Here is a 56496-nt window from a genome sequence, read left to right on the forward strand (position 1 = left end):
TGGTCAGGGTGTCGGGGTGGGTGTCGCCCAGGACCTGTTCGCGCTGGGTGAGGGTGGCCTCCAGCAGGGGGATGGCCCGTTCCAGGTCCCCCGCCGACTCGTAGGCGTAGGCGAGGTTGTTGCGGCTGGTCAGGGTGTCGGGGTGGGTGTCGCCCAGGACCTGTTCGCGCTGGGTGAGGGTGGCCTCCAGCAGGGGGATGGCCCGTTCCAGGTCCCCCGCCGCCCGGTAGGCGGTGGCGAGGTTGTTGCGGCTGGTCAGGGTGTCGGGGTGGGTGTCGCCCAGGACCTGTTCGCACTGGGTGAGGGTGGCCTCCAGCAGGGCGATGGCCCGCCCCAGGTCCCCCGCCGCCCGGTAGGCGGTGGCGAGGTTGTTGCGGCTGGTCAGGGTGTCGGGGTGGGTGTCGCCCAGGACCTGCTCGTACTGGGTGAGGGTGGCCTTCAGCAGGGGGATGGCGCGCCCGAGGTCCCCGGCCGCCTGGTAGGCGGTGGCGAGGTTGTTGCGGCTGGTCAGGGTGTCGGGGTGGGTGTCGCCCAGGACCTGCTCGTACTGGGTGAGGGTGGCCTCCAGCAGGGGGATGGCGCGGGCGGTGTGGCCTTGGTGATGGAGGCGGTGGGCAGCTGTGTTGTACGCATTGGTGAGGGGGAGGCTGGGGTGTCCGGGTGGGGCTGTGGCAGCGAGGGTGACGAGGTGTGGGATGAGGGCGTCCCACTGGCTGTCGGTGGCGTTGTCCTGGCCCGGAGGCGGGGCGAGGGCGTGGAGGACTGCTTGTTCGGCACTGACGCGCCCTTGGAGGTGCCGGGGCTGTTGAAGGCTGTCGGTGGTTCGGGGTGTACGCAGGACGGTTTGGACCAGGCGGTGCATGCTGAGGGTGGTTGCGGTGGTGGTGATCATGCTGTAGGCGGCCAGGGTGCCAATGGCTTCGGCGATGTCGTCCGGGTCGGTGCCGGGCAGGGTGAGCAAGGTGTGGGGGATGTCGCCGGGGGCGAGCCAGGCGGCAGTGTGCAGCACCTGAACGGCCAGCGGGCCCGCCTGTTCCAGGGTGTGGAGGGTGACGTTCCAGATGCGGGCGATGGTGCGTTCGGCGTCGAAGCCGTGGGCGGTCCTGTCGAGTTTGCTGCCCAGACGGCGGCGGTAGGCGTCGAGGGTGATGCCGCGGTTCTGGGCGAGGTAGGCGCCGGCCTGCTTGATCGCCAGAGGAAGGTGCCCCAGATCGGCGGCGAGGGCCCGGGCATCGGCCTGCTGGTGTGCTGTGGGGGTGGTGTCCTTGAAGACCAGACGGCACAGCAGGTTCGTGGCGTCGTCCGGGTGGAGGCTGCCCAGGGGCAGGGTGGGGGCGGTGTCGGGCCAGCCGGTGATGCGGCGGCTGGTGGCCAGATGGTGCCCCTGGTGCAGTGCCCCGGTGTAGGGGGCGAGGTCGTCCGGGTCGTCGACATTGTCGTGGACCAGCAGCCAGCCGGGATGCCAGGCCAGCCACTGCCGCGCCCACGCCACCTGCGCCCCACGCCCGGCCTGGGCGGCCCAGTCGGGAACCAGCTGCTGGGTGAGGCCGGCCAGGGAGGTCTCGATCTCGTCGGGGGAGGCGGCGTTGATCCACCAGATCAGCGTGTAGTCGCCGCGGTGACGGTGGGCGTAGTGCAGCGCGAGCGTGCTCTTGCCGATCCCGCCCAGGCCGTGCACGGTCCCGCTCTGCGTGATCGCACCCTCGCGCCGGTCGGTCAGGATGCGCCGCAGCCAGGCCAGCTCTTCCTCACGCCCCAGGCACAGCGGCGGCGGAGGAAGGTTCGAGGTGCCCGGCGCCGCAGCGACTCTCTCCGCCTGCTGCAACGCCTCGGCAGGCAGCACGATGTCACCCGTGTAGGCATCTCTGATCCGCCCGGCCGCGATTGAGCGCTCTCCCGCTGCACGGATCCGCGGCTCAAAGACGGCCTCGTTCGCGCTCATGCCCGTGGCAGGGTGTGACCGTCGCCGGTGATGGCGGTGGTGATGTGCTGAGCGGCGATCGACCGCTCACCGGATGCCGTGATGGTGACCGGGCCCGCGGCCGGGGCGGGCAGCATGGCCGACAGTTCCTCCCGCAATCCGGGATCGTCCTGCAGCGCACGCCTCAAAAGCCGCCCCAGCACCGCCGCGGAGTAGGTGTCGTCCTGCTCGTCGGCGGCCTCGTCCACGACCCGTTCCAGCTCCACCCGCCCCGGCTCCTCCCGGCGCTGCCACAGCAGCTGGAGAATCCGCCGACCCAGACCCGCCGTCCCCTCAACCGCGGCACCCACCGCGGCTTGCTCGGCCCGGCTGAGGACTGCCGTCCCGTACGCGGTCACCGCGGCCGATATATACGGCGTGGCCTGCTCCACCAGCTCGACGATCTCCGTACTCACGAACACTCCTGACCATGCGCCACTTTGCTGTTCCGGTGACCCAGCGTAGGAACCGAAGACGCCCCGTGAGTACAAAACGGCTGAATCGCCTGCTGCGGTTCCACGCCGACGCTTCGCGAACGCGGCCCAGCCGCAAACGGGTTGCTTCTTCACAGGGTGTTTCCACGCGCCCGGGGTGCCTTACATGCTCGTGTACACCCGCTTTAGGAGAGAGGCGGGGAAGCGGGGCCGTTGACCTGGAGCTTCGATACCTGGCCAGGCTGCCGAGAACTCGACCGTGAGACACCCCCGTTGACCGTGGCTGACCCTGGCATCTGGCACGGCAGTGGCACGAACCTCAGCCGACGAAAGTCAGCCACGATGGCGGGTGCGCCGACCGACCACGCACGCGTATGTTTCCTGCACCCCCACCGCCCTCAGCCACGTTACTGGTTTGTGTCGTCAACTAGAGCAAGCCGCGACGGCCGACCCCGTGACGACGGTGCACGAGCGCTGAGCCTGGGAAGCTGCAATTATTCGCGGAGCACTTGATCGCCCACCTGGGCGAAGGGTTGATGTCCGGTTTCATGGTCTTTAAATTCGCATGAGGGGTGTTGGGTTGCCGATGGTGGGCCAGACTCGGGCTGTACGCGCTGGCCTATGGGCGAAAATATCCCGCAGGACCTGAGGGATCCCTGACAACTTGAATCTTATACCGGTCCGCAGCCTCTTCGATAAGGTCCCGAGAAATCTCGCGGTCGTCGAAAATGTGGAATATGTTTCCAACGTCTATCCCGCTTTTCTCGCTGAATATGGCGATGTTTTCAAGCGTGCCCGAAGGGTCTCTAACCGACCTGAAATAGATTCCCTTAATTCCTTCATTTCGAATCTTTTTCGCGAACTGCTGACTTATCGGATAGGGAGGGCCAACCTCATTCCAGAGGTTGGGTTCCATGTCGCGGAGGCCGACATTTGCTGGGGACATCACATTGCAAACATCAATGGATGTGTTCAGTGAGACAGTCGCCATTCTGTTCTGGAAAACGGCACTTTCGCTTATGGCCAACGCGCCCAGTCGAACAAATACCTCTACGAAGGCTCCCAGTTCCCTGCTCGCTGCGTAGCAGGTTCCTCCCGGGTCGCTCCCGTCTTTGACCTCCCTTACGGGATCGTGGCGGTTACCCGGTCGCCACTCCCATGCCTTGCCCTTGTCGTCGTAGTAGTAACCCGCGAAGCCAAACCAAATGGCGCTTCCCGGATCGCCGTGCGGCGTAACCTTCGGATATATTCGGTAGAAGTAGCAGTAAGTCTCGACCGTGAATATGGGATCCTCGGTGGTCATCTAGACAACCTCCCAGCGGTCACGCTTGCTGACATACTCAGTAGTTCAATCTGGCTGCCTTCCAAACTTGCTTCAGGCTCGTCGATTATGGACCGTGGAGCCCGACCGTCGAGTTCTCTTTGCGGAGTTGAGGCCCAGGATATGACGACGTCTGAGCGATAGGTTTTGCCGAGCTGTGTCCGGAAAACCTCCAAAATGGTGCGGGCGCTATCCTTTAGTTCGAGCGTGTAGGAGTCGTCCCTAAACTGCCAAATTGGAAGAAAAGTTTCGTCGCGACCTTTCAGGCCGACCAGAAATCCGGTTTCTACGTCTTTTTCGATCTGATCTTCAGTCTTGCCCGGGGACCTCGAAGCTACTTCGCTTGCCCGTAGACTGATACCTAGTGCCAAATGCCAGAGAACGTTACTTACCGCAATCGAGGCGACATCTTTTGTGATGGCAAGATACGTCGGGTCGTCATGGAAGTCAACATTTTCCCGCCCCTGCCTTTCGATGGTGTCCCATCGCTGGCCGAATTCGCTTCGGAAAGCCTGAGTCATGAATTCTGTGAGGCTCTTCTCTTCCATTTCTTCATCGTAGCTGAAGGTGTCCGTCGGCGCGCGACGTAGGAGTCCTGTCCGAGGTTTCACGTGGCTGATGGGGCGGTCGGCGGACGCACCTTTGCATGCAATTTGGGCCGGAGCTTACTCACGCGGTTGGCCTCGCGGCTTCGGGCTGGAGTTGCTTTGGCACGAGGGGTCATTGTCGGTAAGCTTCCGGCGCGTCGGACAGCTTGTAACCTGTCCGGCAAAGCGCGGCGTTGGGGGCCATGACCTTCGAAGCTCGCGCCGAAGCGGCTGCCTAAAGTCGTGGAGCCGATTGCCCCAGCCATAGCGGGTGTTTCCCACTTCATGCCTGCAGTTGGCCAGCGCGCCGCCGGGCGCGGCCAGCCGGGGCGGAGACAGGAGGCAGGCCGCGCCCGGCGGCGCGCGCCCGCGCCGTGCGCGGGCCTTGAACCTGTAGAGAAGGTTGTTACTCAGGTGGTGGCTGGGATGTGCCACAGTGGGGCTGCGAACCGGTCGGGGTGCCTGGTGATGAGCAACTGGCGTAGGTCATCGCGCTGGGAGCCGTCGAGGCTCAGGGCTTCGGTGAGGTGGCGGAACGTGGTGTGCGTGATGCCGCGGCTTCGGGCTTCTGCCTCGAACTGGGCGAGGTGGGGTAGCAGCGTCTCGGTGTCGAGCTTCGTCGGGTGTTGCTCCTTGAGCCAGAGTGCCTTGTTGCGCTCGTAGTCGATTTCCGAGAAGCCGCAGATCTCGCGGCTCAGGACCTCGGCCTCGTCCAGGGTGGTGGTTGAGGCGATGGCGCGGGCCAGTTCGTTGCGGCTCAGGGCGTTGTCCAGGTCGACCTCGTGGACCGTCGGGCTTTCGTCGGTGAGGGGGACGGGGAGGCCGGCGTCTCGGACTTGGCAGGTGCCGCGTACGCCTCGGGCCGTTGCCGCGAGCATCCCGGTGGCTTCGGAGGGGTGCCATTCCAGGGCCGTGTTGATCGGTTCGGTGTCCGATGCTGTGAAGGTGTGGACGAGGGGGCCGAGCAGGGGGCGCAGGTCGTCGGGAGGGAGTTCGCCGTCGAGGCCGGGGCCTGCGATCAGCAGTCGGATCGGTGCGTTCACCTGGGCGCAGGCTGCCAGTGTCAGGGCATCGGCGAGCGGGCTCTTCAGGGTCGGTTCGTCGCCTCGGGCCAGGATGTCGCCTCCGACGTCGAGGAGGTCGACCGACGTCGGGTCAAGGTGGGCGATCAGGTCCGTGAGCTGGCGGGTGATGCCTTCGGCGCCGTGCTTCGGGTCGATCAGGGCGAAGGTGTGCGGGAGCTCTGCGGCCAGTCGGGGGAGCGTGGAGCCCGCGGGTGCGATGGGGCGGGCGGTCGCCGGCACGGTCCGGACAGTTGGGGTGAGCGGCTGGAGGCCGGTGAAGTTGTCGGCTCCTCGGGGGCCCGGTACCGGGTCGATCAGCAAGCGGTCCCATGCGTACGTGAGGATCACCGCATGGTCGCAGTCACCTCCGTACAGGGCCGCGTCAAGCATTGCGGCGGCGACTGCGTCGCCCCCTCCTCCTGCTGCGACGATCAACCGCGTCATGGGCCCCAGCCTAGGGGGTAGGCGGTTGACCAGTCACTCTATAGTGGCTAGAGGCTATAGCCACTTGGACGAGGAGGGGACATGCCTCAGATCGAGGAGGCACAGCCGAAGTATCTCCAGATCGCGCACTTCATCCGCGATCAGATCCTTCGGGGTGACCTGCGGCCCGGGGACGAGGTTCCCTCGGAACGGCAGCTTGCGGCGGCCTGGAAGGTGTCCCGGCCCACGGCGGCGCGGTCGTTGGAGGCGTTGAGTCATCAGGGGCTCGTCGAGAAGCGGCAGGGGTCCGGCACGTATGTGCGGAGCCTCGAAGTGAACCGGCGGGCGCGGGAGTTGTACGGGCGGGCGCGGCAGACGGGGAAGATCTACACACCCGGTGAGTTCGCGGTGATCACCTCGGCGGGATGGCTGGAGGCGCCTGATTACGTCGCTGAGGCCCTTGGCCTGGTGAAGGATCTCCGGGCCGTGCACCGTCAGCGGGTGACCAATAACCAGGATGGGCCGATCACGTTGTCCACCTCGTGGTTCGCGTCGGACGTCGGGCAGCGGGCGCCCAAGCTTCTGGAGCCGGAGCGGATCCAGGAGGGGACCCTGATGTACGTCGAGAACATGACCGGTCGGCAGGGCAGTTACGCCGAGGACCGCATGTGCGCTCGGCAGGCCACCGAGGAGGAGGCGGCGGATCTGCGGCTTGAGCCTGGTTCTGCCGTGCTGATCGTGCATCACGTCGTTTTCGACCTCCAGGACCGGCCGTTGGAGTTCGCTGAAGCCACCTACCCGCCGCACCGCTGGGCTTTCGAACAGGGGTACCCGCTGACCTGATGATTCATCACTTCGGGATTCATGCTTGCGCACCGCGACTGGCTAATGCCACTATCCAGTAAGTGGCTAAGGCCACTTACGGAAGGGGGCACGGAGTGACGAGTCAGCGGCCGATCCGGGAGGCCGGCGTACCTTGCCGGGCTTGTCGGGGGCGCGGATGGAAGCGGGTTGGTTCGCGTACGTCCTTGGCGCTTGCCGTTGCCGCCGATCGCACTCGTGCCACATCGAAGCGGCGCTGTCCCGACTGTGACGGCAGCGGCAAGGAGTGAGCGCGGATGGCCTACACGATCGACCGCTACCCCTCCGCGGACTCTCCGCGGCTCGGTGCGATGACCTTGCATCCGACCCCTGAGTCCGTTCCCCGGGCGCGACGCTGGTTCCGGAAGTTCATCGCCCCCTATGACCCGGCCTGCTCGGTCGAGGACTGCACGCTGATGATCTCGGAACTCGTGACCAATGCCATCCGCTACGGACAGGCGGACGAGTCGTGGGTCGTGCGAGTGGAGTGGTTCCGGGAGGGGGCCGCGCTGCGGGTCGAGGTGCACAACCCCGGCTTTCCTGCCAGCGTGCGGCTTCGTCGTCCCGACGCCGACGACGCGCACGGGCGCGGGCTGCTGCTGGTCGACTCCATCGCCGAGTCCTGGCACTCGGGGCCCAGTCGGTTCGGCGGCACGGTGGTGTCGTTCCTGGTCGCCGATGCCTGGCCGGTATGAAGGGAATGCCTTCTGCTGGTTCTGTCACGGGGGATTCCTCGCTAGTCTGGTTGACCGGTTGACTTGGCCAATCACGACAGGCGGCGGCGTTCATGGCGTATGAAGTGGAGGCACCCAAGTACGTACGCCTCGCTCAGACCCTTCAGCAGCGCATCGAGGACGGCACGTACCCGCCCGGCACACGCGTTCCCAGTGAGAACCAGCTGGTGCAGGCGTTCGGGATGTCCCGCCCTACGGTCGTCCGGGCGCTGGAGCTGCTGAAGCGTGACGGCTGGCTGGAGTCCCGGCAGGGGTTCGGGACGATCGTGCGGGGACGCCCTGCCGTCGTCGAGGAGAAGGACCGCCGCGGGCTCGAAGCTCTCACACGTGACGAGTCGCAAGCGCGTGGGCGCCTGGTCGAGGTCGGTGAGGTGCCGGTTCCGGCGCGTGTCGCCTCTGTGCTGGGGCTGCCGAAGCGGGCCAAGGCGCTCGTGCGCCGGTTCCTCGTCGAGGAGGACGGCGAAGCGGTCGAGTTGGTCTCCTCGTACTTCCCCGCCGGCCTGGTCGAGGGCACGGAACTGTGCAGTCCCGGGCCGGTGACCGGCAGTCTCCGCGAGCACCTGGAGACCCGGCGGAAGGTTCGCTTCGACCATGTGACGGAGCGCGTGTCGGCTCGGCTGCCGGGGAGTGAGGAAGCCGCGCTTCTCGATCTGCCGAGCGGCGTGCCCGTGCTCAGTGTCCTGGTCATCGCCCGTGATGCTTCCGGGCAAGCTTTGCAGGTCTCTGACATGCTGCTTCCTGCCGACCGGCAAGAACTCGAAGACACCTACCGGCTCAACTGAAAGCGTGGGCGGGCGCTGTCTCTGCGGTGATCCGCCTCAAGCGCGCCGACTGGCGAGTCGGTACACCACGTAACTGAAGCCCAGGATGACGTCGACCGCCGCCCACAGAGCGATGACCAGTCCGACGCCGATGGTGGTCCCGACGTTGCTGGCGTCATTGCACAGGTCCAGTTCGTCACCCGTTAGACCCTGGCAGTCTTCAGGTGTGCCGCTGCCAGTTGCAGCACCTGCGATCACCCAGATCAGGAACAGGGCCTGGATGGCGAGGAAGAGCCACAGGAACACTCGGTGGCGTTTCCTCGGTGGCGGCGTTGTTCCGGCCGGTGGGCTCGCCGGCGGACTTTGCGGAGGTCTGGGCCAGGAGGGCGGCAGTGAGGCCGAGCTCTGCGAGTCAGGGGCACCCCACGACGGTCGATGCCGCGAGCGGTCGCGCCTTCCCATGTCACGCCCTCCTCTGCGTAGTTGCTGGCTTCATGGTGCGCTCGCGGTATCGATCCCGCTCGTTGGCTGCCCGACGAACCTACTTGACAAGTCAACCTGCCATCTCTAACGTCAAACTTGCTAAGTCAACCTGTCAGGTGGCGGGTTGGTCCGATTCTGAAGGAGACATTTCTGTGCGCACCATCCGTGTGGAGACCTCGGCGGCGACGATCCTGCTGACCGAGGCGCCCGAACCGAAGGTTCGTGACCGTCAGACCGGTGAGCGGGCCGTGGACGCCGTGAGCGGTGAGCCGCTGATGACGATCGGGGTCGTGTACATCGAGGACGGTGAGTCGTCGCTCATCAAGGTCACCGTTCCGGAGAGCGGCGTCACGGCGGGCCTGACGCTCGGCGCCCCGGTGTCGCTGGTCGGTCTGGTGGCGCGGCCGTGGGAGAGCGTGTTCAACGGGCAGCAGCGGCACGGCATCGCCTACCGGGCCTCGGCCGTCGCCGCGGGCGTGTTCCCGATGGTTCAGGCGGGCTGATCGACGTGACCGACCTGGTGACGTGGGCCGAGCTGGGCGGAACTCTCGCTGCCATAGGCGGCGGGGCCTACGCCCGGCGGGCCTGCCCGGCGGCGTACTGGTCGACGGTCGGCTTACCCGCCTCGGTGGTCCGGCTGCTGGCCTCGTACTCCTCGACCATGGACGCCTGCGGGCTGACGGTCGAACCCTCGCGGTGGCGGGCGCTGGCGGTCAAGGCGACCACGCGCCGTGAGGTGCGGCCGGTCCCGCCCCGCCGGGGCATGATCCGCCCCACCTCGACGGGCCTTCGGATGCGGCTGCGGCTGGCTGCCGGGCAGGAACCGGCGGACGTGGCGGCCTCGGCGGAACGGCTCCGGCACGCCTGGGGCGTGCACGCCGTGTACGTGCGGGACGTCAAGCCCGGTGTTGTGGAACTGCGGCTCGTCGGCTTCGACGTCCTGCGCAAGGTGCGGATGCCCAAGCGGGCTGCCGGCGGGTTCCTGCGGGTGCCGGTGGCGCTGCGGGAGGACGCGACCGCGTTCGTCCGCGACTACCAGGCCGTGCCGCACGAACTCGTCCTGGGCGCCACGCTGTCCGGCAAGTCCATGTACCTGCGCAACCTGATCGCGAAACTCGCGGCTCAGTCCGTGGTCCTGGTCGGCATCGACTGCAAGCGCGGGGTCGAGCTGGCGCCGTTCGCGGCCCGGTTCTCCGCGTTGGCGACCGATCCGGACCAGGCCGCCGAGCTGCTGCCCGTGCTGGTGAAGGAAATGGAGGACCGCTACGACCTGATCAAAGCCCGGCAGGGCATCGCGCCCGGTACTCCGGACGAGGAGATCACCTCGGACGTGTGGGGACTGCCCGAGAGTGAACGCCCCGCGCCCATCGTGCTGTTCGTCGACGAGGTGGCGGAACTCTTCCTCGTCGCCACGCGCAAGGACGAGGACCGGCGGGACCAGATGGTCACCCACCTCATCCGCCTCGCCCAACTCGGCCGCGCGGCCGGCATCTACCTGGAGGTGTGCGGGCAGCGCTTCGGGGCCGAACTCGGCAAGGGCGCGACCATGCTGCGCGCCCAGTTGACCGGCCGCGTCTGCCACCGCGTCAACGACGAAGCGTCCGCCAAGATGGCGCTCGGCGACATCGCACCCGAAGCGGTCTACGCGGCCTGCTCCATCGCCCCCGAACTGCCCGGCCTCGCCGTCGTCGGCGACACCTCGGGCGGCTGGTCCCGCGTCCGTACCCCGTATCTGTCCCTCTCCGATGCCGCGGCTGCCTGCCGGGAGTCGGCGTACCTCGCCCCGGACCTTCCGGCGCTCGCGCCCTTCCGGCCGTATGTCCCGCCCGTGCCCGAAGCGGCCTCCGGGCCGTCGACCGCACCTCGCCCGGTCGCCGAGTAGCCGCACCCGATCCATCGGCCGGCGCGGCCGTCCCGCGCCGATTCCCTACCCCCGCCATGCCCGGAACCGGAAGGAGTGGCGCCGTGCGTTCCCTGCCCGTCCGCCTCGACGCCGTACTCGTCCAAGCCCTGATCGCCGCCGCCCTGTCCTTCGCACATCTGCACGACCTGGCCTCGGCCGCCGGACAGGACGGCTGGAAGGCGTGGGCCTATCCGGTCTCCGTCGACCTGCTGTTGGTGGCGGCCTGGCGGCGGCTCCGCTCCGGCGGGTCGAAAGCCGGCGGGTGGTGCTGGTTCCTCGTCGCGCTGACCGCGTCGCTCGGCGCCAACGTAGCCACTGCCGGACTCCTCGACCTCGACGCCGTACCGGCCTGGCTGCGCATCCTCGTCGCCGGATGGCCAGCCGTCGCCTTCCTCGGCGGCACGCTCCTCGCCCACGGACCACACGAAGAGCCCCAACCGCACGAAGAGCCCGAACCGGTGGCGGCTCCGGCCCCCGAACTGCCCACTGCGGCAACCGAACCGGTCCCGCCGTCCACCACCCTCGTCCCGCCCGCCCTCGTCGCCCACGCACGCAAGGTCGCCGACGAGCACCGTGCCCGAACCGGCACGCCCATCGACACCTCCACCCTTCGCGCCCGGCTCGGTGTCCCGCTGCCGCTCGCCGAAGCAATCGCCGCCCAACTCACCTGACCTCAGGAGCACTTCCACTCATGCGACCGTCCACGCTCCGCGCGCTCAACCGGGCCGCCGAGCTGACCCGTCAGAACCGCCTCACCGAAGCGATGCTCATCGCCGAACCCGTGATCCTCACCGCCGACGAGTACGAGGGCGAGGAGATCCGGCGCTGGCTGTTCGACCACGTCGCCGACTTCACCGGCGAGAACCACCCCGACTCGAAGGAGTTGCCCTGATGCCCGTCAACCGCCGCTTCCGCCGGGTCGTCCGGATCGGCCCCGTCCAGGTCGGCACGTACTACGACGGCCGTGGCCGCGAGAGGCACGCCGCCGTGTGCACGGCTCCGCGCTGCGGCTTCTCCGCCGACTACGACAGCCGTACCGCCGCCGAGCTGGCCGCACGCACCCACCGCTGCCGCGTCCGCTGAGGAGATCCCGTGACCGTCTCACTGCCGCTAGTCCTCATCCTGGGCGTCATCGCCTGGGCCGCGATCAAGTTCCTCGGCGTCCGCCTGTGGGTCGCCGTCGTGATCGCCCTGTTCGGCTTCTGGCTCTCGCACACCTTCCTCGCCCCCGCCATCGAGTCCGGCACCCGCTCCGGTGTCGACGTCGTCAACGGCACCCACCACTGAGAGGAGTCCCGCCATGTTCCGGCCCCAACTGCCCCCGCCCCCGACCCTGCCGACCACCCTCACACCCCAGCAGAACCAGATCCCGGCGCCTTCCGCCGGCCGCTCGCTCACCCCCTGGCTGGGCCCGGCCGCCGCCGTGGTCGTCGTCGGCATCGTCCTCACCGCGCTCCTGGCGGCCGTCGCCGTCACGGCGGTGTCCGTGGCCGTCGCCGCCGTGGTCCTGCGCTCGCTCCTGAGCGGCGCCACCAGGCGCTGACCGGCCGCCGGGGCGGCAAACGCCGCCAAGCATCCCGCCGCCCCGGGGCCGTCCCTCCCAACCACCGAAACAGCCGAAAGGGACTCCCATCCTTACGCACTCGACCCCGCCCCCGCTGGCGGAGCTGAGCACCCTCGCCGCCAACGGCACCATGCCCGCCCTCGCCCGACAGCTCGCGGGCCTGGGCGGCTGTACCCACCCGATCCGCCTCGACGGGCAGCGCACCGAGTACGGCGTCGACACCCGCACGGGCGAGATCGGCAACGTCCTACACCGCCTCGACTCGGCCACCCTCCCGGCCGGGCACCTCCTGGTCCGCTGCAACAACCGCCGCACCACCCGCTGCGCTGCCTGCGCGGAGGTCTACCGCCGCGACACCTACCACCTGATCACGGCCGGCCTGCGCGGCGGCAAGGGCACCCCCGAACAGGTCGCCACCCACCCGCGCGTCTTCGCCACCTTCACCGCGCCCGGCTTCGGCCCGGTCCACAACCGCCGCACCGACGGCCGCCCCTGCCGCTGCGGCACCCGCCACGACCAGGACGACGCCGTGCTCGGCACGCCCCTCGACCCCGACTCCTACGACTACGAAGCGGCCGTCCTGTGGAACGCGCACGTGGGCGCCCTCTGGCGGCGTTTCTCGATCTACCTCCGCCGAGAGGTGGCCAAGCGGGCCGGGCTGACTCAGCGCGCCTTCCGCGACCACGCCCGCATCTCGTTCGCCAAGGTCGCCGAGTACCAGAAGCGCGGCGCCGTCCACTTCCACGCCGTCATCCGCCTCGACGGCCCGGAAGGCGGCGACACCCCGCCCCCGGTCTGGGCGACCGCCGAGCTGCTGACCGATGCCATCCATGCCGCCGCGACCGCCGCGCGCATCGACGGCCCGGTGATCGACGGCCGGGCGCACACCTTCGTCTTCGGGCGGCAGCTCGACGTCCGCCCGATCCGCTCCGCCGACTTCGACGGCGGCCAGGACCTGACCGAGCGGGCCGTAGCGGCGTACATCGCCAAGTACGCCACCAAGGGCGCCGAAGCGGCGACGGGCACCCTCGACCGGCCGATCAGGTTCCTCGCCGAGCTGGCACAGGCCCGGATCACCGACCACGTCCGCCGCATGATCCGCACCGCCTGGGCCCTCGGCGCCCGGAGAGACCTCGAACACCTCCGGCTGCGGGCTTGGGCCCACATGCTCTGTTTCCGCGGCCACTTCGCCACAAAGTCCCGCCGCTACTCCACCACCCTCGGCGCCCTCCGCACCGCCCGCGCCGACTGGCGGCGAGCCCAGACGGCCCCGCCCGTCCCGCAGGACGGCGAAACGACGCTGGTCCTCGCCCACTGGGTGTTCGCCGGAACCGGCCTCAGCGCTGCCGAGACCTGGCTGACCGCGTCTCTTGAACCCGCCCTCGGAACGGAAGGGGAGCCCACTCATGGCTGAGCTGTCGACCACTGTCACCAGGCCTGAGCCGTTTGACTCGACCCTGGCCCTCCTGACGGTTGAGGAGACGGCTCGGCGGCTCCAGATCGGCCGTACGACGTGCTTCCGGCTCGTCCTCGCCGGAGAGATCGAGTCCGTCACGCTCGGGCGGCTCCGACGGGTTCCCGCCGACGCCGTACCCGCCTACGTGGCCAAGCTGCGCCACCGACCCGCCCAAGCGGCCTGAGGGGGACGGCATGGCAGAGCAGAAGCGCACCCGTCAGCCCAACGGGGCCTCGACGATCTACCTCGGCAAGGACGGCAAGTGGCACGGGCGGGTGACCGTCGGTGTCCGGGATGACGGTAAGCCCGACCGCCGTCACATCGAGCGCAAGACGAAAGCGGAGGTGACCCGGGCCGTCCGCGAGATGGAGCGGGCGCGGGACGACAAGAAGCTGAGGAAGCCGGGGCAGAGCTGGACGCTGCAAGCCTGGCTTGAGCACTGGGTGGAGAACATCGCCAAGCCGTACGTCTCGGAGAACACGTACGACGGCTATGAGGTCGACGTGCGAGTCCACCTCGTCCCGGGCCTGGGCGCCCACAAGCTCGACCGCCTGGAGCCCGAGCACCTGGAGCGCTTCTACCGGAAGATGCAGGCGGCCGGGAGCTCCGCCGGCACCGCCCACCACGCTCACCGGACGATCCGGGTCGCGCTCGGTGAGGCCGTGCGGCGCGGGCACGCCGTCACCAACGCCGCGGAGATCGCCAAGGCCCCGCGGCTCGAAGAGGAGGACATCGAGCCGTACACGATCGAGGAGGTACAGAGCCTTCTCGTCGAAGCGGCCAGGCTCCGTAACAGCGCGCGCTGGGTCGTCGCCCTGGCGCTCGGCCTGCGTCAGGGGGAGGCGCTCGGCCTGCACTGGGAAGACGTCGACCTCGACGCGGGGTACGTCCGTATCCGTAAGAACCGGTTGCGGCCCAAGTACGCCCACGGCTGTGGAGACGACCCCTGCGGGCGGAAGGCCGGGTACTGCCCTCAGCGCCAGCAGACCCGCCGTGAGCACAAGTCCACCAAGTCCCGGGCCGGACGGCGGACCATCGGCCTGCCCGATCCGCTGATCAAGATTCTCCGCCAGCACCAGGAGGCCCAGGAGCGGGAGCGGATCGCGGCCGGTGCCGATTGGGAGGGCAAGGGGTACGTGTTCGCCTCGCCGGTCGGCGGCCCGCTGAGCCCCAACACCGACTTCCATGTCTGGAAGCGGCTTCTCCGGGACGCGGGCGTACGGGACGGACGTCTCCATGACGCTCGCCACACCGCCGCGACCGTCCTGCTGATCCTCGGCGTCCCGGATGTCGTGATCGACTCGATCATGGGCTGGGAACCTGGGGGAGCCGCCAGGATGCGCGCTCGGTACATGCACGTGACGGGTGCCATGCTCAAGAAGGTTGCCGACCAGGTTGGTCATGCGCTGTGGGAAGGTCAACCTATGTAGTCAGCGGGGTCAGTAGCTGTTGACCACGGGCCCAGACCGTTAGTCGGTCTGGGCCAACGCTGTATGTAGGAAATTCCAAGGCCGTGCGGCGTGCAACTCTCTATCTTGTCTGACATGCTGCCTCGTCATATCCGCCAGTACGGTCGTATCGTCCCGCTTTCCGCTCTCTCTGGTGAGGTGGGGGTGAGGTCGTGGGATCCTCGTTGAACGGTGATGCTGCGCGTCGCCGAGACGCGGTACGGGGATTGCGTCGTATGCGCGCTGTGCCTCCGGGCATGGCGGGGTACGACGCGCAGCGTCTGCGGACGTTTCAGGCAGCGCTGGAACAGTCAGAGCAGTTCTTGGGTAGCGCTGAACGCGCTGGCTATGAGACGAAGCCGGTCTATGCGTTCTACGCGCTCTCGCAAGCGGGACGAGCGATCGCTGCGGCCTCAGGGCACCTGGCGGACAGCGAGTACCGCCCTTCGGGCCATGGCATGAGGGTTCTCGATACCCGTGACCAGGTAAACCTATGGGCTACCCAGGTTGAGGTCAGCAAGGCCGGTACGCCCCAAAGCGTCGCTCGGGCGATGGGATCGCCCATGTGGCCGGCGAAGAGTCGATTGTCCCTTGCAGACGTGTGGTCGCTGGTTCCCGAGACCGCCAATGAGCATCCGCCCTCGGCGGTGCCGAGTGTCTTCCCTGCCCTTCGTTATGTGGCCCAGGTCACCCGCGGCCCGTGGGAGGTGGCCCACGTCTATGGCGCCCCTTTCAACCTCTTCAGGCTGAGGGAGGACTCGGGTGTGATCACCGAGTGGTTGTCCCGCTACCCGACGCTCGCTGGGTGGCAAGGCGGTACGTCCACTCACACCAAGGCGCTCCCTGCTATCGAGTGGGTTGGTGGTGAGTTGCGGACGACGCTGCGCTGGCCGCGGCCTAAACCTGATGACTCGGGGCAGTTGGATCCTGCCCAGTGGGTCCGGCACGCTGTGCAATATCGCGGTGGTTGGTGGGTCTTGCCGACCCACCTCGGGATGAGCCAGCCTGTGCAACCGATGATGGCCTGGTGGGCGGCGCTCTTGGCGCTCTCCACCTTTGCTCGCTACGAGCCGGAGGCGTGGGCAGCGATGATCAATGTTGACAGTCCCGGGTCCCCGGCTGTGGCGATTGAGTACTTCCTCGACACAGCCTTGGATGCCATCCCCGAGATGGTGGCTGGAGCCCTTGCCTACGTCTCGGCGTTCGCCTCGGACCCGTACGTCGCGGCGACGGGGAGCTCGGTAAGCGACTGAGACGGAAACTGAGACGGACAACGTCGAAGGGCCCCACCGCGAACGGTGGGGCCCTTCGACATCGTGCCCGGTGAGGCACTGGCGGAGGATACGAGATTCGAACTCGTGAGGGGTTGCCCCCAACACGCTTTCCAAGCGTGCGCCCTAGGCCTCTAGGCGAATCCTCCGTCGGAAACATTACATGACCGAGAGGAGTGCTTGCGAACTCGATCCGGGCCGCTGACATCGGGTACTGTGAGCGCAGCCCCTCACGTGGCGCTATCTGACTGAACTCCCCCAGGGCCGGAAGGCAGCAAGGGTAGGTCGGCTCTGGCGGGTGCGTGGGGGGCGCTTGTGTTCGCCCGCACACGGGGCGGCCGGACGGGGCGGCTTGTCAGTGGGCGCCTATAACCTCGTAGGCGTGTCGTCTCTCGCGCTGTACCGCCGTTATCGCCCGGAGTCGTTCGCCGAGGTCATCGGGCAGGAGCATGTCACCGACCCGCTGCAGCAGGCCCTGCGCAACAACCGGGTCAATCACGCGTACCTGTTCAGCGGGCCGCGCGGCTGCGGCAAGACGACCAGCGCGCGGATCCTCGCCCGGTGCCTGAACTGCGAGCAGGGGCCCACGCCCACCCCGTGCGGGGAGTGCCAGTCCTGCCGGGACCTCGCTCGTAACGGGCCCGGGTCCATCGACGTCATCGAGATCGACGCCGCCTCGCACGGTGGTGTGGACGACGCCCGTGACCTGCGCGAGAAGGCGTTCTTCGGGCCCGCCGGCAGCCGGTACAAGATCTACATCATCGACGAGGCCCACATGGTCACCCCGGCCGGGTTCAACGCCCTGCTGAAGGTCGTCGAGGAGCCGCCCGAGCATCTCAAGTTCATCTTCGCCACCACCGAACCCGAGAAGGTCATCGGCACCATCCGGTCCCGGACCCATCACTACCCCTTCCGGCTCGTACCGCCCGGCACGCTCCGCGACTACCTCGGTGAGGTGTGCGGGCGGGAGGACATCCCCGTCGCGGACGGGGTGCTGCCTCTCGTCGTGCGGGCCGGAGCCGGCTCCGTGCGTGACTCCATGTCCGTCATGGACCAGCTTCTCGCCGGTGCCGGGGCGGACGGTGTGACCTATGCCATGGCGACGTCTCTGCTCGGGTACACCGACGGGTCGCTCCTCGATTCCGTCGTCGAGGCGTTCGTCACCGGCGACGGGGCCGCTGCCTTCGAGGTCGTCGACCGTGTCATCGAGGGCGGTAACGATCCCCGGCGGTTCGTCGTCGATCTGCTGGAACGGCTGAGGGATCTCGTGATCCTCGCCGCGGTTCCCGACGCCGTGGAGAAGGGGCTCATCGACGCTCCCGGCGATGTCCTCGAGCGGATGCAGGCCCAGGCCGGCACCTTCGGGCCCGCCGAGCTCAGCCGTGCCGCCGACCTGGTGAACGAGGGGCTCACCGAGATGCGGGGCGCCGCCTCGCCCCGGCTCCAGCTCGAGCTCATCTGCGCCCGTGTCCTGCTGCCCGCCGCCTACGGGGACGAGCGGTCCGTCATGGCCCGGCTCGACCGGCTGGAGCGCGGGGTCAACTTCCAGGCGGCTCCTTCCGGGGGCGCGGGAGCGGTCGCCATGCCGGCCATGGCGTACGTCCCCGCGCCGGATGCCCATGGGGCAGCGGCCGTGCCCGGTGCGGGTGCGGCCGTGCCGGGTGCCGGTGCGGGCGGCGTCGCGGCTGCGCGGGCCGCCGCGCGTGTCCCCGGGGCGGCGGGCGTTCCGGCGGCTGCCGTCGCCCCGCCGGCCGCGGTCGTGGCGGAGCCTGCGGCTGCCGTCGCCCCGGCCGCTCCGCCCCCGGCTCCGGCCACGTCCGCCCCTGCCCCGGCGCAGGCTCCCGGCGCCTGGCCCACCGCCGCCTCCGCCGGGGGCGGGCGGCGGCCCGGGGGCTGGCCCACCCCCGCGGGGGCCGGGCGGCCCGCGGCTCCGGCCTCCGCGCCGGCGCCTGCTCCCTCCGCTCCGTCCGCTCCTTCCGCGCGGCCCTCCGCGGCTCCGGCCCAGGCCGCCGCCCCGGCCCCCGGCGGGCCCGACCCCCGGGTGCTCTGGCCCAACATCCTCGAGGCCGTCAAGAACCGACGCCGCTTCACCTGGATCCTGCTCAGCCAGAACGCCCAGGTCACCGGGTTCGACGGCACCACCCTCCAGCTCGGGTTCGTCAGCGCCGGCGCCCGCGACAACTTCGCCGGCAGCGGCAGCGAGGATGTCCTGCGGCAGGCGCTCGCCGAGCAGTTCAACGTCCACTGGAAGGTGGAGGCGATCGTCGACGCGTCGGGGGGCGGATCGGCTCCTCCGACGGCGGCTCCGGGATCCTTCGCGCAGCCTCAGCCGCCCGTACCGTCCTCGGGCGGCGGCTACGGCGCGGGTGGCGGGTACGCCGCGGGTGGTGGCTACGGCGCTGCCCCCGCCGCCCGGCCGGCAGGCGCGCCGTCCGCCGCAGGGCCCGCGGTGCCCGCGTCCGGCCCGGCCGCCCCCGCCCGTTCGCCCCGGCCGGTCGCCGCCCCCGAGCCGCCCCCCGTCGCCCCCGAGGACGACATCCCCGAGGACGACGATCCCGACCTCGACGAATCCGCCCTCTCCGGCAAGGACCTCCTTGTCAAGGAGCTGGGCGCGACCGTCGTCGAGGAGTTCGTCAACGACTAGCCGGCCCCCGCGTAGCCGGCCCCCGCGCGGGGAGGGAGGGGAGGGCGGAGAAGGCGGAGAGGCCGCGTCCCGCTCGTAGGAAGCCACGGACATATCCGGCTCTCTCCCTCGGAAGCCCCCACAAACCGCCGAAGCCCGCTCCCGATAGGCTGACCCCGTGAAGGTCCTCGTCATCGGCGGCGGCGCCCGCGAACACGCCCTGTGCCGTTCCCTGTCCCTCGACCCCGACGTCAGCGCGCTGTACTGCGCCCCCGGCAACGCCGGTATCGCCGAGGTCGCCGAGTTGCGCCAGGTCGACGCGCTGGACGGCAAGGCCGTCGCCGCGCTGGCCGGCGACCTCGAGGCCGACCTGGTCGTCGTGGGACCGGAGGCCCCGCTGGTCGCCGGGGTCGCCGACGCCGTACGGGAGGCGGGCATCCCCGTCTTCGGGCCCTCGGCCGAGGCCGCGCGGCTCGAGGGGTCCAAGGCGTTCGCCAAGGACGTGATGGCGTCGGCCGGAGTACCGACCGCCCGCTCGTACGTCTGCACCGACGCCGAGGAGGCCGCCGAGGCCCTCGACGCCTTCGGGCCGCCCTACGTCGTCAAGGACGACGGGCTCGCCGCCGGCAAGGGCGTCGTCGTGACCGGCGACCTCGACGCCGCCAAGGCGCACGCCGCCGGGTGCGAGCGCGTGGTCATCGAGGAGTTCCTCGACGGCCCCGAGGTCTCCCTCTTCGCGATCACCGACGGCAGGACGGTCCTCCCCCTCCAGCCCGCCCAGGACTTCAAACGCGCGCTGGACGGCGACGAGGGCCCGAACACCGGCGGTATGGGCGCGTACTCCCCGCTGCCCTGGGCCGATCCCCGACTGGTCGACGACGTCCTGGAGACCGTGCTCCAGCCGACCGTGGACGAGATGCGCCGCCGGGGCGCGCCCTTCTCCGGTCTGCTCTACGCCGGCCTCGCCATCACCTCGCGCGGCGTACGGGTCATCGAGTTCAACGCCCGTTTCGGCGACCCCGAGACCCAGGTCGTGCTGGCCCGCCTCAAGACCCCGCTGGCCGGAGTCCTGCTCGCCGCCGCCGAGGGCACCCTCGACGACCTGCCGCCGCTGCGCTGGAGCACCGACGCCGCGGTCACCGTCGTCGTCGCCTCGCACAACTACCCCGGCACCCCACGCACCGGCGATCCGATCACCGGCCTCGACGAGGTGGCCGCCCAGGACGCCCCGCACGCCTACGTGCTGCACGCCGGGACCCGGCACGAGGGCGACGCCGTCGTCAGCGCGGGCGGCCGCGTGCTGTCCGTGACGGCCACCGGCAAGAGCCTCGCCACGGCACGTGAGCGCGCCTACACCGCCGTCACCCGCATCGGGCTCGACGGGTCCCACCACCGTACGGACATCGCCGCGAAGGCGGCCGGGGAGTAACCCCGCGCCGGAGGAGCGGCTCCCCCCTCGGAGGAGCCGCCCCCGCACGGCCCCAGGCCCCGGATCCCGTGCCCGATCGCCGGGATCCGGGGCCTCGTCGTGTGCCGTGCGCCCCCGTCCCCGACCGAAGCCATTCCATCGGGTGACCGATGGCCCTATCCGGCTGACGCGGGACGAGGCCCCAACTAGGGTGCCGCGCAAGCGGTCCGGCACTTGGCCCACCGGCATTGCGATGTCAGTGACGGGTGCCACAGTGGGGGAATGAGCAAAGCCGGGACGGATGCGGGCAGGACGGCAGGGAGGGGGGACTACCAGAGGTGACCGGTATGGGTGGTGGCGGTGTCGAGACGGGCGCGCCGGACGCGCGGGCCCGGGCCCTCGCCGTGCTGCGGGTGCGCAGCCGGGCCCTGGCCGTCGCCCTGCTGCCCGCCGCGCTGGCCGTGATCCTGATCGCCGGTGCCACCAGCGGCCACCTCGTAGGCCCCGGCTGGAACGTGGCCCGCGCGGTCGTCGGCGCCGTCGCCGTCGTCGTCCTGGCGGCCGCCCTCGGCGTCGCCCTCGTCGTCGCCCGCGCCCGGCCCGCCGTCAGCCCCACGGTCCCGATCGCCGAGAAGTCCGCGCCCGATCTGTACCGCCTGGTGCGCGACCTCGCCGACCGGCTCGACGTGCCCGTCCCGTCCGCGATAGCCCTCACCCCGGACTGCGACAGCTGGCTCGAGGACCGCACCCACCCGGCCCACGGCCCGCCGCCGCGCACCCACCGCGACGGGACGGCCGGTGCCCCGGGCCCCGCCTCCGGCACGCGCCGTACCGTGGCCGCGCCCGTGCTGGTCATCGGCTCGCCCTTCCTGTGGTGGATGCGCGTCGGTGAACTGCGTGCCGTCCTCGCCCCGGTCGTCGCCGGTACGGGACCCTCCGCCCACCCGGACATAGCCGCCGCCCGCCGCTTCGTACGGGGGCTCGACGCGGCCGTCGCGGTGTCCGCCGTGTCCGCCGTGTCCGGCCGCGGGCCCCTCGCCCGCTGGGCGCTCGCCGGTGCCGGCCGGGCGGCGCGGCTCCTGCTGCGCGGCTGCCGGGACCATGTCGCCGAGATGGAGCGTGGTGTCGCCGCCGCGGCGGCCGAGCGCGCCCAGTCCGTGGACTACGGGCTGCGGATCGTCGCCCAGGAGCAGGTGGGCCTCGCCTACGCGGGCTGGGACCGGCTGCTCACCCGGGTCGCGCTGCCCGCCTGGCGGATGGGCCGCTGGCCCTCCCGGCTCGACGCGGGCGTGGTCGCGGCGCTGACCGAACTGTCCCGCCGCGACCGGCTGGCCGAGGGGTTCACCTCCCGGCTGGGCGAACGTCCGGCCTGCGATCTCCTGGAGGAGCCCGGCGCGGTGGACGAGGCCGCCTCGCTGCTCGCCGCGCGCCTCTTCCACGGGGGTCCCGCCGAGCCCGGCCCGGACTGGTCCCCGGTGGACTGGCAGGAGTATCCGGACGAGGTCGTCGACCGCACCTGGCGCACCGACGCCGCCCGTCTCCACCGGGTCCTCGACACCCTCGGCGTCCGCCGCCCCGCCGGCTCGGCCGCCTCGCACTCCGCGGGTTCCCCGCACGCCCGGGGGTCGTCGCACGCGGTGGGGTCCTCGCACTCCGTGGGGCCGACCCTGGACCGGGTCCTCGACCACCTCACGGTCGGCCCGGGGGCCACCACGCCGGATCCCGGCCCCGGTCCCGGTATCACTTCCGGCTCCGGTCCCGGCCCCGGTCCCGGTTTCCCTCCCGCGTCCGGCGGCAGGGGTGCCCCCGCCCCTCCCGAACCCCAGCCGCCCGAGCAGCCCCCCGAACCTTCCGAGCGCCTCGATCCACTCGAGCCCCCCGAGACCACCGAGCGCGGTGCCGCCCTCGCCGCCGGTCTCAGCGCGGAGCTGGCCCGGGAGGAGGCGGCGGCGCCGAAGGGACGGCAGGACCGGGCCTCGGCGCCAGGAGCAGGCGGCGCCGCTCTCTGGGACGACGGCACCCTCCCCCTCTTCCCCCTCCAGCCGCCGCGTGCCGCGCGGGACCTGCTCGCCGACCACGTCACCGCGATGGTGTGCTGCGCCGCCGTGGACACCGCCGGTGCCGTCCCGGGCCTGGACTGGCTCGACGGCCCGTCCCTCCTCGTCGGCGGCACGCGCGCGGCCGACCTGGGCTCCCGGGTCCTGGCCCTCGTCGAGTACGGCGACCCCGTACCGCTGCGGGAGTGGCTGACGGACCTCGGTATACGTCCCGAGAAGCCGGTACGGCTCGTCTGACGCCGTCGGGGACGGGCGGTGGCGGTCCACAACGGCAACGAAAAGTGACAGAGTGTGCGCGAAATGTGATGTGCTGGGCCCGAACGGGCCGACGCGCGCAGAAGGCGTACGGCAGGCGTACGGCAGGTGTGCGGCAGTCGTACGACGAGGGAGGGACGGCGATGGGGCCGGACGGGATCCGCCGCTGGGAGTCGGGAACGCTCGCGCACGCCGTGACGGACCCCTTCGGCCAGGCTCCGCTCCCCTGGCTGCGCGGCAGCGAGGCCTACTTCGACGGCACCGGCCTCCTGGTCCCCTGGTACGTGGACCACTTATCCCCCTCCGCCCTCTCCGCCGCCTCCGCCTCCTCTGTGACCCCCACCGCCTCAACCGGCCCGGTCACCGCTGCCGGACCGGTCACCCCCGCCGCCGCCCTCCGCCGTGCGGACGACGTCCACCGCCAGATCAAGGGCTTCACCTCCACCGGCGCCGTGGCCCCCGGCGAGACGATCGACTTCCGGGTCACCGTCGATCCGCCCCAGGACTTCACGGCCGACGTCCACCGCATCGGCCACTACGGCGGTGAGGGTGCCGCCCGCATCACCACCAGCCCCCGGCTGACCGGCATGACGCAGCCCGCTCCGCTGACCGCGCACCGCACCGTCTCCTGCCACCACTGGTGGCTGTCCTGGCGGCTGCGGATCCCCTCGTACTGGAGCCCGGGCGCGTACGTCGCCGTCCTCACCACCGCCGACGGCTACCGCACCCATGTGCCCTTCACGGTCCGCGACGACCGCCCGGCGGACCTGCTCCTGGTGCTGCCCGACGTCACCTGGCAGGCGTACAACCTCTACCCGGAGGACGGCCGCACCGGCGCCAGCCTCTACCACGCCTGGGACGAGCAGGGACGGCTGCTCGGCGAGGCGGACGCGGCGACCACCGTCTCCTTCGACCGGCCGTACGCCGGTGCCGGCCTCCCGCTGCACGTCGGCCACGCCTACGACGTGATCCGCTGGGCCGAGCGGCAGGGCTACACCCTCGCCTACGCGGACGCCAGTGATCTGCACTCCGGCCGGGTGGACCCGACCCGGTACCGGGCGCTGGTCTTCCCCGGGCACGACGAGTACTGGTCGGCGAACATGCGGCGCACGGTGGAGCGGGCCCGGGACGTGGGGGTCTCGCTGGTCTTCCTCTCCGCGAACAGCCTGTACTGGCAGGTGGAGCTGGCGGACTCCCCGTCCGGTGTCCCCGGCCGCCTGCTGACCTGCCGCAAGCGCAAGGGGCCGGGCAGACCGGTGCTGTGGCGGGAGATCGACCGGCCCGAGCAGCAGTTGGTCGGCATCCAGTACGCGGGGAGCGTTCCCGAGCCCTGTCCGCTGATCGTCCGCAACGCCGGGCACTGGCTCTGGGAGGCGACCGGGGCCGGCGAAGGCGACGCGGTCGAGGGGCTGGTGGCGGGCGAGGCCGACCGCTACTTCCCGCGCACCGCGCTCCCCGCGCACGAGGCGCGCGTCCTGCTGGCCCACTCCCCGTACACCGACGCGAAGGGCGCCCGCCGGCACCAGGAGACGTCCCTGTACCGGGCACCGTCGGGCGCCCTCGTCTTCGCGTCCGGGACGTTCGCCTGGTCCCCCGCACTGGACCGCCCCGGCCATGCGGACGCCCGCGTCCAACGGGCCACCGCAAACCTGCTGGACCGCATCTGCGAACGGTTCTGAGCCGCCCACCGCGGCCTCGCCCCGGCCCCCTCCCCGACCCCCTGTCCGTCGTCCGCCGTACGGATACGGGAGAATCGAGCCACTTGGACATCACCACGGGGAGGAACCGTGTCCGGATTCGTCGAGAAGCCCGAGCCCCTTCAGGTGCCGGGTCTGGTGCATCTGCACACCGGGAAGGTGCGCGATCTGTACCAGAACGAGGCGGGCGACCTCGTGATGGTCGCCAGTGACCGTACGTCCGCGTACGACTGGGTGCTGCCGACCGAGATCCCCGGAAAGGGGCGCATTCTCACGCAGATGTCCCTCTGGTGGTTCGACCGGCTCGCCGATCTGGTCCCGAACCACGTCATCGGCACCGAGGTGCCCGAGGGCGCCCCCGCCGACTGGCAGGGCCGGACGCTGGTCTGCAAGTCCCTGCGGATGCTGCCCGTGGAATGCGTGGTCCGCGGCTATCTCACCGGTTCGGGGCTCGCCGAGTACCGGGAGTCCCGTACGGTCTGCGGGCTCGCCCTTCCCGAGGGGCTGACGGACGGTTCGGAACTGCCGGGGCCGATCTTCACGCCCGCGGCCAAGGCCGCCGTCGGCGACCACGACGAGAACGTCTCCTACGAGGAGGTCGCCCGCCAGGTGGGCGCGGACACCGCCGCCCGGCTGCGGCAGACGACCCTCGCCGTCTACGGGCGGGCCCGTGACATCGCCCGCGACCGCGGGATCATCCTGGCGGACACCAAGTTCGAGTTCGGCTTCGACGGCGACACCCTCGTCATCGCGGACGAGGTCCTCACCCCGGACTCCTCGCGCTTCTGGCCGGCCGACCAGTGGCAGCCGGGGCGCGCGCAGGTCTCGTACGACAAGCAGTTCGTCCGTGACTGGCTCGTCTCGGCCGAGTGCGGCTGGGACCGCCACAGCGAGCAGCCGCCGCCCCCGCTGCCCCAGCACATCGTGGACGCCACCCGGGCGAAGTACATCGAGGCGTACGAACGGCTGACCGGCACCAGCTGGTCCTGACGAACCGGCTCCGGAAGACGGAATGCGAAAGGCCCCCGGTTTCCCGGGGGCCTTCACTGGAGCGGACGACGAGGCTCGAACTCGCGACCTCAACCTTGGCAAGGTTGCGCTCTACCAACTGAGCTACGTCCGCATTGCGCCGTGGCGTGAGGGCAACTATACCCAACCCCGCGGACGACTGAGCCGTCCCCGCTGTGGTGACCTTCACACCGGCGCCGTACCGCGTCGCCGACGGCACAGAAGATCACCGAGGGGGAGGGGGAGAACGGGGGAGATCTTCACGGATCGGATCTCCGCAGATCACGCAAAGAAAAACCCCGGCCCATTGGACCGGGGTCTCATTCCCGAGCGGACGACGAGGCTCGAACTCGCGACCTCAACCTTGGCAAGGTTGCGCTCTACCAACTGAGCTACGTCCGCATTGCCCCCGACCGGCTCTCACCGATCGGCGCGGCATCAGCCTACCTGATCCACTGGAGTGGTCGGGACCGGCGATGCAGAGCGGGTGACAGGAATTGCACACTGCGCCTTCCCCCTGGAAGGAGGATGTTCTGCTACTGAACTACACCCGCGTGTACCCCGTGGGATCCGGCCTTTCGGCCTCGCCCCTCGGCGTGCTCCAGACATTAGCTGATCAGCAGGGGGGTAGCGCAAGTCGGTGGGTCCGAGAGGCGGCGGGGCACGCCCGCGGGGCCCGCCGGCGTGCCCCGCGGAACCCCTGCCGACCCCTTCCCCCGTGGCGCCCTTGCGGCGCCCTTGCGGTGTCCCCGCGGGCCCCCAGGTGCCCGTCGCCGCTACTGCGCCGCGTTGAACGCCTCGTAGACCTTCTTCGGGATCCGTCCGCGGGCCGGCACGTCCATCTTGTTGGCCAGGGCCCAGGCGCGGACGGCAGCCGGGTCGGGGGCGACCTCCGTCTGGCGGTACGTCCTGCCCGACTTGGCCCGCTTGCGGCCTGCGTCCACATACGGCGCGAGCGCCTTGCGCAGTTTTTCGGCGTTGGCTTCATTCAGGTCGATCTCGTACGACCTGCCGTCCAGCCCGAAGGCGATCGTTTCCGCCGCTTCCGAGCCGTCGATGTCGTCAAAGAGAGTGACCACGACCTTCTGCGCCACGAATATCGGTCCCTTCGTGCGGCATCCTCGCACCGGCGTATGTCGGATGACGTGCCGGGACTGTTGCGGAGATGTCGACTGTCCGCTGTTATTGGCAAAGTATCAACGCAGAGCTTTTAATTTGTAAAGTGCGCGGCATTGCGGAGTGAAGCCCGCCTAAAACCCGCGATGACAACCCCGATGACAAGCCTGCCGACAACCCCGATGACCCGCCGAGCGGTCCCGCACAATAGGAACACCCGCTCGCTGCCTGATCTTTCCCGGATCTTTTCGCACGGACCGTCGCGGGATGCCGGACCATGACCTCCGGGCGTGATCCCGGTCACGTACGTTCCTCCAACTCTACCCGAGTAGAAATTTTGGGCGGGTAGTCTGAAGGGACCTGCTCAGCACCACACACCGGGAGTGCCAGTGGCACGCGTCGTAGTCGACGTCATGCTCAAGCCGGAGATCCTCGACCCCCAGGGCCAGGCGGTGCAGCGCGCACTGCCGCGGCTGGGTTTCGAAGGCATCTCCGACGTCCGTCAGGGAAAGCGATTCGAGCTGGAAGTCGACGGGCCGGTGGACGAAGCCGCGCTCGCCCGCATCCATGATCTTGCGGAATCCTTCCTCGCCAACACCGTGATCGAGGACTTCACCGTCAAGGTGGAGGAAGTCGCGGGGGCCGCGAAGTGACCGCTCGTATCGGCGTCGTCACTTTCCCGGGAAGTCTCGACGACCGTGACACCCGGCGCGCGATCCGGCTCGCGGGCGCGGAACCGGTCGCCCTGTGGCACAAGGACAAGGACCTCCGGCAGGTCGACGCCGTGGTGCTGCCCGGCGGTTTCTCCTACGGCGACTATCTGCGCGCCGGGGCCATCTCCCGCTTCTCGCCGGTGATGGGGACCGTCATCGAGCAGGCGAAGGCCGGACTGCCGGTCCTCGGTATCTGCAACGGGTTCCAGATTCTCACCGAGGCGCATCTGCTGCCCGGCGCGATGCTCGGCAACAACCACCTGCACTTCATCTGCAAGGACCAGAAGCTGCGCGTGGAGAACGCCGGCACCGCCTGGACCGCGGACTACGAGAGCGGGCAGGAGATCCACATCCCGCTCAAGAACATGGACGGCCGGTACGTCGCCGACGACTACACGCTCGACAAGCTGGAGGCGGAGGGCCTGGTCGCCTTCCGCTACGTCGTCGACGGCGACGCGGCCGCCGACGGCCACGGCAACCCCAACGGCTCGCTCCGCGACATCGCCGGCATCACCAACGAGGCGGGCAACGTCGTGGGCCTCATGCCGCACCCCGAGCACGCCGTCGAGCCGCTGATCGGTTCCGGGCGCACCGACGGACTCCCGTTCTTCACCTCGATCATCAAGAAGCTGGTCACCGTATGAGCAGGACGCCCCTGGACACGGTCGAGCACGCGGCCGCGACCCCTGACGTCGAGCTGCCCTGGGCCGAACTCGGCCTGAAGAAGGACGAGTACGAGCGGGTCGTGGAGATCCTGGGCCGCCGCCCGACCGGCGCCGAGCTCGCCATGTACTCCGTCATGTGGTCGGAGCACTGCTCGTACAAGAGCAGCAAGGTCCACCTCCGCCAGTTCGGCGAGAAGGCCCCGCAGTCCGACGCCCTCCTCGTCGGCATCGGCGAGAACGCGGGCGTGGTCGACGTCGGCCAGGGCTACGCGGTCACCTTCAAGGTCGAGTCGCACAACCACCCCTCGTACGTCGAGCCCTACCAGGGCGCGGCCACCGGCGTCGGCGGCATCGTGCGCGACATCATCGCGATGGGCGCGCGCCCGGTCGCGGTCGTCGACCCGCTGCGCTTCGGCGCGGCCGACCACCCCGACACCAAGCGCGTGCTGCCCGGCGTCGTCGCGGGCATCGGCGGCTACGGCAACTGCCTGGGCCTGCCCAACATCGGCGGCGAGGTCGTCTTCGACGCCTGCTACCAGGGCAACCCGCTGGTCAACGCCGGTGCCATCGGTGTGATGCGGCACGAGGACATCCACCTCGCCAAGGCGTCCGGCGCGGGCAACAAGGTCATCCTCTACGGTGCCCGGACCGGCGGCGACGGCATCGGCGGCGCGTCGATCCTGGCGTCGGAGACCTTCGACGACGCGAAGCCCTCCAAGCGGCCCGCCGTGCAGGTCGGCGACCCCTTCCAGGAGAAGCTGCTCATCGAGTGCACCCTGGAGGCCTTCCGGGAGAAGCTCGTCGTCGGCATCCAGGACCTCGGGGCGGCCGGCCTGTCCTGCGCCACCTCCGAGCTGGCCTCCAACGGCTCCGGCGGGATGCGCGTCACCCTCGACGACGTACCGCTGCGCGACTCGACGCTCTCCCCCGAGGAGATCCTGATGAGCGAGTCGCAGGAACGCATGTGCGCGGTCGTGGAGCCGGAGAAGGTCGGCCGGTTCCTGGAGATCTGCGAGAAGTGGGACGTCATCGCCACCGTCATCGGTGAGGTGACCGACGGCGACCGCCTGGAGATCTACTGGCACGGCGGCAAGATCGTCGACGTCGACCCGCGGACCGTCGCCCACGAGGGCCCGGTCTACGAGCGGCCGTACGCCCGCCCGTCCTGGCAGGACGCGTTGCAGGCCGACGACGCGAACAGGCTGCCCCGCCCGGCGACGGGCGAGGAGCTGAAGGACCAGGTCCTGAAGCTGGTCGGCTCGCCCAACCAGGCGTCCAAGAAGTGGATCACCTCGCAGTACGACCACTTCGTGCAGGGCAACACCGTCCTCGCCCAGCCCGAGGACTCCGGCATGATCCGCGTCGACGAGGAGAGCGGCCTCGGCGTCGCCATCGCCACGGACGGCAACGGCCGGTACGCCAAGCTCGACCCGTACGCGGGCGCCCAGCTGGCGCTGGCCGAGGCGTACCGCAACGTCGCGACGACGGGCGCGAAGCCGCTGGCGGTCTCCGACTGCCTGAACTTCGGCTCGCCGGAGGACCCGGCGGTGATGTGGCAGTTCGCGGAGGCGGTGCGCGGTCTGGCCGACGGCTGCCTCCAGCTGGGCACGCCGGTCACGGGCGGCAACGTCTCCCTCTACAACCAGACCGGTGACGCCGCCATCCACCCCACGCCCGTGGTCGCGGTCCTCGGTGTGATCGACGACGTCGCCCGCCGCACCCCCGTCGCCTTCACGGAGGAGGGCCAGCTGCTCTACCTCCTCGGCGACACCCGCGAGGAGTTCGGCGGCTCGGCCTGGTCGCAGGTCGTCCACGACCACCTCGGCGGTCTGCCGCCCAAGGTGGACCTGGAGCGGGAGCGGCTGCTGGGCGAGATCCTGATCTCCGCCTCCCGCGACGGCATGATCGACGCCGCGCACGACCTGTCCGACGGCGGTCTGATCCAGGCGGTCGTGGAGTCCGCGCTGCTGGGCGGCAAGGGCGCGCGGCTGGTCGTACCGGACGGGCTCGACGCGTTCACCTTCCTGTTCTCCGAGTCGGCGGGCCGCGCGATCGTCGCGGTACCGCGCTCGGAGGAGGTCCGCTTCACCGACATGTGCGGCGCCCGGGGCCTCCCGGTGACCCGGATCGGTGTCGTCGACGGCGACGCGGTGGAGCTCCAGGGCGAGTTCGATCTCCCGCTGGACCAGCTCCGCGAGCTGCACGAGGGGACGATCCCGGCGCTGCTGGCGTAAGCGGGCGGCAGGACCCAGCCGGACACGGCAGGACGCAGCAGGACCGCGCAAGCAGGCCCCGCCCGGCACTCGGGCGGGGCCTGCTTCCGTCCGTGCTCCGGTCCGTCCGCGGTCGCGGGATGCGCGGATGCGCCTGCGCGTCCGGTTCAGACCGTCACCCACGCCACCGTCGCCAGCAGCGCCAGTGAGCTGACGATCTCGACGACGCCGATCCGCAGCGGGGTGAGCGCGCGCCGGGGGACGGCGGCCGCGCGGATCAGGTAGCCGGTGAAGGGAAGGGCGTACGGCGTCGCGATCCAGGCCGCCGCGCCCAGCGCCACGGCGTGGAAGGCGACGGACGTGCCCAGCATGCGCCGGTCGCCGCGGGCCCGGATCGTCGTGCGGACGAAGAGGAGGGAGCCGGTGAAGTAGAGCAGCGTCACCAGGAAGGTGTCGCCGACCTGCCCCAGGGGCGTTTTGCCGGCCACCGCCACCACGGGCAGGATCAGCACCGACGCCAGGACCGAGACCAGGCCGTTGGCGAGGGCGCGGTCGTGGCGTGCCCTGGCGAAGAAGGCGTTCACCGCGAGGACGGCCGCGAAGACCGGGGCGAACAGCAGGACCCGGGGGCTGGCCACCAGGACCGCGAGCCCGCAGACGGCCGTGACACCGCCGTAGACCAGCAGCTGGGTGCGGACCCGGGCGGGGCGGCGCGTCTTGACGGCCAGCAGGGCGAAGTACGACAGCAGATAGCCGCCCGCCCAGGCCACCAGCAGCGGAAGCTGCACCCAGGAGAAGCCGGCCTCGATCAGACCGGCGAGATACGGGACCAGCAGCATGGCCCAGGCGCCGTGCTGCGGGGGGACCCACTGGTGCTTCCGGCGGCGCCGGGCGGGAGCGGGGCGGGACGCGGTCGGTTCAGACGCCGTCTGCTGCCGGTTCATGCGCTGCCTCGTCCGTGAGGGCCGTTTCCAGGCGGGTGAGTATGCCGTCGAGGACCTGCCGGGCCTCATTCTCGTCGAAGTCCTCGCCGAGCCGCTTGCGTACGCCGTCGTCGCTGAGCAGATGGTGCACGGCGGGCGTCACGTCGTGGCGGGCCAGACAGCTGCGGGCGCACTGCAGGACGCAGCCGTCGATCGCGATGACCGGCCGCCCGCTGGTCGCCTTGCGCACCAGACTCGGTACGTCACCCCCGACACCGGCGATGCAGGACATCTCCGCGACACCGCGGCGGTCGAGCTGGACGGCGATCCAGTTCGTCATCTGCGCCGCGCTGGAGCAGCCGGAACAGGAGTAGACGAGCGGAAGGTCGCGGCGACGCTTGGACAACGGAAGTCCTTTCCGGCGGAACCCCGGCCGGCCACCGGGCGGGTGGGACCTGCAACCAGCAATAAAAACTAAAAGAATTAGTTTCTACCAGCATCGGACTGTAACATACGCCCGTCACCCGTCGGCCACCGCTCCCTCACTAGGCTCACCGCCATGCCTCCCACCAAGAAGCGCGCACGGACCTACGACCCCGTCCGGACCCGGGCCGCCGTGCTGGCCCAGTTCGGGAACGTGCGCGAGGCCGTCCGTACGCTCACCCCCGGGCAGCTCGCGTCGCCGACCCGACTGGGGGAGTGGACCGTGCGGGAGCTGGTCGCGCACATCGGTATGGCCGTCACCGCGGTCCACCGGGCCCTGGAGCGGCCCGCACCGGCCCGGCGCACCGCCGTACTCCTCGACTGGCCCTTCGCCACCTCCGCGAACTCCGCCGCGATCGCCGACTTCACCCGGCGGGTCGCCGTGGAGCACCCCGACCTCGACGCCTACCTCGCCGGTGTCGGGGAGAGCCTCGTCCGGCTGCTCGACGACCACCCGGGCACCCGGCTCCTGGAGACCAATGCGGGCGCCCTGCCGCTGGAGGAATACCTGGTCACCCGTACCGTCGAGCTGGTCGTCCACTCCGACGACCTCGACGCGGCCGTCCCCGGTCTCCACGTCCCGTACGACCGGCAGGCCCTCGCCGCCTGTACCCGGCTCCTCGCCGACGCCCTCGCCACCAGGGCGCCCGGCGGCTCCACGGAGGTCAGGGTGCCGCCGTACGCCGTCGTGCAGTGCGTCGAGGGCCCCCGGCACACCCGCGGCACCCCGCCCAACGTCGTCGAGACCGACCCGCTGACCTGGATCCGCCTCGCCACCGGCCGGGCGGACTGGAAGGAGGAGGTCCGGGAGGGGAGGGTGAGCGCGAGCGGGGAGCGGGCCGACATCAGCACCCTGCTGCCGCTGATGGCCTAGCCGCCCCGGCCGGCCGACCGCCCGGCCGGTCAGCCGGCCGCCGTGCCGCCGATGACGTGGCCGTCGGCGCCCCGGGGATGGCGAAGATGTGCGACGGCTCACTCCACCGCATACGACGCCGCCCCCGCCGGACCCTCGTCCGGCGGTGTTCCGGCAGGTCAGGGCGGGGTGGGCGGCGAGTGATCCATTACGTGCGGGTATCCCCAATTCGGACCAGTGGTCGACCTCGCCTACACTCGGAGCCGTGCCACGTGGTGACGGTCGACTCAATCACGATCTGCTTCCCGGCGAGAAGGGCCCCCAGGACGCGTGCGGCGTCTTCGGTGTCTGGGCTCCCGGTGAAGAGGTCGCAAAGCTCACGTACTTCGGGCTCTACGCCCTCCAGCATCGGGGCCAGGAATCCGCGGGAATCGCGGTCAGCAACGGCTCCCAGATCCTCGTCTTCAAGGACATGGGCCTGGTCTCCCAGGTCTTCGACGAGACCTCCCTCGGCTCGCTCCAGGGCCATATCGCCGTGGGACACGCCCGCTACTCGACCACCGGCGCCTCCGTGTGGGAGAACGCCCAGCCGACGTTCCGCGCCACCGCGCACGGATCCATCGCGCTCGGCCACAACGGCAACCTGGTCAACACGGCCCGGCTCGCCGAGATGGTCGCCGAGCTGCCGAACGACAACCACAGCCGGTCCGCCCGGGTCGCCGCGACCAACGACACCGACCTGCTCACGGCGCTCCTCGCCGCGCAGGTCGACGAGGACGGCAAGCCGCTGACCATCGAGCAGGCCGCGCACTCCGTCCTGCCGCAGGTCAAGGGCGCCTTCTCGCTCGTCTTCATGGACGAACACACCCTCTACGCGGCCCGTGACCCGCAGGGCATCCGCCCGCTGGTCCTCGGCCGCCTGGAGCGCGGCTGGGTCGTCGCCTCGGAGACCGCCGCCCTCGACATCACCGGCGCCAGCTTCGTCCGGGAGATCGAGCCCGGCGAGTTCGTGGCCATAGACGAGAACGGTCTGCGCGCCTCCCGATTCGCGGAAGCGAAGCCCAAGGGCTGTGTCTTCGAGTACGTGTACCTGGCCCGCCCGGACACCGACATCGCCGGCCGCAACGTGCACCTCTCGCGTGTCGAGATGGGCCGCCGGCTCGCCAAGGAGGCCCCGGCCGAGGCCGACCTGGTGATAGCGACCCCGGAGTCCGGCACCCCGGCGGCGATCGGCTACGCGGAGGCCTCCGGCATCCCGTTCGGCTCCGGACTGGTCAAGAACGCCTACGTCGGCCGGACCTTCATCCAGCCCTCGCAGACCATCCGCCAGCTCGGCATCCGCCTCAAGCTGAACCCGCTGAAGGAAGTCATCAAGGGCAAGCGCCTGGTCGTCGTCGACGACTCCATCGTGCGCGGCAACACGCAGCGCGCCCTGGTGCGGATGCTCCGCGAGGCCGGGGCCGCCGAGGTCCACATCCGGATCTCCTCCCCGCCGGTCAAGTGGCCCTGTTTCTTCGGCATCGACTTCGCCACCCGCGCCGAGCTCATCGCCAACGGCATGACCATCGAGGAGATCGGCACCTCCCTGGGCGCCGACTCGCTGGCGTACATCTCCCTCGACGGCATGATCGAGGCGACCACCATCGCCAAGCCCGACCTGTGCCGCGCCTGCTTCGACGGCGAGTACCCGATGGAGCTCCCGGACCCCGAGCTGCTCGGCAAGCGGCTCCTGGAGACCGAGCTGGCCGCCGGTACGGCAGCCCCGGCCGCGGTCGACGCCATCCGTCGCCCGTAAGCCCCGCAGTAACCGAACCGAAAGATCCCAGGCAATGTCTGAGACTCCCCTGACCGGTGCTTCCTACGCGGCGGCCGGCGTCGACATCGAGGCGGGCGACCGCGCGGTCGAGCTGATGAAGGAGTGGGTGAAGAAGACCCGGCGCCCCGAGGTGCTGGGCGGCATCGGCGGTTTCGCCGGTCTCTTCGACGCCTCCGCCCTCAAGCGCTACGAGCGCCCGCTGCTCGCCTCCGCGACCGACGGCGTGGGCACCAAGACCGACATCGCACGCCGGCTGGGCGTCTACGACACCATCGGCCACGACCTCGTCGCCATGGTGATGGACGACATCGTGGTGTGCGGCGCCGAGCCGCTGTTCATGACCGACTACATCGCCGTCGGCAAGGTGCATCCCGAGCGGGTCGCCGCCGTCGTCAAGGGTATCGCCGAGGGCTGTGTGCTGGCCGGCTGCGCCCTGGTGGGCGGGGAGACGGCCGAGCACCCCGGGCTGCTCGACGCGGACGACTTCGACGTCGCCGGCGCCGGTACGGGCGTCGTGGAGGCGGACCGGCTGCTGGGCGCGGACCGTATCCGCACGGGTGACACCGTGATCGCGATGGCCGCGTCCGGACTTCACTCGAACGGGTACTCGCTGGTCCGGCACGTCCTGCTGAACCAGGCCGGTCTCGCCCTCGACGCGCACATCGAGGATGTCGGCCGCACCCTCGGCGAGGAACTGCTCGAGCCGACCAGGATCTACTCGCTGGACTGTCTCGCGCTCACCCGCACCACCGACGTGCACGCCTTCTCGCACGTCACCGGCGGCGGGCTCGCCGCGAACCTCGCCCGGGTCGTCCCCGACGGACTGCACGCGGTGGTCGACCGCTCCACCTGGACCCCGGCCCCCGTCTTCGGCCTCGTCGGCGCTGTCGGCAAGGTCGAGCGGCTGGAGCTGGAGAAGACCCTCAACATGGGCGTCGGCATGATCGCGATCGTGCCCCAGGACTCCGCGGACGCGGCCCTGGCCACCCTGGCCGACCGCGGGGTCGAGTCCTGGGTCGCCGGTGAGATCACGGAGCGCGGCGACAGGACGACCGGTGCGGAACTGGTGTCGGACTACGCGTAGCGACGCGCGTGCCGCGGACCCGAGTGCCGTCCCCGTCGTACCCGTCGTGCGCGCCCGCAGCGGGCGGGATGCCGAGCGGCGGGTACGGGGCGGCTACGGGGTCAAGGGTCGGCGAGGCAGCACGAAACCCGGTCCGGTGCTGAGCCCCGGACCGGGTGTGAGCGGCCATGCCGCCGTGAACAGTTACGCGCCGCGACGGTGCTGTGAGGAGTGATCGTCCTCGTCCTCGTCGTCGCCGTCCTCGTAGAGGTCGGCATACCGTGAGTACAGGTCGTCGTCGTCGTGCTCATCGTCCTCGAAATGCTCACCGTTAGGTGGCTGGTTCGAAGGCGATGCACCCAGCTCTTCGGCCAGGCGTGACAGATCCGTCCCGCCGCTGTTGTACTTCAGCTGGCGGGCGACCTTCGTCTGCTTGGCCTTGGCCCGGCCGCGCCCCATGGCTCGACCCCCTCAACGACGGGGCTCAACGGCCCCAGAGTCTGACACGCGTTCATGATCCGGAACGGGCTCTCCGTGGAGAGACCGGTCCGTAGGGCTTCCACGGTACCTGAGCCCGCGCCCATACGGTACGTCGCCCGCAGGACGGGCGTGTGCGCAGGGCCCTCGAGGCGCCCTGTCCTCGCTGGTCAATGGCGATTTTAACCACTTCTCGGCGGACGACCCGCCGGTCGAAGTGAGAGTTCTCTCCAAGTGGCCCCTCGCAGGTACCGCCGGGGGCCGTACCGCGAGTATCCTCCCCCGCCCCCGCGGGCCCCGTGCGCGGCCCGGAGGGACGGCCGGGAGGCCGCGGGAGAAGCGCGGCGGCCGGGTCCCGCCGGGAGCGGTCGCGGGCCGCCTGCGGAAGATCACGGAGGGTCGCGGACGGCGGCGAAAGGGCGCGTAGAGGTCCGGAGGGGCCCGGAGGGGTCCGGTGCGGTGCGGAGGGGTGCGGAGGGGTGCGAAGCGCCGGGTTCCCCTCCGCCGCCGGTCCCTCCCCGGATGCCGCCGGTGGAATCAGCGGGCGTGGTCCGCGGCGGTCGGCGAGGCCGCCTCGTGCATCCGCTGCTCGGCGATCCGGTCGGCCGCGGCGGCCGGCGGAATCCCGTCCTCATTCGCACGTGCGAAGATTGCAAGAGTGGTGTCGTAGATCTTGGCGGCCTTCGCCCGGCACCGCTCGAAGTCGAAGCCGTGCAGTTCGTCGGCGACCTGGATGACACCGCCGGCGTTCACCACGTAGTCCGGCGCGTAGAGGATCCCGCGCTCGGCGAGGTCCTTCTCCACTCCCGGGTGGGCGAGCTGGTTGTTGGCGGCGCCGCACACCACGGACGCGGTCAGCACCGGTACGGACGTGTCGCTCAGGGCGCCGCCGAGGGCGCACGGGGCGTAGATGTCGAGTCCCTCGACGCGGATCAGCGCATCGGTGTCGGCGACCGCGCTCACACCCTCCGGGTACCGCTCCAGGACCCGCCGTACGGCGTCCTCGCGGACGTCCGTGACGACGACCTCGGCGCCCTCGTCCCGCAGGTGCTCCACGAGGTGGTGGCCGACCTTGCCGACGCCCGCGATGCCGACCTTGCGGCCGCGCAGCGTCGGGTCGCCCCACAGCTCCCGGGCCGAGGCGCGCATCCCCTGGTAGACGCCGAACGCGGTGAGGACGGAGGAGTCGCCCGCCCCGCCGTTCTCCGGTGAGCGTCCGGTCGTCCAGCGGCACTCGCGCGCCACGACGTCCATGTCGGCGACGTAGGTGCCGACGTCGCACGCGGTGACGTACCGCCCGCCGAGCGCCGCCACGCACCGCCCGTAGGCGAGCAGCAGGTCCTCGGTCTTGTCCCGCTCCGGGTCGCCGATGATCACGGCCTTGCCGCCGCCGTGGCCGAGGCCGGCCATGGCGTTCTTGTACGACATGCCGCGTGCGAGGTCGAGCGCGTCGGCGACGGCCGCCGCCTCGTTCGGGTACGGGTGGAAGCGCGTGCCGCCGAGGGCGGGGCCGAGGGCGGTGGAGTGAAGGGCGATCACGGCCCTGAGGCCGGTGGCGCGGTCCTGGCAGAGCACGACCTGCTCATGTCCGCCCTGCTCCGAGTGGAACAGGGTGTGCAGTACGTCAGCAGGTGCGCCGGTTACGTCGGTCACGGTGGTGACTCCTGGGAGGGGCGGCGGTCGGACACCAGCTCCCGTGCGGGTGGCGGGTGCTGTGGCACGAGCGTAGAGCCTGGCGTCGCGCGTCGGACGGGGCCCTGCGGAAGATCAGCCTCCGGTGGGATGCGCGCACCCGTCCGCACCCCCTCCGTGCACCCGTCCGCACCCCTCTCCGTGCACCCGTCCGTGCGCCCCTCCGCGTGGCAGGATGCGACGGGGCTCCGGGCAGGGGCCGGACGGTCTCCGCGCCCGGCAGGCGCCCGGCACGCGCCGGACGGGCGTCGGGCGGGCGTCGGGCGGGCGCCGGGTCAGGCCCGGCGGCGGGGTTTCGGAGTGAGGTCGATGGGGAGGGAGCAGGCGTGCCCAAGGTGTCCTCGGTGATCGTCCCGTACGCGGCCTATCTGCGCGTCTACGAGCCACTGGCCGCCTTCCCGGAGCCGGAGCGCGACCACTGGTCCCGCTACGCCCGCCGCCCCGACCGCCCCTCGTACCAGGACGAACTGCGCCGGTCCCTGGCCGATCTGCTGCCCACCCCGCCGGTCGCGGTGCCGGTGCACGAGAGCGGCGACGCGTTCGTGCTGGAGGCCGACGGCGTGGTCTGCGTCTGCCCCTGGCGCACCCGGCTGCGCGGCTGGCAGGTCCTGGAGGAACTGGGCGACGGCCTCCCGGCGCCGGTGCTGGACGCGGTGCTCCCACCCGTCGTACGGCGCCAGGCCGCGCAGGACTACGAGCGCTGGCTCGCCCGCAACCCCGACGCCCGCCCCTGGATCCGCACGGCGACCTGGCAGGTGCCGCTGAGCTGGTTCGTGCTGGTGTCCGACGCCGAACGGCGCTACGAGAAGGGCACCGGGGAGGTGCCGCCGCTGCTGCGCTACCGCACCCCGATGGTGGAGGCGCGGCGGCGTGTCGCCCGGGGGCTGCGGGCGCTGCGGGACGCCGTCTCCGAGGGGCCGCTGATCGACGGTCTCGTCGACGTGGGGCGCTGGCTGGAGGAGTTCCATCCGCGGTCACGGGTCGAGCTGGACTACGGGGGCCTCGTACACCTGCTGCGGGCCGGCGATCTGGAGGGCGACCACTCGGCCGCGGACGTGGCGGAGGGCATCGAGGCGCTGCGGCAGGGCGACGGGGTGGCGGCGGGGGAGGCGTACACGCGGTTCGCGGAGCGCTGGCGCGCGGTGCGTGACCTGCGGTCGGCGAACTGACGGGACGTCGGACGGGGCCTCGGACGGGGCCAGGACAGGGCGACGGGCGGGGTACCGGTGGGGTACCGGTGGGGGGTATCGGTGGGGGGTATCGGCCGGGGTGGCGGCCCGGCGTCGGTGATCTATGTCACGGCCGGTCCGGAGGGATCGCGCGTACGGTCGGCGGCACTTCGGAGAACTGACGGGGCGTAGGGTTCGATACGGGCGTTTGTGCGAAGGGTGATGGACCGCACGCGCGGGGACCTTGCGCCACTTGCCCCTCCTCATGCCAAAATAGGACAAGGAGTCCGGGGAGGACTCCGTCCGTCCTGGTGTGTCCATCTTGGGTGGAAGCACCGCATTGCGCGCTTTGGGGGGCCTGAAGATGGGTCCGGGGACTCCTGATCGCTGGTGTGACTGATCGTCACAGTGGCGTGACTGTCCGCTATGGCATGGTCCATCGGCTTCCGCGGCTGATGAACACCTGGGAGGGCAATTCCATCGGTTTGGCCGACGCGGCTGGACAGATGGTGTAGTTGTAGTGCCGAGGACAAGCCGTTCGTCCTATAACCGACTCGACTCGCGTCCGCCATTTCGGGCAACGCGGGTCAAGGTGCAGAATTTAGAGGAAAGAACCGAGATGGTTCGGTTCTCCCGAGGAGGCCGCTCATGACCGCTCGCACCCCTGATGCCGAGCCGCTGCTGACCCCGGCTGAGGTCGCCACCATGTTCCGCGTCGACCCCAAGACGGTCACACGGTGGGCGAAGGCCGGCAAGCTCACGTCCATCCGCACGCTCGGTGGACACCGTCGTTACCGCGAGGCCGAGGTCCGCGCACTGCTGGCGGGCATTCCGCAGCAGCGCAGCGAGGCCTGATCAACAACTCCATATCGGGCAAAGCGGCTGGTCCCCCAATCGGTCGCGGTGCCCGAAGCCATAGCTCCAAGCGACGCGGGGTCTGCCCCAACAGGCTCCACGCCCAAGGCATCTAGAGCTTTCTAGGCAAGCGACAGGGTGCGTCGTCGATCGCGCTGGACTCCGCCGAGTCCAGCGCGATCTTTTTTGTGGGCCCGCTGTGGGGGTTGCGGATGCTCTGTGCGCGGCCTTGTCGGACTCTGGGGAGGCCTGTCGGATCCTCTGTGGAGGACTTCTGAACGTCCTCTGCGGCACCCGTCGAACTGCGCGTCGAACGGCCTCACAGGGTGGTGCAATTGCACATATTAAATTGACCTGTGGGATGAGATGGGTGAGTACCGCGGTTTCGGAAACTCATGCGGTGACTCCTGTCACATGCCAGACGCATGATAGCCGGTGACGCACGGTGGCCGGGGGAAGGTTGCAGAATCGTTTTAGCATTCCAAGGGTTTTCGAGCGTCGGGATACCCGGCCCGGTCGGCCCGGCCCGGTCGGCCCGGCCCGGTCGGCCCGGCCCGGTCGGCCCGGTTTGGCTCGGCCGGCTCGGGCCCAGGCTTGAGTCCGGCTCAGTACGCGACCGCGGGCGCCTCGTCCTCGGGGACGCCGGGAGCGGTGCCTTCCCCGCCTTCGGTGCCCTCCGCGCCCTCCGCACCCGCTGTGCGCCCGCCGTCGGTCTCCGCGGCCCCTGGCGGCGCGTCCATGGCCAGGCGCAGCAGGCGGTGGCAGATCGGACAGTGCCGGGTGAGGTGACCGTACGACGAGGCGGCCGACAGATGCGCGCGGAGCAGGGCCCGCGTCTCGTGCCTGACCGATGCCGCCATACGCCACCTCCAGAGAGGCCGTGCCGGGAACGGGGGCCTGTCTCCTGGGTACTGGTGGAATGTGACGCCGTCAAGAGCCCGTGCCCCGGAAGGGGTCGGCGTGCGGTCGTCGGCGCGGGGCTTTTCTCGCCCCCGCCGCCCCTTCCCGTCCCGTCCCTGGGGGCTGCGCCCCCAGACCCCCCTTGTCGGCCCTTCGGGCCTCGTCCTCAAACGCCGGACAGGCTGAAAGTCAGCCTCTCCGGCGTTTGAGGAGCGGGGGTCCGGGGGCAGCGCCCCCGAGGTCGGGAGCGGGAAGGGGCGGCGGGGGCGAGAGAACTCTCCGGGGCTCGGTCCGGACAGCACAAAGGCCCGCTCCTCCGAAGGAGACGGACCAGGCATCAGACGAACAAGCGGTCCTGACGGGATTTGAACCCGCGGCCTCCACCTTGACAGGGTGGCGAGCACTCCAAACTGCTCCACAGGACCTTGCGTTGCGGCACCATTCGTGCGCTGTGCTGCGAGAAGGACTGTACAGGAGCCCGTGCCACTTGGTCGAACTCACTCACCGTGCAGCCGTCGTCACGGCACCTGCGCGTCGATCGCCTTGACGATCCGCTTGTCCGACACGGGGTACGCCGTGCCCAGCGCATGGGCGAAGTAGCTCACCCGCAGCTCCTCGATCATCCAGCGGATGTCCCGCACCGGGGCCGGCACGGGCCGTCCCTGCGGGAGCTGTTCCAGCAGCCACGCGTACTCGTCCCGCATCTCGTGGACCTTCTCCATGCGCGTGGTGTCGCGCTGCACCCCCGTCGGCATCTGCTGGAGCCGCCGGTCCACGGCGATCAGATAGCGCACCAGGTCCGGCAGCCGCCGTATCCCCGCCTCCGTCACGAACCCGGGCTTCACGAGCCCGTCCAGCTGGGCGCGGACGTCCGCGAGGTTGGGAAGCAGCGCCGGGCTGCGTACGGCCTTCAGGCGCCGTTCGCAGGCCTGCCACGCGGCGAGCACCTGCTGCACCTGCCCCACCGCCCGCACGGTCGTGTCGACGATCTCGGCACGCACCTTGTCGTAGAGCTTGCGGTACGACTCCTCGTCCCAGGCCGGCCCGCCGAAGTCGGCGACGAGCCGGTCGGCGGCGGCCATGGCGCAGTCGTCGAACAGGGCCTGCACCGTGCCGTGCGGGTTGGCGGACAGGGCCAGCTTCTGGGGGTTCGTGAGCCGGTCGCCGGCGAACTTCCCGGGATCGACCGGGATGTTGCGCAGGATGAGCCGACGCGTCCCCCGCCACATCGCCTCGGCCTGCTCCGCCTCCGTGTCGAAGAGCTGGACGGAGACCGTGTCGCCGTCGTCCACCAGGGCGGGGTAGGCCTTCACCGGCTGCCCGGCCCGGCGGGTCTCGAAGACGCGGGTGAGGGTGCCGATCGTCCAGTCGGTGAGCCCGGTGCGCTCCAGGGACTCGCCGCCCCGGCGTTCCGCGGTGGCCGCGGCCGCCTGGGAGAGGGCCTGGCGGGCCTTGGGCCGCATCCGCAGCCGCAGCGCCTCCAGGTCCTTGTCCTCGGCGACCTTGCGGCGCCGCTCGTCGACGATCCGGAAGGTGATCTTCAGGTGGTCGGGGAGCTTCGCCAGGTCGAAGTCGGCGGCGTCGAAGGGCACGCCGACCATCCGCCGCAGCTCCCGCGCCATGGTGACCGTCAGCGGCTCCTGGAGCGGCACCGCCTTCTCCAGGAACGCCTTCGCATAGTTCGGGGCGGGCACGTAGTGGCGGCGGACCGGTTTGGGGAGGGAGCGGATCAGCTCCGTGACGACCTCCTCCCGCAGGCCCGGGATCTGCCAGTCGAAGCCCTCGTCGGTGACCTGGTTCAGCACCTGGAGCGGGATGTGGACGGTCACGCCGTCGGCGTCCGCGCCCGGCTCGAACTGGTACGTCACCCGGAACGTGAGCGGGCCCTGCCGCCAGGAGTCGGGATAGTCGGCCTTGGTGACCGCTTCCGCCGACTCACGGATGAGCATCTCCCGCTCGAAGTCGAGGAAGTCGGGCTGCTCCTGCCGCTTGCGTTTCCACCAGGAGTCGAAGTGGGCGCCGGAGACGACGTGTGCGGGCACCCGCTGGTCGTAGAAGTCGTACAGCGTGTCGTCGTCGACGACGATGTCCCGGCGCCGCGCCCGGTGCTCGAGCTCCTCGACCTCGCTGAGCAGGCGGCGGTTGTCGGCGAAGAACTTGTGGGGGGTGCGCCAGTCGCCCTCCACCAGCGCGTTGCGGATGAACAGCTCGCGGGAGACCTCGGGGTCGATCCGGCCGTAGTTCACCTTGCGCTGGGCGACGATCGGGACGCCGTACAGCGTGACCTTCTCGAACGCCATCACGGCCGCCTGGTCCTTCTCCCAGTGCGGTTCGCTGTACGTCCGTTTCAGGAGGTGCTCGGCGAGGGGTTCGACCCACTCGGGTTCGATCTTCGCGTTGACCCGCGCCCACAGGCGTGAGGTCTCGACGAGTTCGGCCGACATCACGAAGCGCGGTGTCTTCTTGAACAGCGTCGAGCCGGGGAAGATCGCGAACTTGGCGTTGCGGGCGCCCAGGTACTCGTTCTTCGCGCCGTCCTTCACGTCCTTCATGCCGATGTGCGAGAGCAGCCCGGCGAGCAGTGAGAGGTGCACGCGGTCGGCGGGCGCGTCGTGTTCGCCGACGTGGATGCCCATCTGCTTGGCCACGGTGCGCAGTTGGGAGTAGATGTCCTGCCATTCGCGAATGCGCAGGAAGTTGAGGTACTCCTGGCGGCACATCCGCCGGAAGGACGACGAGCCGCGCTCGCGCTGCTGCTCGCGGATGTGGCGCCAGAGGTTGAGATAGGCGAGGAAGTCGCTCGTCTCGTCCTTGAAGCGGGCGTGCTGCTGGTCCGCCTGGGTCTGTTTGTCGGCGGGGCGCTCGCGCGGGTCCTGGATGGACAGCGCGGCGGCGATGACCATGACCTCGCGCACGCAGTCGTTCCGGTCGGCCTCCAGGACCATCCGGGCCAGCCGCGGGTCGACGGGCAGCTGGGCGAGCTTGCGGCCGGTGTCGGTGAGCCGCTTGCGCGGGTCCTTCTGGGCGGGGTCGAGCGCGTGCAGTTCCTGCAACAGCTGCACACCGTCGCGGATGTTGCGGTGGTCCGGCGGGTCGATGAAGGGGAACCTCTCGATGTCGCCGAGCCCGGCGGCGGTCATCTGGAGGATGACGGAGGCGAGGTTGGTGCGCAGGATCTCCGCGTCGGTGAACTCCGGGCGGGCGGTGAAGTCCTCCTCGCTGTAGAGGCGGATGCAGACACCGTCCGACGTACGGCCGCAGCGGCCCTTGCGCTGGTTGGCGCTGGCCTGCGAGACCGGCTCGATGGGCAGCCGCTGCACCTTGGTGCGGTGGCTGTAGCGGGAGATACGGGCGAAGCCGGGGTCGATGACGTACTTGATGCCGGGGACGGTGAGGGAGGTCTCCGCGACGTTCGTCGCCAGAACGATCCTGCGGCCCGTGTGCGCCTGGAACACCCGGTGCTGCTCGGCGTGCGAGAGCCGGGCGTAGAGCGGGAGGATCTCCGTCATGCGGTACTGCTTCTTGGTGAGCGCGTCCGCCGTGTCCCGGATCTCCCGCTCCCCGGAGAGGAACACGAGGATGTCACCGGGTCCTTCCGCCATCAGTTCCTCGACGGCGTCGCCGATCGCGGTGATCTGGTCGCGGTCGGCGTCCTCCGACTCGTCCTCCAGTAGCGGCCGGTAGCGCACCTCGACCGGATACGTCCGCCCGCTGACCTCGACGATCGGGGCGTCGCCGAAGTGCCGGGAGAACCGCTCCGGGTCGATGGTCGCCGAGGTGATGACGACCTTGAGGTCCGGCCGCTTCGGCAGCAGCTGCGCGAGATAGCCCAGCAGGAAGTCGATGTTGAGGGACCGCTCGTGGGCCTCGTCGATGATGATCGTGTCGTAGGCCCGCAGTTCGCGGTCCGTCTGGATCTCGGCGAGCAGGATGCCGTCCGTCATCAGCTTGACGAAGGTGGCCTCCGGGTCGACCTGGTCGGTGAACCGCACCTTCCAGCCGACGGCCGAACCGAGCGGGGTGTCCAGCTCCTCCGCCACCCGCTCGGCGACGGTGCGCGCGGCGATCCGGCGGGGCTGGGTGTGCCCGATCATGCCGCGTACGCCGCGGCCGAGTTCCATACAGATCTTCGGGATCTGCGTGGTCTTCCCGGACCCGGTCTCACCGGCGACGATGACCACCTGGTGGTCGCGGATGGCCGCCGCGATCAGGTCCTTCTTCTGGCTGACCGGCAGCTGCGCGGGATACGTGACCGCGGGCACCCGGGAACGCCGCTCGGCGGCGCGGGCCTCGGCTTTGGCGACCTCGCCCTCGATCTCGGCGAGTACGGCGGCACGGGCCTCGGGCTTGCGGATCCTGCGCGCACCCTCCAGCCGGCGCCCGAGCCGGTGCGCGTCGCGCAGCGTCAGCTCGGTGAGGCGAGGGGCGAGAGTGCCGAGGGCGGGGGCGGGATGCGTAGACATACGGGGTCCAGGATCGCACCTCGGGGAAATTCCTGGCCAACCATTTGATTACCGGTGTATACGCCGAGCTGTATCCCGGGGCGGGCGCGGGTGCGTACGGGAGACCCGGGTGCCGCCGGGTCGGTGGCTCACGGGGTGCGCCGGGCGGGCGGCGGCACGGGCGCCGGTGTCGCGTGGGCCGGCGGGACCGGCTGGCCGGGGTGGGCCGGTGGCGCGTGGGACGGCTGCCCGGGGTGGGCCGGTGGGGCGGGCTGGGCGGCCTGCGCGGCGCGGGCCGCGGCCGTGCCGTCGCCTCCGAGCGCGATCGACTTGGCCGTGTTGGACACCGCCTTGATCCCCAGATACGCGGTCGTCATGCTGCTCACGGCGGTGAACGCGGCGGAGAGCACGCCGACCGTCACCGACGTGTCGCCGTCCAGCCGCCACACCCCGACGACCGCCACCCCGGCGATCGCGAGGTTGCTGACGACGACCGCGAGTAATCCGTAGCGCGCCCGGTCCTTCTCCAACTCGACATCCCGCATGACTCCGGCCCCTCCGGCCCCTCCGGCTTCGCGTCCCGGTCCATCGTGGCCTGCGCCTGGCCCGGTCGGACACCGGATACGAAAACACCCCCTCGGGAAAATCCCGGAGGGGGTGTTCGCCCTGGTCGGGCGGTGGTGGCTGGGGCCGGGGTCGAACCGGCGACCTATCGCTTTTCAGGCGATCGCTCGTACCAACTGAGCTACCCAGCCACGAGATACACAGAGTGAATCTCAGCGGTCCTGACGGGATTTGAACCCGCGGCCTCCACCTTGACAGGGTGGCGAGCACTCCAAACTGCTCCACAGGACCTTGCGCTGTGTACGACAGTGTCGCACACGGTTGTACGTGCCCCCAACGGGATTCGAACCCGTGCTACCGCCTTGAAAGGGCGGCGTCCTAGGCCGCTAGACGATGAGGGCTATCGGCCCGCCTGGGCGCTTCGCAGCGCCTCGGGGACGTCATGAAGCATATGGGATGGCGGGGAGGATCGCCAAAACGGTTTACGGCGGCGCGGATCACCTGGTGGACGGGGCCGGGGACGCCGAGGCCGGGGGAGCCGTGCCGGAGGGGCCCGGTGCTGTGCCGGAGGGGCTCCGCGGACCCGACCCCGTGCCGGACGGGGCCGACGGGCCGGGGGTCGCTCCCGGCCGGTTCTCCTCCGGGAGGTGGCGGCTGACCTCCGCCGTCGTCTGCCCCAGCCCGCCCAGCCTGATCGCGTCCCACGCCTGGAGGTGCCGGGTGGCCCGGTCGAAGTAGAGGATCGACGCCTCGACCGGCGCCGGGTACTCGTGCTCCACGGCCCGCAGCCCGCTGCCGCCCGTCGAGCCCTCCAGCCGCAGCCGGGTACCGAGCCTCATGACCTCCGTCTCCTCGTGGTGCAGATGACCGGCCAGCACCAGCGGCACCTCACCGTCCGTCTCCCTGGCCGCGGTCGGCTCATGGGCGACGGCCACGTCCACCGGAGTCCCGGCGGCCCGCTGGTCGCGCAGCGCCGAGGCGAGCTGGTCGCCCGCGAGCTCCTCCGCCGCCTCCCCGCCGGTCTGCACGGAACGGTCCGGGGTGAACTGCGGATCGCCGATCCCCGCGAACCGCAGCCCGGCGACGGTCACCGCACGGCCCCCGTCCAGGACACGGACGTTCCCGAAGCGCCGGGAGTCCTCGAGGTACCGCTGGGTGGTCGCCGAGTCGTGGTTGCCGCGCACCCACACGTACGGCGCGCCCAGGTCGGCGATCGGGTCGAGGAAGCCGTTCTCCGCCGCCGTGCCGTGGTCCATCGTGTCGCCGGAGTCGACGATCACGTTCACCTTGTACTGCCGCACCAGCGAGGCGATGATCTTCCAGCTCGCCGGGTTGAGGTGGATGTCGGAGACGTGCAGCACCCGGATGGTGCTCGGGTCGGGCTGGTAGGCGGGGAGCGTGGACGTGACGTCGTAGAGCTTCGTCACGTTCGTCACCAGCCGGGCCAGCTCCTTCTGGTAGACGTCGAACTCGGTGACGATGCTGCGCGCGTTGCCCACCAGCGAGGGTGCCGAGGACAGCAGCCCGGAGAACTTCGGCTCCAGGACCGACTTGGGGTTCCAGGTGGCGTACGCCGTCGCACCCGACGCGAGCAGCAGCGTCAGCGCCAGCCCGCCGGCGGCCAGGGCGCGGCGCGGGCGCCGGTAGACGGCGAGACCGAGGGCGGTGGCGCCGGAGACGACGGCCACGCCGGAGCGCACCGCCAGGTCGAGCGTGCCGCGCTGCACGTCCCGGCCGACCTCGTCCTGGAGCCCGGACAGGCGCTCGGGGTGGTCCACCAGGGCCTGGGAGCGGACGGGGTCGAGCCGGTCGACGTTGACGTCGAGACGGACCGGGGCGACATGGCTGTCCAGGCGCAGCGCGCCCAGCGGGGACACGTTGATCTTCGTGCCGCCGGTGAGGGACGGGCGCAGGGTCATGGTGGTGTCCATGGGGCCGACCGGGACGCGGACGTCGCCGACGACCAGCAGCCCGAGCCAGGCGCCGAGCAGCACGACGGTGACGAGCCCGAGGGCGCGCGCCCAGGGGCGGGCGACGCCGGGCACCAGGGCCACGACGGGTCCGGGGCGGTGGCCGGCGGTGCCGCGGGTGCCCCGGCGGCCGCGGGGGCGGTCGTTCCGCGGGACGTCGGGGGTACGGGTACGGGCGGGCAGGCGGACCATTGGTCGCGTATGCCCAAGTCCGCCCCCGGATACGCATGGGTATACGGGACGGTTCACGACTCTCGTACGGACGTTCCGTACCGGACAATGGCCCTGTGCTGGAGATGACGCGCGAGGAGTTCGAGGAACTGGTCGCCGAGGCGCTCGACCGGATTCCGCCGGAGCTGACTCGGCTGATGGACAACGTCGCGGTGTTCGTCGAGGACGAGCCGCCCGCCGACGACCCCGGGCTGCTCGGGCTGTACGAGGGAACCCCGCTCACCGACCGGGGCGAGTGGTACGCGGGCGTGCTGCCGGACCGCATCACCGTCTACCGGAACCCGACGCTGCGGATGTGCGCGACGCGGGACGACGTGGTCGCGGAGACGGAGGTCACCGTGGTCCATGAGATCGCCCATCACTTCGGCATCGACGACGCCCGGCTGCACGCGCTCGGGTACGGCTGAGCGGGCCTGTCCCGGCCGTGCCGGGAAGAGGGCGCGTGTCCTCTTGCGGGCGAAGGGAGTTGGGCACGTTGACTTCCTCGAGCCCCGGAGGTGACCGCCGTGCGCCCTCTGCGCATGCCTGCCCGTCCGTACGCCCCCGCCCGCCCGCAGCCCCAGCCCCCCGCGCTGCCGCAGGTGTCCGGGGAACCGCAGCCCCTGCCGGTCCGGCTGCCGGTCCGGTTGCCGACGCAGCTGTCGGCGTGGCTGCCGGCGCGCCCGGCCACCCGGTCGGCCGCGTGGTCGGCGACCGGGCTGCCGGTGCGGCTGGCCGCCGTCGTGGTGGCCGTCACCGCCGCCGCCACCGGCTGTGTGAACGTGAAGGACGGTGACGCGCACCGGGCGGCCCCCTCGCACTCCGCGGGGCAGCCGGGCGGCCCGGCGCCCGACGGGATGTCGGCGGCGTCGGGCGGCGGGCGCGGCTTCGGGGTCGACGCGGGCGGCGACGGCAGGCGCGGGCGGCACGCCGGGAGACGCGAGCCGGGGGAGGCGGAGACCCCGTCGGCCGCGCCCGGCCAGGAGGCGGACGGCGTCCCCGCCTCCGCGTCGGTGCAGCCCGGCGGCAGCGCACGGGCGACCCCGACGGCACCCGCGCAGCCGACGCCCACCCGGGCTCCGGCGCCGCCCACCGAGTCCGCCCCGCCCACCGAGGCACCCCCGCCGCCCTCCTCGCAGCCCCCGCCCCCGGCCGAGCCCTCCTCGTCCGCGCACGAGGGCACCGGCCCCCAACTCGCCGACCGCGCCCCGGCACCGGCGCCGGTGGCCGGCACGCCCGCCTACGCCGCCCTGACCGCCGCGACGCCGGTCGCCTCATCCGTTCCGCTGACCTACTGAGGCCCGGCGGCCGACGGCCACCGGCGCACGTGACGAGGGTCTCCAGGGCTCGGTTTGCCTTGGGGGGTGGAGGGTGCGTATGGTGGTAGATCGTTTGATCCCATTTGCCCGGCGCCACCGCAGAGCGCGCCGTGTGGCGCGTACTCTCCCTTGCCGTGGCGGACCGCATTGAGGCGGTCGTAATGCGAATCACGGAGTTGACGGGCGCGTGCCGACGAGACTCCGGAAGGTTTCGCATTCGCATGTCCATTGCCAGTACTGATCAGTTCGCCGTGCCCGGGAACACCGAGAACGACGACGTCACGACCGAGGCCGTCCTCGAAGCCGCGGCCGGGACCGGGACGGGGAACGCCTCCGAGCCCGCCGCTCCCCAGGTCACCTTCGGGGACCTCGGCCTTCCCGAGGGCGTGGTGCGCAAGCTCGCGCAGAACGGTGTGACGACCCCCTTCCCGATCCAGGCCGCGACCGTCCCGGACGCCCTGGCCGGCAAGGACATCCTGGGCCGTGGCCGCACCGGCTCCGGCAAGACCCTCGCCTTCGGCCTGCCCGTGCTGGCCCGGCTGGCCGGCGGCCGCACCGAGCGCAAGCGCCCGCGCGCCGTCATCCTCACCCCGACCCGTGAGCTCGCCATGCAGGTCGCGGACGCGCTCCAGCCGTACGGCGACGTCGTCGGGCTGAAGATGAAGGTCGTCTGCGGCGGCACCTCGATGGGCAACCAGATCTACGCCCTCGAGCGCGGCGTCGACATCCTCGTCGCCACCCCGGGCCGGCTGCGCGACATCATCAACCGCGGCGCCTGCTCCCTCGAGGACGTCGAGATCGCCGTCCTCGACGAGGCCGACCAGATGTCCGACCTGGGCTTCCTGCCCGAGGTGACGGAGCTGCTCGACCAGGTCCCGGCGGGCGGCCAGCGGATGCTGTTCTCCGCCACGATGGAGAACGAGATCCAGACCCTCGTCGACCGCTACCTCACCTCGCCCGTGCACCACGAGGTGGACGCGGCGCAGGGCGCGGTCACGACGATGTCGCACCACATCCTCATCGTGAAGCCCAAGGACAAGGCGCCGGTCACCGCCGCCATCGCCTCCCGCAAGGGCCGCACCATCATCTTCGTGCGCACCCAGCTCGGCGCCGACCGCGTGGCCGAGCAGCTGCGCGACGCGGGCGCCAAGGCGGACGCGCTGCACGGCGGTATGACGCAGGGCGCGCGGACGCGGACGCTGGCCGACTTCAAGGAGGGCTACGTCAACGTCCTCGTCGCCACCGACGTCGCCGCCCGCGGCATCCACGTCGACGGCATCGACCTGGTTCTGAACGTCGACCCGGCCGGTGACCACAAGGACTATCTGCACCGCGCCGGCCGCACGGCCCGCGCCGGCCGCACCGGCACGGTCGTCTCGCTGTCCCTGCCGCACCAGCGCCGCCAGATCTTCCGGCTGATGGAGGACGCGGGCGTCGACGCCGGGCGTCACATCATCCAGGGCGGCGCGGCCTTCGACCCGGAGGTCGCCGAGATCACCGGCGCCCGTTCGATGACGGAGGTCCAGGCGGAGTCGGCGGGCAACGCCGCGCAGCAGGCCGAGCGTGAGGTCAGCCACCTCGCCAAGCAGCTGGAGCGGGCCACGCGCCGTGCGACGGAGCTGCGCGAGGAGGCCGACCGGCTGGTCGCCCGGGTCGCCCGCGAGCGGGGCGAGGACCCGGCGGAGGCGCTGGCCGTGGCGGCGCAGGCGGCCGAGGCCGCGGTGTCCGAGGCGGCGGAGGTGCCGCTGCCGGAGCAGCCGGTGACGGAGGCCGTCGACCGCCCGGAGCGCGTGGAGCGCACCGAGCGCTACGAGCGCCGTGACGACCGGGGTGACCGGGGCGGACGTTCGTACGAGCGCCGCGACGACCGGGGCTTCAACCGGGACCGCGACCGGGGTGACCGGGGTGGCGACCGCGGCGGCTTCCGCCGTGACGACCGGGGCAGCCGTCCCTTCGACCGTGACCGTGACCGTGGCGGCCGGAGCTTCGAGCGCCGTGACGACCGTGGTTTCGAGCGCCGTGACGACCGGGGTGACCGGGGCGGCGACCGCGGCGGCTTCCGCCGTGACGACCGCGCCGACCGCGGCGACCGTGGTGGCCGCGGCTTCGAGCGTCGTGACGACCGGGGCGGCCGCCCGTTCGACCGTGACCGTGGTGCCCGTGGCTTCGAGCGTCGTGACGACCGGGGTGCCGACCGCGGTACCCACCACGGCAGCGACCGCCCGTTCAACCGTGACCGCCGTGACGACCGTCCGGGCTTCCGGTCGGCCGGCAACGACCGTCCGGGTTTCCGCTCGGCCGGTGGTGACCGCCCGTACGGCCGCCGTGACGACCACCGGGGCGGCACCGGTTCCTTCGGCCGTCGCGACGACAAGCCCCGCTGGAAGCGCAACGGCTGACGGCGGCGGCAGCCGGGTGCGGATCCGAACCCGTATCCGGAGCTGCTTCTGAACGACCGACGCGCCCCCGACCCTTTCCACACCCGGGTCGGGGGCGCGTCGCGTTACCACCACATTTCGGCCACCGTGTGGCGCATGTCACGCACCCGGCGAGGGAATTGCTGGGGGCATGACAGATGACGACACCCCCGCGAGTCCGCTGCGGCTGTCGGACGAGGAGCGCCTGGCCCAGTTGGGGTACACCCAGGTCCTCGCCCGCCGTATGTCGGCGTTCTCGAACTACGCGGTCTCCTTCACGATCATCTCGGTCCTCTCGGGATGCCTCACCCTCTACCTCTTCGGTATGAACACCGGCGGCCCGGCGGTGATCACCTGGGGCTGGGTGGCCGTCGGCCTGATGACCCTGCTGGTCGGCCTGTCGATGGCCGAGATCTGCTCGGCTTACCCGACCTCCGCGGGCCTCTACTTCTGGGCGCACCGGCTGGCACCCCCGCGGACGGCGGCGGCGTGGGCGTGGTTCACCGGATGGTTCAACGTGCTGGGCCAGGTGGCCGTGACGGCGGGCATCGACTTCGGCGCGGCGTCGTTCCTCGGGGCCTATCTGAACCTGCAGTTCGGTTTCGAGGTCACGCCGGGCCGCACGATCCTCCTCTTCGCGGCGATCCTCCTCCTGCACGGCCTCCTGAACACCTTCGGGGTCCGCATCGTGGCGCTGCTGAACAGCGTGAGCGTGTGGTGGCACGTGCTGGGCGTGGCGGTGATCGTCGGCGCGCTGGCCCTGACCCCCGATCACCACCAGTCGGCGTCGTTCGTCTTCACGAAGTTCGTGAACAACACGGGCTGGGGCAGCGGCGTGTACGTGGTCCTGATCGGCCTGCTGATGGCGCAGTACACCTTCACGGGCTACGACGCCTCGGCCCATATGACGGAGGAGACGCACGACGCGTCGACGGCGGGCCCGAAGGGCATCGTCCGCTCGATCTGGACGTCCTGGGTGGCCGGCTTCGTCCTCCTCCTGGGCTTCACCTTCGCGATCCAGTCGTACGACGGGGAACTCGCGTCCCCGACCGGCGCACCGCCCGCCCAGATCCTCCTGGACGCCCTGGGCGCGACGGCGGGCAAACTCCTGCTCCTCGTCGTCATCGGGGCACAGCTGTTCTGCGGGATGGCGTCGGTGACGGCCAACAGCCGCATGATCTACGCTTTCTCCCGCGACGGGGCGCTGCCGTTCTCGCGCGTGTGGCACACGGTCAGCCCCCGCACCCGTACCCCGGTGGCGGCGGTCTGGCTCGCCACGGCGGGCGCCCTGGCCCTGGGCCTGCCCTACCTGATCAACTACACCGCGTACGCGGCGGTGACGTCGATCGCGGTGATCGGCCTGTACGTGGCCTACGTCATCCCGACGTTCCTCCGCCTCCGCAAGGGCGACGACTTCGACCGGGGCCCGTGGCACCTGGGCCGCTGGTCGCGTGCGATCGGTGTCGTGTCGGTCGCCTGGGTGGGAGCGATCACGATCCTCTTCATGCTCCCCCAGGTCTCCCCGGTCACCTGGGACACCTTCAACTACGCCCCGGTGGCGGTCCTGGCCGTCCTGGGCTTCGCGGCGACGTGGTGGCTGGTGTCGGCCCGCCACTGGTTCCTGAACCCGGCCCGCACCCCCGCCCGCGAACCGGCGGTCACCACCACCGGACGGACCGCCCCGTAACCCAGGTGCCGCTCCTCACCGCCGTGTCCCCGATACCCGATCGGAGACACGGCCCCGGGCGGCTATGCTCAGGGAGGCAACATCACCGGGGCCCTTAGCTCAATTGGCAGAGCAGTGGACTTTTAATCCATTGGTTGTGGGTTCGAGTCCCACAGGGCCTACCGGACCCCTCGGGGTCGACACCCCCGCTGACCTGGTCAGGCGGGGGTTCTGTCGTTTCTGGGGGGGTGCTGGTCGGCGAATCCGTATCCGAAGTGTCCATCAAGTGGGCGCGCTGGCCCGCTGCTGGCCCGTCTGGCGGGTGCGCGGTACGAGGCACCTCCGGCGGCATCCCGTGGCACTGGGTCGCCGATGAAGGTTCCTACGCGTCTGCGGGCTTCTCCGGGAGCGCGATCACGAACACTCCCTTTCCCTGGACGCCCTGAACGAGGCCCTCTTCGGAGAGGACTTCCAACGCGCTCTTGATGGTCCGCCGCGACACCACGCCCCCGGTCTCCACTTCCAACTCCGACTGTGAGGGCAGGCGCCGACCGACCGGGATCTCACCGCGCCGAATCCGGTCGCGCAGCACATTGGCCAACTGCACGTACATCGGCGTCATCGCGTCCCGGTCGAGCTCAATCATGCAGTGACCGTAAAAGCACAGCATCACCGGGCATAGATCATGCTAAGCCAACTGGGGACGTCCTAAGACGTACTAAGTTGCGGTACAGTCCACTCATGAGGCCCCTCGACCGTCCAAGGCCTGAGGGGTATGGCCACCGTTGCGCAGGAGCAGTGACGCATGGACCGTAGAACACCGGCCTCCGCCCAGGCGGCTTCCGCGTGTGCAGAGTGCGTAGGTATCGGCAACGAACAGCGGACCGCGCATGCCGAGGGGGACCACTCGCGGGAAAGCGACAAGCGGGTGTTGCTCGCCCGGCACCGTGCCACCCATGAGGGCGCAGAGTGAGTGCCGGGCCGACCGCCGAGGACGGTGAGGAGACGCACGCTCCCTTCCACCTCATGACGATGAGGGTCACCCGGATTCGCGACGGCAGGGTGATCGAGCAGCGCGCTGAGGTACGGATCGCGTCCGATACGCCGTTGAGCCTTTACGACCTGAGTTCTGCGTGGCCGCCGTGCCGATGCCCGCGCCACCGCGATGCTGCCGAAGACGTTCGTGCTTAGCAGTGGCACCGCTCTTCGGTGGTACCGCAGCAGTGGCCCCCCCGGGGGCCACTGCACGGGTGGGAGCAACGGGATCAGCCGTTCTCGTCGTCGGGCCGCTGCCGTTCGGCGCGGGCGCGTTCGTAGGACTCGCGGGCCTGTTGCTGGGCGGCTTCGGGGTGGTGGAGGAGGGTTTCCGTCTCTTCCGGGGTGAGGGGGACCGGGGGCGGGGCGGGAGCGGTCAGCCGGGTGTGGAGCCAGGCGCAGGCCTCCGACTCGGTGGGGAAGAGGGCCGCGACCTCACGGGTGCCGCGTTCGTGGACGCCCACGGCCCATACCCCGCCGGGCCGCTCCTCCAGGAAGTAGCGGTCGGCCGGGTACGGGCCGTGGGTGCAGCCGGGGATCTCGTAGTACGCGTCCGGGACTCCGGCCGCGCGCAACGCCCGGTGCAGTTCACAGCGGTTCACGCGGTGCTGTCCGGGCGTCCGGTCAGCGTGCCGGGGTGTGCAGGAGCGGCTGCCTCTGCAGCGACTTGGGCTGGTCCGTCGGTACCGCGGCCCTCACCAGCGTGCCGTTGGAGACCAGATTGGCCACGGTGGTGAACGGGATCGTCGGGCAGACGCTGCTGCTCGCCGTCGCGTACTGGATCGCGCCGCCCGGCTGTTCGAACGCCGGGGCCGCCGGGCCCGCGCACACGGTGAGGTCCTTCGCCAGCCGGTACAAGTGGTAGTTGTACGGGTAGCGCGGGTCGCTGGTGTTGAGGTTCGACGGAGGGATCGCCCGCTGCCCGAACTTCGTGCCCGCCGGGGACATGAACCTGCCCGACTCGTTGCCGAAGCGGTCCAGGATCAGGCGGTCCGACGCGTGCAGGAGCAGCGGCGCGCCGAGCGGGCGGCCCTGGCTGTCGTGGGCGAAACCGTCGTCCGGCGGGTAGTCCCAGTCGCCCTGGCCCGAGTCGGCCGACGGCAGCCACCAGCGGTTCAGGAACTGCACGGCCGTCAGGCCGCCCAGCCGGTTGTAACCCCGGAGGATGGTGCCCACCGGGCCCTGCGTGGGCAGCCGGCGCGGGCCGAGACGCCAGTCGCCGCAGAGGTAGTACGAGCGGTAGGCGGGCGGAATGGGGTACGGCACCAGGCCCCGGCACACCCGTGAGGTGTCGGGGTCGGGCCTGACCTGGGTGAGGGGCACGGCACTCGGCCGGCCGTCCTCCGTGGCCGTGGGTGCTGCCGATGCCGCCGGTGCGCCCAGGAACAGCGAACCGGTCAGGCCGACCGCGGCGGTGAAGCCGGCCCATCGTCTCGGCGGACGTGACGAACTCAACGAACCTCCCAGCGGGGACGTGTGCTCAGCGGGAGCCACCCGGCAAGTCCGTGAAGGGAGGAAAAGGCGGGGTGGCCAGATCACTTAAACCGCTGGGACCGGCGAGTGCGCGCAGACGTGCCGGAGCGGGGCCCGAATGGCCCTGGCGCCACGAGGCAGATGCACCGGCGGGCCGTTCCGGCTCTGCCGGCGTCCGGGTGGCGCCGGGGCCGTGCCCGGCTCGCTCGGCGTCGCCGGGGTGCCGGGGCAGAAGGCGGTCGACGCCGGTCTCGGCATCGCCGCGTACGGCTGGACCGCCGGCCGCCAGGATCCCGGCGCCACCTCCGCAGCCCCGGTTTTTCGGGCACTCGCCGGGACGGTCCAGGACGTCTGCCCCTCTTTCGGGGGACGCGTATCCCCCGAATGCCGGACACCCGTGCGTCCCGTGTTGATCGTTAGGTGGGAGTGACGAGTACGGCTGAGCACGACGTGGCCAGGGGTGAGACCGAGCCGCCGGACGGCGACACGCATCTCACCCATTGTTCCGATCTGTTCGACGAGTTCCTGATCCGGATCGGCCGCGTGCAGCGCGAGTACGCGCGGGCCGTGGTGGAGCAGACGGTCAGGCACGGCGGGGGCGGCTCATGAACGGGACCTACGACGACACCGAGCTCTACTACGTCCCTCCGCCCGAACCGCAGTACGCGTACCACCCGCCGCAGTCCCCGCAGTCAGGGGAGTTCGGAGCGGCCGGAGGGTTCGGAGCGGGCGGGGAGTCCGGCGGGGGCGGGGAGTCCGGGCGGTTCGGGCAGCCGGAGACGCCCTACGGGCCGTACCACGTCCCGCCGGCCGGGGCGCCGTACGCCTGGGGCGTTCCGCAGGCCGAGCCGGACCCGGCCGGGGACGGCTGGGACCCGGTCGAGGAGCTGGCCCAGATGCTGTCCGGCGCCTCCGCGGTCGCCGCCGCCGCCGTGGAACCGGCCGTGGCGCCGGCCGGCGGGCGCCGCCGGCACCGGACCGGCCGCCGGAAGGAGGACGAGGAATCCTCCTTCCTCGACGGCGGGCGGCGCGTCACCCATGTCACCGCCCTGATCGCGGCGATCGCGCTCAGCGCGCTGGCCATGCTGTGGTGGTCGATCTCCTACTCCTACGACCAGTTGCGCGCCATCGCCGGTGCGGTGCT

General features: G+C 70.7%; 51 protein-coding genes, 9 tRNA genes and 1 other RNA gene (1 of these 61 cut by a window edge). 35 read left to right on the plus strand and 26 right to left on the minus strand.

What is annotated here, in order from left to right; all coding sequences use genetic code 11:
• The 5 genes from ABZ862_RS33750 to ABZ862_RS33770 all read right to left on the minus strand — a co-directional run.
• Positions 1 to 1843, minus strand: a 1843-nt coding sequence (locus ABZ862_RS33750) for a tetratricopeptide repeat protein (RefSeq protein ID WP_360966805.1), incomplete at its 3' end; no start/stop codon positions are given.
• 95 nt (positions 1844 to 1938) lie between these two features.
• Positions 1939 to 2376, minus strand: coding sequence for a hypothetical protein (locus tag ABZ862_RS33755; protein ID WP_360966808.1), 438 nt, complete (start codon positions 2374 to 2376; stop codon positions 1939 to 1941).
• A gap of 637 nt (positions 2377 to 3013) precedes the next feature.
• A complete protein-coding gene (locus tag ABZ862_RS33760; protein ID WP_360966811.1) occupies positions 3014 to 3697 on the minus strand; it encodes an RES family NAD+ phosphorylase in 684 nt (227 codons plus the stop codon).
• Positions 3694 to 4263: a hypothetical protein gene (locus ABZ862_RS33765; protein ID WP_360966814.1), complete on the minus strand. Its 570-nt coding sequence runs from the start codon at positions 4261 to 4263 to the stop codon at positions 3694 to 3696. The genes ABZ862_RS33760 and ABZ862_RS33765 overlap by 4 nt, the downstream gene beginning before the upstream one ends.
• Before the next feature lie 449 nt (positions 4264 to 4712).
• Positions 4713 to 5810 (minus strand): DUF1152 domain-containing protein, encoded by a 1098-nt coding sequence (locus ABZ862_RS33770; protein ID WP_360966817.1) that lies wholly within the window; start codon positions 5808 to 5810, stop codon positions 4713 to 4715.
• Positions 5811 to 5891: 81 nt separating this feature from the next.
• Between ABZ862_RS33770 and ABZ862_RS33775 the strand changes: the two genes are divergently transcribed.
• The 3 genes from ABZ862_RS33775 (at position 5892) to ABZ862_RS33785 (ending at position 8166) form a co-directional block, all read left to right on the plus strand.
• Complete coding sequence (locus tag ABZ862_RS33775) at positions 5892 to 6632, plus strand: GntR family transcriptional regulator (protein ID WP_360966820.1); 741 nt, start codon at positions 5892 to 5894, stop codon at positions 6630 to 6632.
• A 275-nt stretch (positions 6633 to 6907) separates the two neighbouring features.
• Complete coding sequence (locus ABZ862_RS33780) at positions 6908 to 7345, plus strand: ATP-binding protein (protein WP_360966823.1); 438 nt, start codon at positions 6908 to 6910, stop codon at positions 7343 to 7345.
• 92 nt (positions 7346 to 7437) lie between these two features.
• Entirely contained in the window at positions 7438 to 8166 is a 729-nt protein-coding gene (locus tag ABZ862_RS33785; RefSeq protein WP_360966826.1) for a GntR family transcriptional regulator, read from the plus strand.
• A 36-nt stretch (positions 8167 to 8202) separates the two neighbouring features.
• Here the strand turns inward: ABZ862_RS33785 and ABZ862_RS33790 are convergent, their stop codons facing one another.
• A complete protein-coding gene (locus ABZ862_RS33790) occupies positions 8203 to 8451 on the minus strand; it encodes a hypothetical protein (RefSeq protein WP_360966828.1) in 249 nt (82 codons plus the stop codon).
• A 329-nt stretch (positions 8452 to 8780) separates the two neighbouring features.
• Here ABZ862_RS33790 and ABZ862_RS33795 point away from each other — a divergent pair, with 329 nt between their 5' ends.
• The 11 genes from ABZ862_RS33795 to ABZ862_RS33845 all read left to right on the plus strand — a co-directional run bounded on the left by ABZ862_RS33795 (position 8781) and on the right by ABZ862_RS33845 (position 16252).
• The gene (locus ABZ862_RS33795) at positions 8781 to 9131 is read left to right on the plus strand and encodes a hypothetical protein (protein ID WP_360966831.1); all 351 of its coding nucleotides are present in this window, start codon (positions 8781 to 8783) and stop codon (positions 9129 to 9131) included.
• 5 nt (positions 9132 to 9136) lie between these two features.
• On the plus strand, positions 9137 to 10510 hold the full coding sequence (locus tag ABZ862_RS33800; RefSeq protein ID WP_360966833.1) for an FtsK/SpoIIIE domain-containing protein: 1374 nt from the start codon (positions 9137 to 9139) through the stop codon (positions 10508 to 10510).
• A gap of 83 nt (positions 10511 to 10593) precedes the next feature.
• Complete coding sequence (locus ABZ862_RS33805; protein WP_360966836.1) at positions 10594 to 11202, plus strand: DUF2637 domain-containing protein; 609 nt, start codon at positions 10594 to 10596, stop codon at positions 11200 to 11202.
• Between the two features lie 20 nt (positions 11203 to 11222).
• Entirely contained in the window at positions 11223 to 11423 is a 201-nt protein-coding gene (locus ABZ862_RS33810) for a hypothetical protein (RefSeq protein WP_360966839.1), read from the plus strand.
• Positions 11423 to 11614, plus strand: a complete 192-nt coding sequence (locus tag ABZ862_RS33815) for a mobile element transfer protein (RefSeq protein ID WP_360966842.1) — start codon at positions 11423 to 11425, stop codon at positions 11612 to 11614. Before ABZ862_RS33810 ends, ABZ862_RS33815 begins: the two co-directional genes overlap by 1 nt.
• A 9-nt stretch (positions 11615 to 11623) precedes the next feature.
• Complete coding sequence (locus ABZ862_RS33820) at positions 11624 to 11818, plus strand: hypothetical protein (protein ID WP_360966845.1); 195 nt, start codon at positions 11624 to 11626, stop codon at positions 11816 to 11818.
• A gap of 13 nt (positions 11819 to 11831) precedes the next feature.
• Complete coding sequence (locus ABZ862_RS33825) at positions 11832 to 12074, plus strand: SpdD protein (RefSeq protein WP_360966848.1); 243 nt, start codon at positions 11832 to 11834, stop codon at positions 12072 to 12074.
• A gap of 151 nt (positions 12075 to 12225) precedes the next feature.
• The gene (locus ABZ862_RS33830) at positions 12226 to 13509 is read left to right on the plus strand and encodes a replication initiator (protein WP_360966851.1); all 1284 of its coding nucleotides are present in this window, start codon (positions 12226 to 12228) and stop codon (positions 13507 to 13509) included.
• Positions 13502 to 13735 carry an excisionase family DNA-binding protein gene (locus ABZ862_RS33835; RefSeq protein WP_360966854.1) on the plus strand — a complete coding sequence of 78 codons (234 nt, stop codon included), beginning with the start codon at positions 13502 to 13504 and terminating at the stop codon, positions 13733 to 13735. Before ABZ862_RS33830 ends, ABZ862_RS33835 begins: the two co-directional genes overlap by 8 nt.
• 10 nt (positions 13736 to 13745) lie before the next feature.
• Positions 13746 to 14981, plus strand: coding sequence for a tyrosine-type recombinase/integrase (locus ABZ862_RS33840; protein WP_360966857.1), 1236 nt, complete (start codon positions 13746 to 13748; stop codon positions 14979 to 14981).
• Between the two features lie 275 nt (positions 14982 to 15256).
• Positions 15257 to 16252: a hypothetical protein gene (locus tag ABZ862_RS33845; RefSeq protein WP_360966860.1), complete on the plus strand. Its 996-nt coding sequence runs from the start codon at positions 15257 to 15259 to the stop codon at positions 16250 to 16252.
• 79 nt (positions 16253 to 16331) lie between these two features.
• Here ABZ862_RS33845 and ABZ862_RS33850 read toward each other — a convergent pair.
• Positions 16332 to 16419 (minus strand) — tRNA-Ser (locus tag ABZ862_RS33850).
• 72 nt (positions 16420 to 16491) lie between these two features.
• Here ABZ862_RS33850 and ffs point away from each other — a divergent pair.
• The 6 genes from ffs to ABZ862_RS33880 all read left to right on the plus strand — a co-directional run bounded on the left by ffs (position 16492) and on the right by ABZ862_RS33880 (position 25300).
• Positions 16492 to 16590, plus strand: an RNA gene (ffs, locus tag ABZ862_RS33855) — signal recognition particle sRNA small type.
• A 62-nt stretch (positions 16591 to 16652) separates the two neighbouring features.
• On the plus strand, positions 16653 to 18914 hold the full coding sequence (locus tag ABZ862_RS33860; protein WP_360966863.1) for a DNA polymerase III subunit gamma and tau: 2262 nt from the start codon (positions 16653 to 16655) through the stop codon (positions 18912 to 18914).
• A gap of 157 nt (positions 18915 to 19071) precedes the next feature.
• Positions 19072 to 20322, plus strand: a complete 1251-nt coding sequence (gene purD, locus ABZ862_RS33865; RefSeq protein ID WP_360966865.1) for a phosphoribosylamine--glycine ligase — start codon at positions 19072 to 19074, stop codon at positions 20320 to 20322.
• Positions 20323 to 20648: 326 nt separating this feature from the next.
• Complete coding sequence (locus tag ABZ862_RS33870) at positions 20649 to 22595, plus strand: hypothetical protein (protein WP_360966868.1); 1947 nt, start codon at positions 20649 to 20651, stop codon at positions 22593 to 22595.
• Positions 22596 to 22756: 161 nt separating this feature from the next.
• Complete coding sequence (locus ABZ862_RS33875) at positions 22757 to 24292, plus strand: N,N-dimethylformamidase beta subunit family domain-containing protein (RefSeq protein ID WP_360966871.1); 1536 nt, start codon at positions 22757 to 22759, stop codon at positions 24290 to 24292.
• A 108-nt stretch (positions 24293 to 24400) separates the two neighbouring features.
• A complete protein-coding gene (locus tag ABZ862_RS33880) occupies positions 24401 to 25300 on the plus strand; it encodes a phosphoribosylaminoimidazolesuccinocarboxamide synthase (protein WP_360966874.1) in 900 nt (299 codons plus the stop codon).
• Positions 25301 to 25357: 57 nt separating this feature from the next.
• Here ABZ862_RS33880 and ABZ862_RS33885 read toward each other — a convergent pair.
• The 4 genes from ABZ862_RS33885 to ABZ862_RS33900 all read right to left on the minus strand — a co-directional run bounded on the left by ABZ862_RS33885 (position 25358) and on the right by ABZ862_RS33900 (position 26412).
• Positions 25358 to 25433: transfer RNA gene (locus tag ABZ862_RS33885), tRNA-Gly, on the minus strand.
• A gap of 214 nt (positions 25434 to 25647) precedes the next feature.
• Positions 25648 to 25720: transfer RNA gene (locus ABZ862_RS33890), tRNA-Gly, on the minus strand.
• Positions 25721 to 25800: 80 nt separating this feature from the next.
• Positions 25801 to 25872: transfer RNA gene (locus ABZ862_RS33895), tRNA-Gly, on the minus strand.
• 222 nt (positions 25873 to 26094) lie between these two features.
• Positions 26095 to 26412, minus strand: coding sequence for an Lsr2 family protein (locus tag ABZ862_RS33900; RefSeq protein WP_360966877.1), 318 nt, complete (start codon positions 26410 to 26412; stop codon positions 26095 to 26097).
• 411 nt (positions 26413 to 26823) lie between these two features.
• Between ABZ862_RS33900 and purS the strand changes: the two genes are divergently transcribed.
• The 3 genes from purS to purL are packed head-to-tail and all read left to right on the plus strand — an operon-like array spanning position 26824 to position 30046.
• The gene (gene purS, locus ABZ862_RS33905) at positions 26824 to 27087 is read left to right on the plus strand and encodes a phosphoribosylformylglycinamidine synthase subunit PurS (RefSeq protein ID WP_266399704.1); all 264 of its coding nucleotides are present in this window, start codon (positions 26824 to 26826) and stop codon (positions 27085 to 27087) included.
• The gene (gene purQ / locus ABZ862_RS33910) at positions 27084 to 27791 is read left to right on the plus strand and encodes a phosphoribosylformylglycinamidine synthase subunit PurQ (RefSeq protein ID WP_360966881.1); all 708 of its coding nucleotides are present in this window, start codon (positions 27084 to 27086) and stop codon (positions 27789 to 27791) included. The genes purS and purQ overlap by 4 nt, the downstream gene beginning before the upstream one ends.
• Positions 27788 to 30046 (plus strand): phosphoribosylformylglycinamidine synthase subunit PurL, encoded by a 2259-nt coding sequence (purL, locus tag ABZ862_RS33915; protein WP_360966884.1) that lies wholly within the window; start codon positions 27788 to 27790, stop codon positions 30044 to 30046. The genes purQ and purL overlap by 4 nt, the downstream gene beginning before the upstream one ends.
• 146 nt (positions 30047 to 30192) lie before the next feature.
• Here purL and ABZ862_RS33920 read toward each other — a convergent pair whose 3' ends face one another.
• Both ABZ862_RS33920 and ABZ862_RS33925 read right to left on the minus strand, forming a co-directional pair.
• Complete coding sequence (locus tag ABZ862_RS33920; protein ID WP_360966887.1) at positions 30193 to 30969, minus strand: YwiC-like family protein; 777 nt, start codon at positions 30967 to 30969, stop codon at positions 30193 to 30195.
• Positions 30944 to 31354: a putative zinc-binding protein gene (locus tag ABZ862_RS33925; RefSeq protein WP_360966890.1), complete on the minus strand. Its 411-nt coding sequence runs from the start codon at positions 31352 to 31354 to the stop codon at positions 30944 to 30946. The genes ABZ862_RS33920 and ABZ862_RS33925 overlap by 26 nt, the downstream gene beginning before the upstream one ends.
• Positions 31355 to 31507: 153 nt before the next feature.
• On the opposite strand from ABZ862_RS33925, the gene ABZ862_RS33930 reads away from it, so the two are divergent.
• From ABZ862_RS33930 to purM, 3 genes are all read left to right on the plus strand, one after another.
• Positions 31508 to 32305, plus strand: coding sequence for a sterol carrier family protein (locus ABZ862_RS33930; protein WP_360966893.1), 798 nt, complete (start codon positions 31508 to 31510; stop codon positions 32303 to 32305).
• 244 nt (positions 32306 to 32549) lie between these two features.
• Positions 32550 to 34079: an amidophosphoribosyltransferase gene (purF, locus tag ABZ862_RS33935; protein ID WP_360966896.1), complete on the plus strand. Its 1530-nt coding sequence runs from the start codon at positions 32550 to 32552 to the stop codon at positions 34077 to 34079.
• 34 nt (positions 34080 to 34113) lie between these two features.
• Positions 34114 to 35184, plus strand: coding sequence for a phosphoribosylformylglycinamidine cyclo-ligase (gene purM / locus ABZ862_RS33940; protein ID WP_360966899.1), 1071 nt, complete (start codon positions 34114 to 34116; stop codon positions 35182 to 35184).
• A 183-nt stretch (positions 35185 to 35367) separates the two neighbouring features.
• On the opposite strand, the gene ABZ862_RS33945 is transcribed toward purM, so the two are convergent.
• Together ABZ862_RS33945 and ABZ862_RS33950 are read right to left on the minus strand one after the other, a co-directional pair.
• On the minus strand, positions 35368 to 35622 hold the full coding sequence (locus ABZ862_RS33945; RefSeq protein ID WP_360966902.1) for a DUF3073 domain-containing protein: 255 nt from the start codon (positions 35620 to 35622) through the stop codon (positions 35368 to 35370).
• A 555-nt stretch (positions 35623 to 36177) separates the two neighbouring features.
• The gene (locus tag ABZ862_RS33950; RefSeq protein ID WP_360966905.1) at positions 36178 to 37293 is read right to left on the minus strand and encodes a Glu/Leu/Phe/Val dehydrogenase dimerization domain-containing protein; all 1116 of its coding nucleotides are present in this window, start codon (positions 37291 to 37293) and stop codon (positions 36178 to 36180) included.
• 365 nt (positions 37294 to 37658) lie between these two features.
• On the opposite strand from ABZ862_RS33950, the gene ABZ862_RS33955 reads away from it, so the two are divergent.
• Positions 37659 to 38501 (plus strand): hypothetical protein, encoded by an 843-nt coding sequence (locus tag ABZ862_RS33955; protein WP_360966908.1) that lies wholly within the window; start codon positions 37659 to 37661, stop codon positions 38499 to 38501.
• A gap of 648 nt (positions 38502 to 39149) precedes the next feature.
• Entirely contained in the window at positions 39150 to 39356 is a 207-nt protein-coding gene (bldC, locus tag ABZ862_RS33960; RefSeq protein ID WP_003949541.1) for a developmental transcriptional regulator BldC, read from the plus strand.
• Positions 39357 to 39961: 605 nt separating this feature from the next.
• On the opposite strand, the gene ABZ862_RS33965 is transcribed toward bldC, so the two are convergent.
• The 8 genes from ABZ862_RS33965 to ABZ862_RS34000 all read right to left on the minus strand — a co-directional run bounded on the left by ABZ862_RS33965 (position 39962) and on the right by ABZ862_RS34000 (position 47424).
• On the minus strand, positions 39962 to 40216 hold the full coding sequence (locus tag ABZ862_RS33965; protein WP_360966911.1) for a DUF6274 family protein: 255 nt from the start codon (positions 40214 to 40216) through the stop codon (positions 39962 to 39964).
• Between the two features lie 390 nt (positions 40217 to 40606).
• Positions 40607 to 40681: transfer RNA gene (locus tag ABZ862_RS33970), tRNA-Asp, on the minus strand.
• A 93-nt stretch (positions 40682 to 40774) separates the two neighbouring features.
• Complete coding sequence (hrpA, locus tag ABZ862_RS33975) at positions 40775 to 44719, minus strand: ATP-dependent RNA helicase HrpA (RefSeq protein WP_360966914.1); 3945 nt, start codon at positions 44717 to 44719, stop codon at positions 40775 to 40777.
• A gap of 128 nt (positions 44720 to 44847) precedes the next feature.
• A complete protein-coding gene (locus ABZ862_RS33980) occupies positions 44848 to 45243 on the minus strand; it encodes a hypothetical protein (protein WP_360966917.1) in 396 nt (131 codons plus the stop codon).
• A gap of 133 nt (positions 45244 to 45376) precedes the next feature.
• Positions 45377 to 45453: transfer RNA gene (locus ABZ862_RS33985), tRNA-Phe, on the minus strand.
• Positions 45454 to 45478: 25 nt separating this feature from the next.
• Positions 45479 to 45553 (minus strand) — tRNA-Asp (locus ABZ862_RS33990).
• Positions 45554 to 45590: 37 nt separating this feature from the next.
• A tRNA-Glu gene (locus tag ABZ862_RS33995) sits at positions 45591 to 45663 on the minus strand.
• Between the two features lie 96 nt (positions 45664 to 45759).
• Positions 45760 to 47424 (minus strand): metallophosphoesterase, encoded by a 1665-nt coding sequence (locus ABZ862_RS34000; RefSeq protein WP_360966920.1) that lies wholly within the window; start codon positions 47422 to 47424, stop codon positions 45760 to 45762.
• Between the two features lie 95 nt (positions 47425 to 47519).
• Here ABZ862_RS34000 and ABZ862_RS34005 point away from each other — a divergent pair, with 95 nt between their 5' ends.
• From ABZ862_RS34005 to ABZ862_RS34025, 5 genes are all read left to right on the plus strand, one after another.
• Positions 47520 to 47870: a metallopeptidase family protein gene (locus tag ABZ862_RS34005; RefSeq protein ID WP_360966922.1), complete on the plus strand. Its 351-nt coding sequence runs from the start codon at positions 47520 to 47522 to the stop codon at positions 47868 to 47870.
• A gap of 114 nt (positions 47871 to 47984) precedes the next feature.
• On the plus strand, positions 47985 to 48740 hold the full coding sequence (locus ABZ862_RS34010; RefSeq protein WP_360966925.1) for a hypothetical protein: 756 nt from the start codon (positions 47985 to 47987) through the stop codon (positions 48738 to 48740).
• A gap of 242 nt (positions 48741 to 48982) precedes the next feature.
• Positions 48983 to 51160, plus strand: coding sequence for a DEAD/DEAH box helicase (locus ABZ862_RS34015; protein WP_360966928.1), 2178 nt, complete (start codon positions 48983 to 48985; stop codon positions 51158 to 51160).
• 169 nt (positions 51161 to 51329) lie between these two features.
• Entirely contained in the window at positions 51330 to 52865 is a 1536-nt protein-coding gene (locus ABZ862_RS34020; protein WP_360966931.1) for an amino acid permease, read from the plus strand.
• Positions 52866 to 52953: 88 nt separating this feature from the next.
• Positions 52954 to 53026 (plus strand) — tRNA-Lys (locus ABZ862_RS34025).
• 200 nt (positions 53027 to 53226) lie between these two features.
• Here ABZ862_RS34025 and ABZ862_RS34030 read toward each other — a convergent pair.
• The 3 genes from ABZ862_RS34030 to ABZ862_RS34040 all read right to left on the minus strand — a co-directional run bounded on the left by ABZ862_RS34030 (position 53227) and on the right by ABZ862_RS34040 (position 55334).
• Positions 53227 to 53490 (minus strand): GntR family transcriptional regulator, encoded by a 264-nt coding sequence (locus ABZ862_RS34030; protein WP_360966934.1) that lies wholly within the window; start codon positions 53488 to 53490, stop codon positions 53227 to 53229.
• Positions 53491 to 54109: 619 nt separating this feature from the next.
• A complete protein-coding gene (locus ABZ862_RS34035; RefSeq protein ID WP_360966937.1) occupies positions 54110 to 54481 on the minus strand; it encodes a hypothetical protein in 372 nt (123 codons plus the stop codon).
• A 22-nt stretch (positions 54482 to 54503) separates the two neighbouring features.
• Positions 54504 to 55334: a TNT domain-containing protein gene (locus ABZ862_RS34040; protein WP_360966940.1), complete on the minus strand. Its 831-nt coding sequence runs from the start codon at positions 55332 to 55334 to the stop codon at positions 54504 to 54506.
• A 444-nt stretch (positions 55335 to 55778) separates the two neighbouring features.
• Here ABZ862_RS34040 and ABZ862_RS34045 point away from each other — a divergent pair, with 444 nt between their 5' ends.
• Together ABZ862_RS34045 and ABZ862_RS34050 are read left to right on the plus strand one after the other, a co-directional pair.
• Positions 55779 to 55961 carry a hypothetical protein gene (locus ABZ862_RS34045; RefSeq protein ID WP_360966943.1) on the plus strand — a complete coding sequence of 61 codons (183 nt, stop codon included), beginning with the start codon at positions 55779 to 55781 and terminating at the stop codon, positions 55959 to 55961.
• On the plus strand, positions 55958 to 56496 hold the 5' portion of the coding sequence (locus ABZ862_RS34050; RefSeq protein ID WP_360966946.1) for a DUF2637 domain-containing protein. The gene runs 355 nt beyond the window's last position; 539 of the gene's 894 nt are visible here — the first part of the coding sequence; the start codon lies at positions 55958 to 55960; the stop codon falls past the right edge of the window. Before ABZ862_RS34045 ends, ABZ862_RS34050 begins: the two co-directional genes overlap by 4 nt.

This window comes from Streptomyces sp. NPDC047000, assembly GCF_040644295.1.
Classification (GTDB): domain Bacteria; phylum Actinomycetota; class Actinomycetes; order Streptomycetales; family Streptomycetaceae; genus Streptomyces.

Excerpts from the sequence above, each read along its gene's own strand:
- ABZ862_RS33760 (WP_360966811.1), bottom strand. The coding sequence starts at position 3,697 with ATGACCACCGAGGATCCCATATTCACGGTCGAGACTTACTGCTACTTC.
- ABZ862_RS33765 (WP_360966814.1), bottom strand. The coding sequence starts at position 4,263 with ATGGAAGAGAAGAGCCTCACAGAATTCATGACTCAGGCTTTCCGAAGC.
- ABZ862_RS33770 (WP_360966817.1), bottom strand. The coding sequence starts at position 5,810 with ATGACGCGGTTGATCGTCGCAGCAGGAGGAGGGGGCGACGCAGTCGCC.
- ABZ862_RS33775 (WP_360966820.1), top strand. The coding sequence starts at position 5,892 with ATGCCTCAGATCGAGGAGGCACAGCCGAAGTATCTCCAGATCGCGCAC.
- ABZ862_RS33780 (WP_360966823.1), top strand. The coding sequence starts at position 6,908 with ATGGCCTACACGATCGACCGCTACCCCTCCGCGGACTCTCCGCGGCTC.
- ABZ862_RS33785 (WP_360966826.1), top strand. The coding sequence starts at position 7,438 with ATGGCGTATGAAGTGGAGGCACCCAAGTACGTACGCCTCGCTCAGACC.
- ABZ862_RS33810 (WP_360966839.1), top strand. The coding sequence starts at position 11,223 with ATGCGACCGTCCACGCTCCGCGCGCTCAACCGGGCCGCCGAGCTGACC.
- ABZ862_RS33815 (WP_360966842.1), top strand. The coding sequence starts at position 11,423 with ATGCCCGTCAACCGCCGCTTCCGCCGGGTCGTCCGGATCGGCCCCGTC.
- ABZ862_RS33825 (WP_360966848.1), top strand. The coding sequence starts at position 11,832 with ATGTTCCGGCCCCAACTGCCCCCGCCCCCGACCCTGCCGACCACCCTC.
- ABZ862_RS33830 (WP_360966851.1), top strand. The coding sequence starts at position 12,226 with ATGCCCGCCCTCGCCCGACAGCTCGCGGGCCTGGGCGGCTGTACCCAC.
- ABZ862_RS33835 (WP_360966854.1), top strand. The coding sequence starts at position 13,502 with ATGGCTGAGCTGTCGACCACTGTCACCAGGCCTGAGCCGTTTGACTCG.
- ABZ862_RS33840 (WP_360966857.1), top strand. The coding sequence starts at position 13,746 with ATGGCAGAGCAGAAGCGCACCCGTCAGCCCAACGGGGCCTCGACGATC.
- ABZ862_RS33845 (WP_360966860.1), top strand. The coding sequence starts at position 15,257 with ATGGCGGGGTACGACGCGCAGCGTCTGCGGACGTTTCAGGCAGCGCTG.
- ABZ862_RS33870 (WP_360966868.1), top strand. The coding sequence starts at position 20,649 with ATGGGTGGTGGCGGTGTCGAGACGGGCGCGCCGGACGCGCGGGCCCGG.
- ABZ862_RS33875 (WP_360966871.1), top strand. The coding sequence starts at position 22,757 with ATGGGGCCGGACGGGATCCGCCGCTGGGAGTCGGGAACGCTCGCGCAC.
- purL (WP_360966884.1), top strand. The coding sequence starts at position 27,788 with ATGAGCAGGACGCCCCTGGACACGGTCGAGCACGCGGCCGCGACCCCT.
- ABZ862_RS33920 (WP_360966887.1), bottom strand. The coding sequence starts at position 30,969 with ATGAACCGGCAGCAGACGGCGTCTGAACCGACCGCGTCCCGCCCCGCT.
- ABZ862_RS33930 (WP_360966893.1), top strand. The coding sequence starts at position 31,508 with ATGCCTCCCACCAAGAAGCGCGCACGGACCTACGACCCCGTCCGGACC.
- purM (WP_360966899.1), top strand. The coding sequence starts at position 34,114 with ATGTCTGAGACTCCCCTGACCGGTGCTTCCTACGCGGCGGCCGGCGTC.
- ABZ862_RS33945 (WP_360966902.1), bottom strand. The coding sequence starts at position 35,622 with ATGGGGCGCGGCCGGGCCAAGGCCAAGCAGACGAAGGTCGCCCGCCAG.
- bldC (WP_003949541.1), top strand. The coding sequence starts at position 39,150 with ATGACCGCTCGCACCCCTGATGCCGAGCCGCTGCTGACCCCGGCTGAG.
- ABZ862_RS33965 (WP_360966911.1), bottom strand. The coding sequence starts at position 40,216 with ATGGCGGCATCGGTCAGGCACGAGACGCGGGCCCTGCTCCGCGCGCAT.
- hrpA (WP_360966914.1), bottom strand. The coding sequence starts at position 44,719 with ATGTCTACGCATCCCGCCCCCGCCCTCGGCACTCTCGCCCCTCGCCTC.
- ABZ862_RS33980 (WP_360966917.1), bottom strand. The coding sequence starts at position 45,243 with ATGCGGGATGTCGAGTTGGAGAAGGACCGGGCGCGCTACGGATTACTC.
- ABZ862_RS34000 (WP_360966920.1), bottom strand. The coding sequence starts at position 47,424 with ATGGTCCGCCTGCCCGCCCGTACCCGTACCCCCGACGTCCCGCGGAAC.
- ABZ862_RS34010 (WP_360966925.1), top strand. The coding sequence starts at position 47,985 with ATGCCTGCCCGTCCGTACGCCCCCGCCCGCCCGCAGCCCCAGCCCCCC.
- ABZ862_RS34015 (WP_360966928.1), top strand. The coding sequence starts at position 48,983 with ATGTCCATTGCCAGTACTGATCAGTTCGCCGTGCCCGGGAACACCGAG.
- ABZ862_RS34020 (WP_360966931.1), top strand. The coding sequence starts at position 51,330 with ATGACAGATGACGACACCCCCGCGAGTCCGCTGCGGCTGTCGGACGAG.
- ABZ862_RS34030 (WP_360966934.1), bottom strand. The coding sequence starts at position 53,490 with ATGATTGAGCTCGACCGGGACGCGATGACGCCGATGTACGTGCAGTTG.